The organism is Mycolicibacterium agri, assembly GCF_002553505.1.
In the GTDB taxonomy this organism is placed as follows: Bacteria; Actinomycetota; Actinomycetes; order Mycobacteriales; family Mycobacteriaceae; genus Mycobacterium; species Mycobacterium agri.
In genome coordinates, this window is record NZ_PDCP01000006.1 from 1 (window position 1) to 56,253 (window position 56,253).

Annotated in this window: 55 protein-coding genes and 2 pseudogenes (1 of these 57 only partly in view); 39 read left to right on the plus strand and 18 right to left on the minus strand. The window is 66.7% G+C overall.

Features of this window, described 5'->3' with window-relative positions:
• Positions 1–94 precede the first annotated feature (94 nt).
• Genes CQY20_RS04820 through CQY20_RS04835 form a run of 4 tightly spaced genes read left to right on the plus strand, consistent with a single transcriptional unit; the run spans position 95 to position 4,346 of the window.
• The gene (locus tag CQY20_RS04820) at positions 95–832 is read left to right on the plus strand and encodes an SDR family NAD(P)-dependent oxidoreductase (protein WP_234816099.1); all 738 of its coding nucleotides are present in this window, start codon (positions 95–97) and stop codon (positions 830–832) included.
• A 37-nt stretch (positions 833–869) separates the two neighbouring features.
• Positions 870–2,183, plus strand: a complete 1,314-nt coding sequence (locus CQY20_RS04825) for a glycosyltransferase (RefSeq protein ID WP_234816100.1) — start codon at positions 870–872, stop codon at positions 2,181–2,183.
• Positions 2,176–3,381: a glucosamine kinase gene (locus CQY20_RS04830; RefSeq protein ID WP_234816101.1), complete on the plus strand. Its 1,206-nt coding sequence runs from the start codon at positions 2,176–2,178 to the stop codon at positions 3,379–3,381. Before CQY20_RS04825 ends, CQY20_RS04830 begins: the two co-directional genes overlap by 8 nt.
• Positions 3,378–4,346 (plus strand): SIS domain-containing protein, encoded by a 969-nt coding sequence (locus CQY20_RS04835; RefSeq protein ID WP_097938589.1) that lies wholly within the window; start codon positions 3,378–3,380, stop codon positions 4,344–4,346. The genes CQY20_RS04830 and CQY20_RS04835 overlap by 4 nt, the downstream gene beginning before the upstream one ends.
• Here the strand turns inward: CQY20_RS04835 and CQY20_RS04840 are convergent.
• Entirely contained in the window at positions 4,334–5,035 is a 702-nt protein-coding gene (locus tag CQY20_RS04840) for a VldE C-terminal domain-containing protein (RefSeq protein ID WP_097938592.1), read from the minus strand. The genes CQY20_RS04835 and CQY20_RS04840 overlap by 13 nt on opposite strands.
• 304 nt (positions 5,036–5,339) lie before the next feature.
• Between CQY20_RS04840 and CQY20_RS04845 the strand changes: the two genes are divergently transcribed.
• Complete coding sequence (locus CQY20_RS04845) at positions 5,340–6,485, plus strand: cytochrome P450 (RefSeq protein ID WP_174814755.1); 1,146 nt, start codon at positions 5,340–5,342, stop codon at positions 6,483–6,485.
• Positions 6,486–6,498: 13 nt separating this feature from the next.
• Here the strand turns inward: CQY20_RS04845 and CQY20_RS04850 are convergent, their stop codons facing one another.
• Positions 6,499–6,777 (minus strand): hypothetical protein, encoded by a 279-nt coding sequence (locus CQY20_RS04850; RefSeq protein WP_097938594.1) that lies wholly within the window; start codon positions 6,775–6,777, stop codon positions 6,499–6,501.
• 160 nt (positions 6,778–6,937) lie between these two features.
• On the opposite strand from CQY20_RS04850, the gene CQY20_RS04855 reads away from it, so the two are divergent.
• From CQY20_RS04855 to CQY20_RS04885, 7 genes are all read left to right on the plus strand, one after another.
• Entirely contained in the window at positions 6,938–9,145 is a 2,208-nt protein-coding gene (locus CQY20_RS04855; protein WP_097938596.1) for a DUF4185 domain-containing protein, read from the plus strand.
• A gap of 23 nt (positions 9,146–9,168) precedes the next feature.
• Positions 9,169–9,654, plus strand: a complete 486-nt coding sequence (locus tag CQY20_RS04860; RefSeq protein WP_234816102.1) for a hypothetical protein — start codon at positions 9,169–9,171, stop codon at positions 9,652–9,654.
• Positions 9,655–9,738: 84 nt separating this feature from the next.
• Positions 9,739–11,391, plus strand: coding sequence for an ABC transporter substrate-binding protein (locus CQY20_RS04865; RefSeq protein ID WP_097938598.1), 1,653 nt, complete (start codon positions 9,739–9,741; stop codon positions 11,389–11,391).
• A complete protein-coding gene (locus CQY20_RS04870; RefSeq protein WP_163700984.1) occupies positions 11,388–12,425 on the plus strand; it encodes an ABC transporter permease in 1,038 nt (345 codons plus the stop codon). The genes CQY20_RS04865 and CQY20_RS04870 overlap by 4 nt, the downstream gene beginning before the upstream one ends.
• 2 nt (positions 12,426–12,427) lie before the next feature.
• The gene (locus tag CQY20_RS04875) at positions 12,428–13,390 is read left to right on the plus strand and encodes an ABC transporter permease (protein WP_097938600.1); all 963 of its coding nucleotides are present in this window, start codon (positions 12,428–12,430) and stop codon (positions 13,388–13,390) included.
• Positions 13,387–14,409: an ABC transporter ATP-binding protein gene (locus CQY20_RS04880; RefSeq protein WP_097938602.1), complete on the plus strand. Its 1,023-nt coding sequence runs from the start codon at positions 13,387–13,389 to the stop codon at positions 14,407–14,409. The genes CQY20_RS04875 and CQY20_RS04880 overlap by 4 nt, the downstream gene beginning before the upstream one ends.
• Positions 14,399–15,385 carry an ABC transporter ATP-binding protein gene (locus tag CQY20_RS04885; RefSeq protein ID WP_097938603.1) on the plus strand — a complete coding sequence of 329 codons (987 nt, stop codon included), beginning with the start codon at positions 14,399–14,401 and terminating at the stop codon, positions 15,383–15,385. Before CQY20_RS04880 ends, CQY20_RS04885 begins: the two co-directional genes overlap by 11 nt.
• A 275-nt stretch (positions 15,386–15,660) precedes the next feature.
• On the opposite strand, the gene CQY20_RS04895 is transcribed toward CQY20_RS04885, so the two are convergent.
• Together CQY20_RS04895 and CQY20_RS04900 are read right to left on the minus strand one after the other, a co-directional pair.
• The gene (locus CQY20_RS04895; protein WP_097938605.1) at positions 15,661–16,098 is read right to left on the minus strand and encodes an Rv0313 family protein; all 438 of its coding nucleotides are present in this window, start codon (positions 16,096–16,098) and stop codon (positions 15,661–15,663) included.
• A 50-nt stretch (positions 16,099–16,148) separates the two neighbouring features.
• Positions 16,149–18,037: pseudogene (locus CQY20_RS04900) on the minus strand (Hsp70 family protein).
• Between the two features lie 137 nt (positions 18,038–18,174).
• On the opposite strand from CQY20_RS04900, the gene CQY20_RS04905 reads away from it, so the two are divergent.
• Positions 18,175–19,680: an FAD-dependent oxidoreductase gene (locus tag CQY20_RS04905; RefSeq protein WP_097938607.1), complete on the plus strand. Its 1,506-nt coding sequence runs from the start codon at positions 18,175–18,177 to the stop codon at positions 19,678–19,680.
• A 9-nt stretch (positions 19,681–19,689) separates the two neighbouring features.
• A complete protein-coding gene (locus CQY20_RS04910; RefSeq protein ID WP_097938608.1) occupies positions 19,690–20,151 on the plus strand; it encodes a nuclear transport factor 2 family protein in 462 nt (153 codons plus the stop codon).
• A gap of 3 nt (positions 20,152–20,154) precedes the next feature.
• Here CQY20_RS04910 and CQY20_RS04915 read toward each other — a convergent pair whose 3' ends face one another.
• On the minus strand, positions 20,155–20,817 hold the full coding sequence (locus CQY20_RS04915) for a L,D-transpeptidase family protein (RefSeq protein WP_163700988.1): 663 nt from the start codon (positions 20,815–20,817) through the stop codon (positions 20,155–20,157).
• Between the two features lie 20 nt (positions 20,818–20,837).
• Positions 20,838–21,371 (minus strand): hypothetical protein, encoded by a 534-nt coding sequence (locus CQY20_RS04920; RefSeq protein WP_133119020.1) that lies wholly within the window; start codon positions 21,369–21,371, stop codon positions 20,838–20,840.
• A gap of 26 nt (positions 21,372–21,397) precedes the next feature.
• Between CQY20_RS04920 and CQY20_RS04925 the strand changes: the two genes are divergently transcribed.
• Positions 21,398–22,891 (plus strand): bifunctional phosphatase PAP2/diacylglycerol kinase family protein, encoded by a 1,494-nt coding sequence (locus CQY20_RS04925; protein WP_097938612.1) that lies wholly within the window; start codon positions 21,398–21,400, stop codon positions 22,889–22,891.
• Here the strand turns inward: CQY20_RS04925 and CQY20_RS04930 are convergent.
• Positions 22,845–23,516, minus strand: coding sequence for a phosphatase PAP2 family protein (locus CQY20_RS04930; protein WP_097938614.1), 672 nt, complete (start codon positions 23,514–23,516; stop codon positions 22,845–22,847). The two genes, CQY20_RS04925 and CQY20_RS04930, sit on opposite strands and share 47 nt — an antisense overlap.
• Before the next feature lie 38 nt (positions 23,517–23,554).
• Here CQY20_RS04930 and CQY20_RS04935 point away from each other — a divergent pair, with 38 nt between their 5' ends.
• Complete coding sequence (locus CQY20_RS04935; RefSeq protein ID WP_097938616.1) at positions 23,555–24,043, plus strand: type 2 periplasmic-binding domain-containing protein; 489 nt, start codon at positions 23,555–23,557, stop codon at positions 24,041–24,043.
• 16 nt (positions 24,044–24,059) lie between these two features.
• Here CQY20_RS04935 and CQY20_RS04940 read toward each other — a convergent pair whose 3' ends face one another.
• Complete coding sequence (locus tag CQY20_RS04940) at positions 24,060–24,341, minus strand: CDGP domain-containing protein (protein WP_097938787.1); 282 nt, start codon at positions 24,339–24,341, stop codon at positions 24,060–24,062.
• Between the two features lie 83 nt (positions 24,342–24,424).
• On the opposite strand from CQY20_RS04940, the pseudogene CQY20_RS35120 reads away from it, so the two are divergent.
• Positions 24,425–24,643 (plus strand): annotated as a pseudogene (locus CQY20_RS35120) (Stf0 family sulfotransferase); the annotation flags it as partial.
• Positions 24,644–24,649: 6 nt separating this feature from the next.
• On the opposite strand, the gene CQY20_RS04950 reads toward CQY20_RS35120, so the two are convergent.
• Positions 24,650–25,414, minus strand: coding sequence for a trans-aconitate 2-methyltransferase (locus CQY20_RS04950; protein WP_097938617.1), 765 nt, complete (start codon positions 25,412–25,414; stop codon positions 24,650–24,652).
• Positions 25,415–25,512: 98 nt separating this feature from the next.
• Here CQY20_RS04950 and CQY20_RS04955 point away from each other — a divergent pair, with 98 nt between their 5' ends.
• Both CQY20_RS04955 and CQY20_RS04960 read left to right on the plus strand, forming a co-directional pair.
• Positions 25,513–27,405 carry an ArnT family glycosyltransferase gene (locus CQY20_RS04955; protein ID WP_097938789.1) on the plus strand — a complete coding sequence of 631 codons (1,893 nt, stop codon included), beginning with the start codon at positions 25,513–25,515 and terminating at the stop codon, positions 27,403–27,405.
• A 33-nt stretch (positions 27,406–27,438) separates the two neighbouring features.
• On the plus strand, positions 27,439–28,638 hold the full coding sequence (locus tag CQY20_RS04960; RefSeq protein WP_097938791.1) for an alpha/beta hydrolase family protein: 1,200 nt from the start codon (positions 27,439–27,441) through the stop codon (positions 28,636–28,638).
• A gap of 31 nt (positions 28,639–28,669) precedes the next feature.
• On the opposite strand, the gene CQY20_RS04965 is transcribed toward CQY20_RS04960, so the two are convergent.
• Positions 28,670–29,563 carry a class I SAM-dependent methyltransferase gene (locus tag CQY20_RS04965; RefSeq protein WP_097938619.1) on the minus strand — a complete coding sequence of 298 codons (894 nt, stop codon included), beginning with the start codon at positions 29,561–29,563 and terminating at the stop codon, positions 28,670–28,672.
• Between the two features lie 62 nt (positions 29,564–29,625).
• Here CQY20_RS04965 and CQY20_RS04970 point away from each other — a divergent pair, with 62 nt between their 5' ends.
• Positions 29,626–30,954, plus strand: coding sequence for an alpha/beta fold hydrolase (locus tag CQY20_RS04970; RefSeq protein WP_097938621.1), 1,329 nt, complete (start codon positions 29,626–29,628; stop codon positions 30,952–30,954).
• Here CQY20_RS04970 and CQY20_RS04975 read toward each other — a convergent pair whose 3' ends face one another.
• Entirely contained in the window at positions 30,955–31,809 is an 855-nt protein-coding gene (locus tag CQY20_RS04975) for an oxygenase MpaB family protein (protein ID WP_097938623.1), read from the minus strand. It lies immediately after the preceding gene.
• A 74-nt stretch (positions 31,810–31,883) separates the two neighbouring features.
• Between CQY20_RS04975 and CQY20_RS04980 the strand changes: the two genes are divergently transcribed.
• A complete protein-coding gene (locus tag CQY20_RS04980) occupies positions 31,884–32,504 on the plus strand; it encodes a TetR/AcrR family transcriptional regulator (protein WP_097938625.1) in 621 nt (206 codons plus the stop codon).
• Here CQY20_RS04980 and CQY20_RS04985 read toward each other — a convergent pair.
• The gene (locus CQY20_RS04985) at positions 32,501–33,079 is read right to left on the minus strand and encodes a VOC family protein (RefSeq protein ID WP_097938627.1); all 579 of its coding nucleotides are present in this window, start codon (positions 33,077–33,079) and stop codon (positions 32,501–32,503) included. The two genes, CQY20_RS04980 and CQY20_RS04985, sit on opposite strands and share 4 nt — an antisense overlap.
• 110 nt (positions 33,080–33,189) lie before the next feature.
• Here CQY20_RS04985 and CQY20_RS04990 point away from each other — a divergent pair, with 110 nt between their 5' ends.
• From CQY20_RS04990 to CQY20_RS05035, 10 genes are all read left to right on the plus strand, one after another.
• Positions 33,190–33,822, plus strand: a complete 633-nt coding sequence (locus CQY20_RS04990) for a TetR/AcrR family transcriptional regulator (RefSeq protein ID WP_097938629.1) — start codon at positions 33,190–33,192, stop codon at positions 33,820–33,822.
• Complete coding sequence (locus CQY20_RS04995; protein WP_097938631.1) at positions 33,819–34,958, plus strand: alpha/beta hydrolase; 1,140 nt, start codon at positions 33,819–33,821, stop codon at positions 34,956–34,958. Before CQY20_RS04990 ends, CQY20_RS04995 begins: the two co-directional genes overlap by 4 nt.
• Positions 34,934–35,899 (plus strand): 2-hydroxyacid dehydrogenase, encoded by a 966-nt coding sequence (locus CQY20_RS05000; RefSeq protein WP_234816103.1) that lies wholly within the window; start codon positions 34,934–34,936, stop codon positions 35,897–35,899. The genes CQY20_RS04995 and CQY20_RS05000 overlap by 25 nt, the downstream gene beginning before the upstream one ends.
• A gap of 64 nt (positions 35,900–35,963) precedes the next feature.
• Complete coding sequence (locus CQY20_RS05005) at positions 35,964–38,159, plus strand: acyl-CoA dehydrogenase family protein (protein WP_097938633.1); 2,196 nt, start codon at positions 35,964–35,966, stop codon at positions 38,157–38,159.
• A 54-nt stretch (positions 38,160–38,213) separates the two neighbouring features.
• On the plus strand, positions 38,214–39,116 hold the full coding sequence (locus CQY20_RS05010; protein ID WP_097938635.1) for a LysR family transcriptional regulator: 903 nt from the start codon (positions 38,214–38,216) through the stop codon (positions 39,114–39,116).
• A 101-nt stretch (positions 39,117–39,217) separates the two neighbouring features.
• Positions 39,218–40,720, plus strand: a complete 1,503-nt coding sequence (locus CQY20_RS05015) for an APC family permease (protein ID WP_097938637.1) — start codon at positions 39,218–39,220, stop codon at positions 40,718–40,720.
• Positions 40,721–41,737 carry an aminotransferase class IV gene (locus tag CQY20_RS05020; RefSeq protein WP_097938638.1) on the plus strand — a complete coding sequence of 339 codons (1,017 nt, stop codon included), beginning with the start codon at positions 40,721–40,723 and terminating at the stop codon, positions 41,735–41,737.
• Between the two features lie 29 nt (positions 41,738–41,766).
• A complete protein-coding gene (locus CQY20_RS05025; protein ID WP_097938640.1) occupies positions 41,767–42,450 on the plus strand; it encodes an esterase in 684 nt (227 codons plus the stop codon).
• A gap of 57 nt (positions 42,451–42,507) precedes the next feature.
• Positions 42,508–42,792, plus strand: a complete 285-nt coding sequence (locus tag CQY20_RS05030; RefSeq protein ID WP_165789240.1) for a hypothetical protein — start codon at positions 42,508–42,510, stop codon at positions 42,790–42,792.
• A gap of 35 nt (positions 42,793–42,827) precedes the next feature.
• The gene (locus CQY20_RS05035; RefSeq protein ID WP_097938642.1) at positions 42,828–43,148 is read left to right on the plus strand and encodes a hypothetical protein; all 321 of its coding nucleotides are present in this window, start codon (positions 42,828–42,830) and stop codon (positions 43,146–43,148) included.
• A gap of 15 nt (positions 43,149–43,163) precedes the next feature.
• Here the strand turns inward: CQY20_RS05035 and fadD2 are convergent, their stop codons facing one another.
• Positions 43,164–44,960, minus strand: a complete 1,797-nt coding sequence (fadD2, locus tag CQY20_RS05040; RefSeq protein ID WP_097938644.1) for a long-chain-fatty-acid--CoA ligase FadD2 — start codon at positions 44,958–44,960, stop codon at positions 43,164–43,166.
• Between the two features lie 65 nt (positions 44,961–45,025).
• Here fadD2 and CQY20_RS05045 point away from each other — a divergent pair, with 65 nt between their 5' ends.
• Together CQY20_RS05045 and CQY20_RS05050 are read left to right on the plus strand one after the other, a co-directional pair.
• Entirely contained in the window at positions 45,026–46,279 is a 1,254-nt protein-coding gene (locus tag CQY20_RS05045) for a DNA polymerase domain-containing protein (protein ID WP_097938646.1), read from the plus strand.
• An 82-nt stretch (positions 46,280–46,361) separates the two neighbouring features.
• Complete coding sequence (locus tag CQY20_RS05050; protein ID WP_097938648.1) at positions 46,362–46,775, plus strand: STAS domain-containing protein; 414 nt, start codon at positions 46,362–46,364, stop codon at positions 46,773–46,775.
• A gap of 116 nt (positions 46,776–46,891) precedes the next feature.
• Here the strand turns inward: CQY20_RS05050 and CQY20_RS05055 are convergent, their stop codons facing one another.
• The 5 genes from CQY20_RS05055 to CQY20_RS05075 all read right to left on the minus strand — a co-directional run bounded on the left by CQY20_RS05055 (position 46,892) and on the right by CQY20_RS05075 (position 51,455).
• The gene (locus CQY20_RS05055; protein WP_097938797.1) at positions 46,892–47,782 is read right to left on the minus strand and encodes a mycobacterial-type methylenetetrahydrofolate reductase; all 891 of its coding nucleotides are present in this window, start codon (positions 47,780–47,782) and stop codon (positions 46,892–46,894) included.
• 76 nt (positions 47,783–47,858) lie between these two features.
• Positions 47,859–48,482, minus strand: coding sequence for a TIGR03085 family metal-binding protein (locus CQY20_RS05060; RefSeq protein ID WP_097938650.1), 624 nt, complete (start codon positions 48,480–48,482; stop codon positions 47,859–47,861).
• A gap of 19 nt (positions 48,483–48,501) precedes the next feature.
• Positions 48,502–49,041, minus strand: coding sequence for a hypothetical protein (locus CQY20_RS05065; RefSeq protein ID WP_097938652.1), 540 nt, complete (start codon positions 49,039–49,041; stop codon positions 48,502–48,504).
• Positions 48,977–50,242: an ABC transporter permease gene (locus tag CQY20_RS05070; RefSeq protein WP_097938654.1), complete on the minus strand. Its 1,266-nt coding sequence runs from the start codon at positions 50,240–50,242 to the stop codon at positions 48,977–48,979. Before CQY20_RS05070 ends, CQY20_RS05065 begins: the two co-directional genes overlap by 65 nt.
• Before the next feature lie 43 nt (positions 50,243–50,285).
• Entirely contained in the window at positions 50,286–51,455 is a 1,170-nt protein-coding gene (locus CQY20_RS05075; protein WP_097938656.1) for an ABC transporter substrate-binding protein, read from the minus strand.
• 225 nt (positions 51,456–51,680) lie between these two features.
• Here CQY20_RS05075 and CQY20_RS05080 point away from each other — a divergent pair, with 225 nt between their 5' ends.
• The 6 genes in view from CQY20_RS05080 to CQY20_RS05105 are tightly spaced (at most 7 nt apart) and all read left to right on the plus strand, a layout consistent with a single transcriptional unit that may run on beyond the window.
• Positions 51,681–52,370 carry a GntR family transcriptional regulator gene (locus tag CQY20_RS05080; protein ID WP_234816104.1) on the plus strand — a complete coding sequence of 230 codons (690 nt, stop codon included), beginning with the start codon at positions 51,681–51,683 and terminating at the stop codon, positions 52,368–52,370.
• 7 nt (positions 52,371–52,377) lie between these two features.
• Entirely contained in the window at positions 52,378–53,052 is a 675-nt protein-coding gene (locus CQY20_RS05085) for an aspartate/glutamate racemase family protein (protein ID WP_097938658.1), read from the plus strand.
• Positions 53,049–54,302, plus strand: a complete 1,254-nt coding sequence (gene otnK, locus CQY20_RS05090; RefSeq protein WP_097938660.1) for a 3-oxo-tetronate kinase — start codon at positions 53,049–53,051, stop codon at positions 54,300–54,302. The genes CQY20_RS05085 and otnK overlap by 4 nt, the downstream gene beginning before the upstream one ends.
• The gene (otnC, locus tag CQY20_RS05095; RefSeq protein WP_097938662.1) at positions 54,299–54,922 is read left to right on the plus strand and encodes a 3-oxo-tetronate 4-phosphate decarboxylase; all 624 of its coding nucleotides are present in this window, start codon (positions 54,299–54,301) and stop codon (positions 54,920–54,922) included. Before otnK ends, otnC begins: the two co-directional genes overlap by 4 nt.
• Positions 54,919–55,974, plus strand: a complete 1,056-nt coding sequence (locus tag CQY20_RS05100) for an Ldh family oxidoreductase (RefSeq protein ID WP_097938665.1) — start codon at positions 54,919–54,921, stop codon at positions 55,972–55,974. Before otnC ends, CQY20_RS05100 begins: the two co-directional genes overlap by 4 nt.
• Positions 55,974–56,253, plus strand: partial view of a putative quinol monooxygenase gene (locus tag CQY20_RS05105; protein WP_097938667.1) — the 5' portion only. Its footprint extends 26 nt past the window's final position; only the first 280 of its 306 coding nucleotides appear in the window; its start codon is at positions 55,974–55,976; its stop codon lies beyond the right edge, outside the window. Before CQY20_RS05100 ends, CQY20_RS05105 begins: the two co-directional genes overlap by 1 nt.

Consider the following 56,253-nt stretch of genomic DNA (forward strand, 5'->3'; position numbering starts at 1 on the left):
GGTCTGACTGAACACACGCGCCACAGAGCGCTTTGAGGCACCCCGCCCCCAAAGCCACTAATTCAGCAGGCTCCTAGAGAACAAGGTCGTGATCGTGGCGGGGCTGGGCGGCATCGGCAACGGCCTGGCCCGCCGCTACGCCGACGAGGGCGCACGGCTGGTGATCGGCGATCTCGACGCCGAGTTGGCCACGCGGGTGGCCGCCGACCTCGACCCGTCCGGCGAGCGGGTGCGCGGACAACCGCTCGACGGCACCGACGAAGACTCCGTCATCGGCATCGTCAGTGCGGCCGTCGACGCTTTCGGCCGCCTCGACGGCATGCACGTCAACTTCACCAACGCCGACGACGCGTATCTGCCCGGCGGAGTCGTGGACCTGCCGTTGGAGACCTTCGACGAAGTCATGCGCGTCAACACCAGGGGCTTTGTCATCTGCGCCAAACACGCGATACCCGCGATGATCGACAGCGGCGGCGGGTCCATCGTGTTCACCGCGTCGATCGACGCCTACAACGGCGCCGGCACGCGGGTGTCCTACCAGATGAGCAAGGCCGCGGAGTTGGCTCTGATGCGCCACATCGCACGCAAATACGGCCCAAAGGGCATCCGCGCCAACGCCATTGCGCCCGGACTTATCTGGCACTACAAGTTCGACGAGAACCCGATGCCCGACGGGATCGTCGACCAGGCCCGCGCGCGGCAGATGATCAAGTCTCGGTTCGGCAGACCCGGTGACGTCGCGGCGCTGGGCGCCCTGCTGCTGTCCGACGACGGCAGCTTCATCACCGCTCAAACCATCGCCGTCGACGGCGGTGTGACATTTCGGCCCTGAGCCACGCGCCGCGCCGTCCGGCAGTATTCTCCGACCCGTGGCGACACCACTGACCATCATGTTCTGGCCGGAATCGGCCTACGGTCCGACGAACCAGTGCATCGGGCTGGCCGCCATCCTGCGCGACCGCGGGCACACCATCGTGTTCGCGGCGGAAAGCTCGTGGGCAGGCAAGCTGGCGCCGTTCGGTTTCATCGAGGAGCTGGTCGATCTGGCCGAGCCTGCCGCCGATGCGGGCGAGGAGGACGCCGGGGCGTTCTGGACGCAGTTCATCGCCGAGACCGCACCGGAATTCCGCAAGCCGACGATCGAGCAGTTGGAGTCGTTCATCCAGCCGACCTATCAGGCGCTCATCGACGGGGCCAAATACTGCGAGCCCCGGCTGCGCGAGATCATCGCCACGCACCGTCCCGACGTGATCGTCGAGGACAACGTCGTGCTCTTCCCCGCTCTGGTGACGTCCGGCGCGCCGTTCGTGCGGATCGTGTCGTGCAGCCCGCTGGAGATCACGGGCCCGAACATTCCGCCGCCGTTCTCCGGACTGCCCAGCGCCGACCGCAGCCAATGGGACGCCTTCCGCGCCGAATTCGACCGCACGCACCGCGCGATGTGGTCCGATTTCAACGAGTGGGTGCAGGCCCAGGGCGCCGAACCGCTGCGCGACCTGGAGTTCATGCCGCACAACACGGCGGCCAACCTCTACGTCTACCCGGCCGAGGCCGACTACGTCGATGCCCGGCCGCTCGACGACAGCTGGACCCGTTTGGATTCCAGCGTGCGCGAAACCGACGAGGAGTACGAAGTGCCCGCCGAGGTCGCGAATCGGCCCGACGACAGCGCCCTGGTGTACCTGTCGCTGGGGTCACTCGGCGGCGCCGACGTCGAGCTCATGCAGCGCCTGATCGACGTGTTGGCCACCACCAGGCACCGCTACATCGTCAGCAAGGGGCCGCAGGCCGACCGAATCACGTTGGGCGACAACATGGTCGGCGCCCAGATGTTGCCGCAGACCAAGGTCATCCCGCAGGTGGACCTGGTGATATCCCACGGCGGCAACAACACCGTCACCGAGACACTGCATTTCGGCAAGCCGTTGATCGTACTGCCGCTGTTCTGGGATCAGTACGAAAACGCCCAGCGCATCGACGAACTCGGCTTCGGCGTGCGGCTCGACACCTACAAGTTCGCCGACGAGGAACTGACCGGCGCGGTCGACCGCCTGCTCGCCGACACCTCGCTGCGCGCCCGGCTTTCGGCCATCGGCGCGGCGATCCGCGCCCGTGACGGACTGCGGGTCGGCGCCGACGTCATCGAACGGGTCGGTGTGCAACATCGGGCCTCGGTTGCCTGATCCGCTCGACGCGCTCGACCTCGACGACGGCATGCGCCTTGCGGTCGTCGCCCACTCCGACGGGCGCGCCGCGCTGCCCATGCTGCGCACCGCCGACGGGCAATGGCGGCGCGCGCGGTCGGGAGAAGGTGTCGCGGAGGCGCTGCTGCGACTGCTGGCCGAAGCGACCGGAACGACGACGCGGGGCAGCTTCACGATCCGCTCGTGGACGCACCGAATCGCGGTGGGAGAACGCAGCATCGGGGTCGACCAGACCAATGAGTCGGTGATCGTCGGCGACGCCGCGGTGGTCAAATGGGCGACCCATCTGCAGGACGGCCCGCACCCGGCTCCGCGTCGCATCGCGGTGCTGCGTGACGCCGGGTTCGGCGGCATCCCCCAGCCGTGGGGGCTGGTCACGTGGCGGCAGCCCGACGGCGCGGAAACCCTTGTCGCCAGCGTCGACCAATACCTGCCAGGCGCTGTGGACGGATGGACGTGGGCGGTGCAGCTGATCACCGACGCCGCCCGTGACCGCAGACCCGGCCCGGCGATCGACGCCGCCCGCGACGTCGCCGCCCTGGTTGCCGAGCTGCACGCCGCCTTGGCGAGCACCGCCACCGTCGCCACGATGTCCGACGCCCAGCGGTGGCGCGATGCGGCGCTGAACACCTTGGAATCCGTTTGTAGCCTTGAGGATTCACATGCTGTGCGCGTTGCCCGTGCCCGCCGGGGCGAGGTCGCGAAGGTGTTGGACCGGCTTGGCGAGCTGGGGGGCAGCCCCGTCATCGAAGGCCACGGCGACCTGCACGTCGGCCAAATCCTGCGCGCCGACGGCCGTTTCGTGGTGACCGACTTCGACGGCAACCCGGTGCTGCAGGCGCGGGAGAGAATTCTGCCGATCCCCGCGGCCCTCGATGTCGCGGGCATGGTGCAGTCGCTGAGCCACGCCGCGGTCGTGGCGCGCAAGTACACCGCGCTCGACCCGCAGGCGCTGGCCGAGGTCGACACACAGGTGCGCGCGGCGTTCCTCGACGCATACACCGCCCGCATCGGTCAGCTGGGGCACGCCGGGCTGTACGACCCAGACGCGGTCGCGCCGTTTCGCACCCAACAGGTGCTGCGCGAGATCATCTATGCGGCAAGTCATCTGCCGCGGTGGATGTATGTGCCCGACGCGGCGCTACCCGCTCTTCTCGGCGAAGGGATCCCGACGTGAAGCCGGACGGTTTCGCCGCCGACCTGTACCGCAAGCCCGAGGTTCTGCAGCGGCTCGCATCGGGGTTGGCCGCCGCGAACCCGTGGGACGACGTCGTGCCGCCGAACATCGAGCGGGTGGTGCTTCTCGGGATGGGATCGTCGGCGTATGCCGGCGGTGTGGCGGCGGCCCGCATGCGCGCCCGGGGCGTGGTCGCCGCATCGGAGCTGGCTTCCTCACCGCTTCTGCCTGACTGGGGTGACGCGACGCTGGTCGTCGCCACGTCGGCCAGCGGCGGCTCGGCCGAAACCCTCGACGCCCTCGACCGGCTGCCCGCATCGGCGCACACGGTCGCGCTCACCAACACGCCGGGCTCGCCCATCACCCAGCGCTGCGACGCCGTTGTCGACCTGGCCGCCGAGACCGAGGTCGGTGGTGTCGCCTGCCGCAGCTACCAGCACACGCTGGCACTGCTGTTGGCACTCGAATGCCATCTGACGCGCACCGGCACAGAGCGCCTGGCATCGGCCGTTGCGCTGGCCGCCGATGCCAGCGCCTACCTCCTCGACACCGAAAGCGATTGGCGACTGGAGGTTTCCGAGCCGCTGCTCGGCCCGTCGGGCGTCTACCTCGCGGCGCCGGCGGACCGGTTGTGCTCGGCACAGCAGGGCGCCCTGATGCTGCGCGAGGGTCCGCGGCTGCCGGCGGTCGGGTGCGAGACGGGCGACTGGAGCCATGTGGACGTGTACCTGACGAAGACGCTCGACTACCGGCTGCTCGTCTTCGCCGGATCGAAGTGGGAGGCACAGCTGGCCGAGTGGACCGGCGAGCGCGGCTCCACCGTCATCGGCGTCGGCGGCGTGGTGCCCGGCACCCAGTACAACCTGCGCTACCCCGGCGACTCCGACGATGTCGTCCGTCTCCTGACGGAGGTCCTGGTGCCCGAGCTCATGGCCGCCCGGGCGTGGCAGGCTCAGCGGAGGTAGACCTCGTCGCCGGTCGGGTATCCGCCGCCGCGCGTGGTGATGTGGACGTGGTCGTAGTGGCCGTAGCCGCCGGGCTTCGCGCCGCCGGGCGTGTAGTAGACACCGCGCCAGATGCAGTCCTGCAGCGCGAAGCGCTGGGCGTTCTCCAGCGCGAACGCGACGATCCGGTTGCCGAGTTCGATGCCCGCCGCCGACGTCGGGTTCGGGATCATCACGTCAAGCGCCAAGCCGTTGGGGTGCCAGCGCAGCGAGTCGGGCCGCACCCCGCCGATGTTCTGGATCTCGGGAAACAGTGCGCTGATGCTGCGCGCCACCAGGATCGTCTTGACCTGCAGGCCCTTCTCCGACACCTTCCCGACGGGCAGGATGCGTTCGGCCTCGCGGTTGTAGACGCGGTAGCGCGACGCCGACGCGAACTGCGCTGTGACGGCGCCGCCGTCGGCCGGAAGGGCCGCCGCTGGGGTGGAGTAGCCCGTCGGACCGGAGGCGACGATCTGGATGCTGCGTTGCGCCGGGCCGTCGACGACGGTGTCGGCGGTGTCAGCGGTATCCGCGGAGTCGGCTTCAGCGACCGGCGCCGGAGGTGAAACGTCGCCGCCCGCCGCGAGCAGAAGTGCGTAGGGAGCGACCACTGCGGCTGGTACGACCGACGGCATCCGCCGGCGGCGAGCGACGCTGTGCCTCCCCATCGAGTAGCACCATACGAGCAAAGAAGCCGATGTTCAGCCTCCCTCAATAAACCCTTAATCTTCGGCGGATGGCGAGCAAGTCAAGAAAGGGTCACATTTTCGCAGCTCACAAGCGCGCCGACGGCTCAATCGGCGAATTCGCGGAGTAACCTGCGTCACACGTCGAACCGGCCGCGTGCCTAAACCGAGCCGGCAGTTTTCACCCGGCCGGTTCGATGTGTCGGGCACACTCTCCGACGTGGCAGAAGATGCCATCGCGATCGGCGGCGTCGACCTCACCGACCCGGACGTATACGCATCCGGCATGCCCTTCGACGCGTTCCGTGCACTGCGCCGGCGCGCCCCGGTCGCGTGGCACCCGCACCAGGACGGTCCCGGCTTTCTGGCGCTGACCGGATACGACGAGATCCTTGCCGTGTCGAGGGACAGCGCGACGTGGTCGTCGCAGGCCACCGGGGTGTTCTTCGAGATTCCTCGGCCCGAGGACGCCTACCAGCTCGAGCTGATGATGCTGACAATGGACCCGCCGCGGCACACCAAGCTGCGCTCGCTGATCAGCAAAGGTTTCACGCCTCGGCAGGTGGCTCGGCTCAACGGCCGCGTCGCGGAGATGGCGCGGCAGATCGTCGACGCCATGGCCGCGCAGGGCGAATGCGATTTCGTCGACGACGTCGCCGGGGCGCTGCCGTCCTACGTGATCGCCGAACTGATGGGCATCCCGCTCGGCGACGGCCGTCGGCTCTACGAGCTGACCGAGATCATGAACACCGGCTCGGTCGGGCAGCAGGAGACCGCGGTCGACGCGCAGATGCAGATGTTCGCCTACGGCACCGAACTGGCCGCGCGCAAGCGCGCCGATCCGGGCGACGACATCGCCACCTCGCTGCTGCATGCCGAGGTCGACGGTGAACACCTCACCGACCTCGAGTTCAACATGTTCTTCCTGCTGCTGATCAACGCCGGCGGCGACACCACACGCAACCTGGTGGCCGCGGGCATCCTGGCCTTGCTGGAGCATCCGGCCGAGCAGGCGCGGCTGGCCGCCGACCCGTCGCTGCTGCCGACCGCCGTCGAGGAGATGCTGCGCTTCACCAGCCCCGTCACGGTGTTCGTGCGCACGGCGACGCGAGACACCGAGCTGCGCGGCATACCCGTGCAGGCCGGTGACCGCGCAGCGATGTTCTATCCGTCGGCCAACCGCGACGAGACGCGCTTCGCCGACCCCGACCGCTTCGACATCGGCCGCACCCCCAACCCGCATCTGGCGTTCGGCGGCGGCGGAACCCATTACTGCCTCGGCGCCAATCTGGCCAGGGTGGAGGCCGCCGCGATCATTCCCGAGGTGCTGTCGCGGATGAAGGGCCTCGAGCTCGCAGGCCCCGTCGAACGCGTGCGGTCGAACCTGATGAACGGCATCCGGTCGATGCCGGTGCGCTTCTCGCCGGCCTGACCCGCTGCCGGGGTCAGATGCCAGCGCAGATCGACGGGCCGAACGGAACGGGTATCGGCACGCACACGCCCACGCCGAAGTACGGCGTGATGTCACCGTTCCAGGCCGGAGGTGGCGGCGGTGGCGGCGGCGGGGGCGGAGCGGCGACGCAGCTGTTGGACGGCGCGTCATAGACGGTTCCGTACCCACACTCGACCGCACCGCTAACTCCCGGCGTCAGGATCGTTGCGAATGCAAGTGGTGCGAGTGTCATCGCGCCGACGATTGCCAGGCGACGAATTGTGCTCAGCATCGAAGGCCTCCCTTGGATCGTCCCCCGACCTCCTGCACCAATCTTAGGGAAGTTAAGCGATTGCTGACATGTTTGGGAAAGTCCTGAAAACTCCGCGCACCGCGTACCGGGGGTGGGACACTCCTCCCAAGTCGGGGATGCATCGTCATCAGGGGAGAACATGGGTGCATCTGCCTACATCGGACGCGTCGGGGGATTAGCTGTAGCGCTGGGAGTCGGCGCAGCGGTCGCGACGGGACACGGGGTGGCCTGGGCCGGCCCGACCGACAGCAACACCTCGTCGAGCGAGTCGGCTTCCTCGCCGGACTCCAACGCCGATTCGGGTACCGGCGCCGCCGACACCGGCACGGCCGAGGCGCCGAAGACCACGACGACGGCCGACCCGCCCCCGGGTGCATCGGCGCCGTCACGGCCGAAGCTCGGGTCGAAGGCGAAGGACGTGATGTCGTCGTTGACACGTGCCGCCGAGCGGGGCGTCGCGGTGGCCACCGGCGGGGCGCTCACCAGTAAGAAGTTCAAGCCGCAGAAGGCGGCCGCCCCGGTCGAGCCGAAACAGGCGGCCACGGACGACGCGGCACCGGCCGAGGGTGCACAACTCGACGAGGCACAACCGGAGGTGGCGCAAGCGCCGGAGGCGGTGACAGCTCCGGAGGTGGTGAAAGTAAGGCCGGCGCAAAAGAAGTCGGCGGCGGTGCCGACCGACAATCCGGTCGAACGGTTCGTGCGCCACCTGCCTGCTGCCCAACCCTCACACCCGGCGCGCACCGAGCAGCGCACCACCGCACAGGTTGTCGCAGAATCGGTTGAGACGGCCGTGGCACCTGCCGCTGAAACGGTGGAGCGCAGCACATTCCAGACGTTGAGTGTCAACACCGCGATGCAGGAGTACCTGCCGGTGCTGACGGCGGCCTCCGCCCCCGCACCCGAAAAGCCGCCGGTACCTCGGCTTTTGAGCACCATTGTTTCGGCTCTCGGTCTCGGCGCACTGGCGTCCAACACGCCAGCCGGACCGATCGGGACCCCGATCGCGCTGGCCCTGTTGGCGCTGGGTGTGCGGCGAGAGCAGGCCGCCTTGACCGTCGGTAGCAGCAGCACGGTACGCACCCCGACCGTCGCCGCGCTGACGATCGCGGAAAGCCAACCGACGGGAGCCGTTGTCACGCCATACGACCCGGCGACCGACTACTCGGTGAACCCGGTGGCGGTCAGCCCGAACACCGCGATCATCACCAAGCTCACCGGCCCAGGGGGCCTCAACAACACGCAGAGTCGGTTCGGCATCGGCGGAACCGACCTCGGAATCATGTGGGACAACGGCATTGACGAGCAGAATCAGGTGCTGATCCTGTTCGGCGACACGTTCTACAACACCACCCCGGTCCGGACCGGAGTGTGGCGCAACAACACGCTGTTGCGAAGCTCGGATGCGATGCTGTCAAACGGCATCTACGTGCGCGACGGGCATCCTGTCGACGATTTCGCCGGTGCACCTTTGGTTTACAACAGCGAGCTGCAGCGCTACATCTTCAAGCAGGTGGTCGCCAACGAGCGGTACGCGGTCGGCCAGGACATCACCATCATTCCGACATCGGCGATTTCGGCGCCGTACCCGAACCAGTACGGTTCGCGGCAGTACGCCAGCATCATGTCGGTGCGGTCCTGGGACACCCCGGGCCGGTGGACAACCAACTACTCGGCCATCGCGTTCTCCGACGACAACGGCGAAACCTGGCATGTGGCGCGGGAAAGCGTCCGACCCGCCGCTGTCGGCCGCTCCACGATGCCCTACGTGGCGGGCAACGAGAACTTCCAGCAGTTCGCCTTCGTCGCGCCTCCCGCGGGCTCGGCGGACGCCGACGCCGGTTGGGTGTATGCGTACGGCACGCCGTCGGGTCGCGGCGGCACGGTGTATCTGTCGCGGGTCAAGCAGGACCAGATCCTCGACCAGACCAAATACGAGTACTGGAACGGGACGGCATGGGTCGCGAACAAGCCGTCGGCCGCCAAGCCCGTCCTGCCGGGCACCACGACTAGCTACTTCTTCGGCCTGATCAAGCGCACCACATACCCGACTGCCGGCGAAATGTCGGTGCAGTACAACGAATACGAGAAGCAGTACATCATGCTGTACCAGGACCAGAACAACAACATCGTGATGCGCAAGGCCGATCGGCCGGAGGGCCCGTGGAGCACGCCCACGGTTCTGGTTTCGTCGTCGAAAATGCCCGGGCTGTACGCGCCGATGATCCATCCCTGGTCGTCGACGTCGAAGGTCGACGAGTCCGAAAGACAGTACCTGTACTGGAATATGTCGACTTGGGGCGATTATCAGGTGGTGACGATGCGCACTGATCTGAGCAAGGTGTGATGCGTCGACTTCGCATTGGTCGCGTGGCGGTTCCGGTGGGCGTGGCTGCCGGGATCGCCGCGCTCGTCGCGTGTCCCGGCGCCGCGGCCGATCCAGCGGTCCCGCAGCCAGGCGCGCCGTGCCCGGAAGCCGCCGCAGGCGCGCTCACCCAGCTGCCGGATTTGATGACATTTCTGGAATGCCGAAATCAACGCGGCAGTGAATATCGTTGGCAAACATTCGATTCGCCGTACCCGAAGAGCGATCGCTGGTTCACCTACGGCCCCCAGCTAACGCTGCACGGTGAAGGTCAGCCTAATCGTGAGATCGATTCGGGCGCATGGGTTGCAATTCCGCAATCGCCCGATGCTCAGTGCAGCGCCGCGCAGCTCGACAACACCGCCGCGGGCGAGCGAACCTCTCCCGAGGTGTCGACCGGCGAGCCGGGGCAGTTGCTGCACCTCGAGGTGCTGCCTCTGCTGTTCACCGTCGAGTTGCAGGGTCATTGCTTGTGGCAGAAGGTGCATTAGCGAGATTTACCCGAACCTCCAACCAACGCCGACGAATTGGCGTAGGTGTATGGGGTGTCCGGACCGCCTGCCAGAGGGAGCACGATGAATTCACTGCGCAAGATCCTGGTGATGACCTGCGTCGTCGCACTTGCGGCGTTCGGGGTGGCCGCATGCGGCAGCAAGGACAGCCAGGGTGGCGGCGGTGGTGGCGGCGGCGGCGAGATCAACATCGCCTTGACGTCGTTTCCCGACTACGTCGATCCGCAGCTCTCCTACACCGTCGAGGGCTGGGAGATTCTATGGAACGTCTACACGCCGCTGCTGACGTACAAACACGCCAAAGGAAAAGAGGGCACTGAAGTCGTGCCTGCGCTGGCCGAGGCGATGCCGGAGATCTCGCCGGACGGCAGGGTCTACAAGCTCAAACTTCGCCCGAACATGAAGTATTCGGACGACACCCCGATCAAGGCCTCCGATTTCGCATACGGCATTCAGCGGCTCTTCAAGACCGATTCCGGCGGTTCGGTGTTCTTCGACAACATCGCCGGCGCCACCGAGTACGCCGACGGCTCGGCGCAGAACATCAGCGGCATCACGACCGACGACAACACTGGCGACATCACGATCACGTTGAAGGAGCCCAACGGCACCTTCGAGAACGTTCTCGGGCTGATGTTCGCCGCGCCGGTGCCGCCGAGCACACCGCTGGACAAGGACGCCACCAACAACCCGCCTCCGGCCAGCGGCCCGTTCATGATCACGAACGTCAATGCGCCGCGGACCATGACGATGGAGCGCAACCCGAACTTCGGAACCGTCAAGGACGCAGGCGCCACGGAGGTGGCCGACGCCAACGTCGACAAGATCGTCATCAACGAGAACAAGAACAACAGCGCGCAGGTCACCGACGTCGAGCAGAACAAGGTCGACTTCATGCTCGACCCGCCGGTGGCCGACCGACTCGCCGAGGTGAAGTCCAAGTACTCGGACCGCTTCCGCCTGGAAGAGTCGATCAACACCTACTACTTCTTCATGAACACGCAGAAGCCGCCGTTCAACGACCTGCGGGTGCGCCAGGCGATCAACTACGCGATCGATCCCGAAGCGCTCAACCGGATCTTCGGCGGCCGGCTGCACCCGACCCAGCAGATCCTGCCGCCCGGCATGCCCGGCTACAAGGAGTTCAAGCTCTACCCCGGACCGGACATCAACAAGGCGAAACAGCTGATCGCCGAGGCCAATCCGGCCGACCGCGACATCACGGTGTGGACCGATGACGAACCCGACCGCAAGCGGATCGGCGAGTACTACCACGATCTGCTCACCCAGCTGGGCTTCAACGCCACACTGAAAGTCATTGCGGGCGATGTCTACTGGACGACGGTCGGCAACGAGTCCACTCCCGACATGGACACCGGCTTCGCCGACTGGTTCCAGGACTTCCCGCATCCGGACGACTTCTTCCGGCCACTGCTGCACGGCGAGAGCATCCTGCCCACCAACGGCAACAACCTGTCGCGGGTCAACATGCCGGAGTTGAACGCCAAGCAGGACGAGTTGCTGACCAAGCTGATCGGTGACGGCGGGGTGGAAGACCAGTACGCGGATCTCGATAGGGCCTACATGGAAGAGGCGGTGTGGGCGCCGTACGGAAACGAGCAGTTCAGCACGTTCCTGTCCGAGCGGATGGACTTCGACAAGTCCTATCACCACCTGCTGTTCAACCAGGACTACACCTCGTTCGCGATCAAGTGACGGCGCCGGTCGACGCGGTGGAGGTTCCCGACGAGCCACCGCTTCCGACGGGAGTACCCGCGTCACAGATCCGGGGCCGCAGCCCGTGGTATTTGGCGTGGCTTCGGTTGCGGCGCAACAAGCTTGCCCTGGCGTGCGCAGTGGTGTTCGTGCTCATCGCGCTAGCCTGCCTTGCCGCTCCGCTGTGGGCCGAGCACGTTGCGCACACCGGCCCGAACGAGAACCACCTCACCGACAAAGTGATGGTCGACGGGCAGCAGGTCGACGTCGTCGCACCCGACGGCACACCGCTGGGCCCCGGCCTGCGCGGCCAGTTCATGCTCGGCGCCGACCAGAACGGCCGAGATGTCATGGTGCGCTTGTTGTACGGCGGCCGGACGTCGATATACGTCGGGCTCGCGGCGGCGACCGTCACCACCGTGCTGGCCGTGATCGTCGGGCTGCTGGCGGGCTACTACCGCGGCTGGATCGACTCCGTACTGTCCCGTGCGATGGACGTCATCTGGGCGTTCCCGGTGCTGCTGTTGGGCATCGCGCTGGGCACCACGCTGGCGATCGGCGGCCTGAAAGTGGGGCCGATCGAGATCGCGGGCGACTCGATCTGGATCCCGATCCTGATCATCGGATTGGTCTATGTGCCCTACGTGGCCAGACCGATCCGCGGCGAAATCCTCGCGCTGCGCGAGAAGGAATTCATCGAAGCCGCCGTTGCCCAAGGTATGGGGCCGCTGCGGATCATGTTCAACGAACTGCTGCCCAATATCCTGTCGACGGTCGTCGTGTTCTTCACCCTCAACATCGCCAACAACATGCTGCTGGAATCGGCGCTGTCGTTCCTCGGCGCGGGAGTGCGACCGCCCAACGCATCATGGGGCACCATGATCTCCGACGGCTACCAGGTCATCTTCACCGCACCACACCTCACCGTGGTACCGGGTCTGATGATCGTCGCAACGGTGTTGTCGCTGAACGTCTTCGGGGACGGATTGCGGGACGCGATGGATCCGCGGGCCAAGATCCGGTTGGAGCACTGAGCATGGTCAGGTTCGTCGCCCGGCGCGTGCTCGGGATGGCTGCGGCGTTGTTCGCGATCTCGGTGATCGTATTTCTGATCTTCAACGTCATTCCGAACTCCGACCCCGCCGCACGCATCGCAGGCAAGAACGCCGATCCCGCGCTGATCGCCAGAGTCAGCGCCGACCTCGGGCTGGACAAGCCGCTGGTGGTGCAGTACCTGACGATGATGAAGCAGATCTTCACCGGGCAGCTGACCTCGTATGCCAAGGATCGCAATGTCCTCGAACAGATCTGGGAGGGATTGCCCGCCACGTTCTCGCTGTGCATCGGGGCTGCGATCCTGTGGATGTCGCTGGCGGTCCTGTTCGGTTATCTGAGCGCCGTGCATGCGGGCAAGTTCACCGACCGCGCACTGACAATCCTTTCGCTGGTGGGCATTTCGATGCCGGTGTTCTGGCTCGCGGCGATGCTGTTGTACTTCTTCACCTACAAGGTGGAACTGTTCCCGACGGGCAGCTATGTGCCGTTGACCGAAAGTCCGGGCGAATGGGCCTACCACTTGATCCTGCCGTGGTGCACGCTCGCGGTGTTGTTCGTCGGTCTGTACAGCCGCGTGCTGCGGTCCAACATGCTCGATGCGATGAACGAGGACTACGTGCGCACCGCGCGGGCGAAGGGATTGTCCGAACGCCAGGTACGCATCCGCCACGTGCTGCGCAACTCGATGATCCCGATCGTCACGATGTTCGGGCTGGACTTCGGGATGGTGGTCGGCGGCGGCGCGATCCTCACCGAAACCGTCTACAACCTCGACGGTGTCGGGCTGTATGCGGGCGAAGCCATCCGGTCACTGGATCTGCCGCCTCTGATGGCGGTGACGATGTTCGGCGCGTTCTTCATCGTGCTGTTCAACACGATCGTCGACATCCTCTATGCGGTGCTGGACCCGCGCATCCGGCTCGGAGAGGCGGCCCCGGCATGAGCAAGCTTGCGAGCGAATCACCGGCACAGGGCGACCCCATTCTCACCGTCGACGACCTGCGGGTCAGCTTCGCCACCGAGGACGGTGTGGTCAAGGCCGTCGACGGGGTGTCCTTCGAATTGACCGCCGGCGAGGTGCTGGCGATCGTCGGCGAATCCGGTTGCGGCAAAAGCGTTACCGCCCAAACGCTGACCGGGCTCACCCGCGCGCCCAACGCGAAGATCTCCGGCTCGGTGTCCTATCGGGGCAAGGAGATCAACGGCCTGACCGACGACCAGCTGCGCGACGTGCGCGGCGAGCAGATCGCGATGGTCTTCCAGGACCCGATGAGCGCCCTCAATCCCGTCTACCGCGTCGGCGACCAGATCGCCGAGATGATCCGCGCCCATCGCGACGTCTCGAAGCAGGAGGCACGGTCACGCGCCGTGGATTTGTTGCGGTCGGTGGGCATTCCGAACCCCGACCGTCGCGTGCATCACTATCCGCACGAGTTCTCCGGCGGCATGCGGCAACGCGTCATGATCGCGATGGCGCTGGCCCTCGAACCGGACGTGCTGATCGCCGACGAGCCGACCACCGCGCTGGACGTGACGATTCAGGCGCAGATCCTGCAGTTGATCGACCGCCTCAACCGCGAACGCGACCTGGCGGTCATCATCATCACCCACGACCTCGGAGTCGTCGCCGAGATCGCCGACCGCGTGCTGGTGATGTACGCGGGCCAGGTTGTGGAGGACGCCACCCTGGATGAGATCTTTTACGCGCCAAAGCATCCCTACACCTGGGGGCTGCTGGGTTCCCTGGCCCGGCTGGACCAGCCACGCACCGCACGGCTGGCGCAGATCCCCGGTGCCCCGCCGTCACTGCTGGCGCCACCAGCCGGTTGCCGCTTCGCGCCGCGCTGCTCACACGTCTTCGACAGGTGCGCCGAACTGCCGCCGTTGGAACCACGCACGGGCAGCGCACATCTGGATCGGTGCTGGCTCGACAACGAGGTGAAGGCCCGCCATGAAGGGTGACGTGCTGCTGGAGGTCACCGACCTCGTCAAGCATTTCCCGATCAAGGCCGGGGTCGTGGTGGACCGCGAGGTGGCGCGGGTACGGGCCGTCGACGGTGTCAGCTTCACCCTGCGCGAGGGCGAAACACTGGGTCTCGTCGGCGAATCCGGCTGTGGCAAGTCGACGCTGTGCCGGGCGATCCTGCAGTTGACGACGCCGACGTCGGGCTCGGTGCGGTTCGTCGGCCAGGAACTCGTCGGTGCGTCGCGCCGCGAACTTCGGGCGGTGCGCCGCGAGATGCAGATGATCTTCCAGGATCCGTTCGCGTCGCTGAACCCGCGCAAGCGCGTGGGCCAGATCATCGGTGACCCGCTCGAACTGCACGGCCTGGCAAGGGGCGCCGAGTTGAAGCGACGGGTACAGGACCTGCTGGACCGGGTCGGCCTGAACGCCGAGCACTACAACCGCTTTCCGCATGAGTTCTCCGGCGGGCAGCGTCAGCGCATCGGCATCGCCCGTGCACTTGCCTTGCGGCCCAAGCTGATCATCGCCGACGAACCCGTCTCGGCGCTCGACGTGTCGGTGCAGGCGCAGATCATCAACCTGCTCGAGGACGTGCAGGACGAGTTCGGGCTGTCCTACCTCTTCGTGGCGCACGATCTGGGCGTCGTACGCCATGTGTCGGACCGGATCGCGGTCATGTATCTCGGCAAGATCGTCGAGAACTCCGGCGCAGACGAGTTGTACGACAAGCCGATTCACCCCTACTCGAACGCGCTGCTGTCGGCGGTGCCCATCCCCGACCCGAAAGCCAACGCGGCGCGCGACCGACTGGTGCTCGAGGGCGACGTGCCGAGCCCGATCGATCCGCCGTCGGGCTGCCGCTTCCACACCCGCTGCCCGTGGGCGACCGACGTCTGCACGTCAGACGAGCCGGAACTGCTCGACCACCGGCCGGATCATCTCGCGGCCTGCCATCATCCCCGCAACGTCTAGGGGCAGGCCGCGGGCGCGTCGTCGCGGACCGTGCGTAGGAGACCTTCTGGCAGTCCCCTGCGGTCTGCACCTCGACGGTGCCCTCGTTGATTACCGAGTGTTCGGGTCCCGGGTGGGCGTGCCAGCCGCTGCTGGCGCCGGGCGACAGGACCAGGCTCTGCACGTAGAGCGTCGTCGGTTCGCCGTTGGTGACGATCGAGATCGGGACGCTCGTGGTGCCCTGCGCGAGGTCGGTGCGCTCGGCGTCGCCTTCGGGGGGGTGGCGGCGGCGGGAGCTATTCGTCGGCGGAGCCGGAGGCCTCGTCGGTCGAGGCGTCGTCGCTCGGGGCGTCTGGGGCGTCCGAGCCCTCCGGCGAGGCGTCCAACACGCTGACCGCGATGCCGTACGGCAGGAAGCGCACCTTGCGCCTCGGATCGGTGTTGTTCTTGTTGGCCCGAAGCGCCTCGAGTTCGGTGGCGTACACCTCCTCGACATGGGCCTTGCCCTCGTCGTCGACGGTGTAGATCGCCCACACCCCGTCCCCGGTCTCCCCGGTGGTCTCCGGTTCACGGCGCTGCCGTCGGGAGATCTCATCGAAGAGCACGCTCCATCCGGCCCGCTCACCGGTCATGTCGAAGAGCCTGCCGAAGGCGTCGCGCAACCCCTCGCCTGCCTCGCGGATCACTCGATCGAAGTCGTCCGGATCGAATCCGAACGGGCCGTTACCACTCATCTGTTCATTCTGCCACCGAGACACACCGGGCCCGCGGAAATGCGCAGCGACTATCCCCAGGGCGAAGGCTGATACGGGTACTGCGGCTGGTAAGGCGGCTGGTAGGGAGGCTGATACGGCGGCGGCTCAGGGGTCGGCCCCTGATTGGGCACCTGGATGGGCACCGGCACCGGCACGAACGGGACCCTGACGTACGTCGTGGTCATCGACGGCGTCGTCGTGGTCGTCGTTGTAGTGGTGGTCGTCGTCGTGGTTGTGGTGGTTGTGGTCGTCGGTGACGTCGTCGTCGTGGTCGGCGACGTCGTGGTGGTTGTCGTGGTGGTGGTCGGCTCGGTGGTCGTCGGCGCAGGCACCTCGCTGGTCACCGTCACCGTTTCTGGCGGCGGCGGTGGTGGCGGCGGCGGTTCGGGGTTCTGCGGCGGAGGCGGCGGCTCCGGGTTCTCCGGCTGCGGAGGCGGCGGTGGTTGCGGCGGCTCAGGCTCGGGTTGTTTCGGCGGTTCCGGTGCGGGTTGGTTCGGCGGTTCGGGCTCGGGCTGTTTCGGCGGCTCGGGACGCGGCTCCTCGCTGGCCTTGGTCCCTTCCGAAGCGCTGGTCAACGCGTAGGCCACGCCGCCGACGGCGACAACGGCGATGACGGCCGCGACGCCGACCACCAGCGCCGTGACGCGGTGCCACGGCCGGTGTTCGGAGTAGATGCTGCCGGTGGTCGGCAGGTACTCGACGGCAGGTCGCGGATCAGCATCGGGCAGCTCGTAGGGGTTTTCGCCGGTGTACGGGACGACGTCGTCGCCGCCTTCCTCCTGCGACCACGCCAACGCCCGAAACGTCGCCGAGCCCTCGTCGGGTTGCGGGACGTCGTACACCGGACCGGCGACGGTCGCGTCGGTGGCGGCGGGGGCGGCTCCGGTCGGGGCGTCGGCTGCCATGGCGGTGGCCGCGTTGGCCCCGGTCGGTGCGTCGGCGTCGGCGCCGAACGCCGCGAACAGCGCTGCCCGACGGCGGCGTCGAGAGCCGGGCGCGGCGTGGTGACGAGCGGAAGTTGAGTGTGTTCGCTAATGCGTTGTGCGACAAGCGGAATGCTGGCGCCGCCACCTACGATGGCGACGGCGGTCAGGCCTGTCGGCGCGATCCCGTTGCGTTCGGTCAATTCATCGAGGGCCGCGGTAACGCCGTCGAGCGGCCTGCGGATGAGTTCCTCCAGCTCATCGCGGGTCACCCGGATGTCGGTCCGGTAGCCGGGCAGGTCGAGCACCAACTGCGTTGCCGTCTCCGCTGAGAGCCGCTCCTTTGCCCGGCGGCATTCGTCGCGCAGCTTGGCCAGCGACTCCACCGCGGTGGTGCCCGCGGGATCGGCGTTGTCGCCGAGGTTGTCCAGGACGTGTGTCAGCAACGCCTGATCGATCAAATCGCCGGAGAAGTCGGCCACCCGCACGGTCTCGCCCACCGGCTCGAACTGCGCCGCGGCGTCGGCCAGCGTGACGCTGGTGCCGCTGCCGCCGAAGTCGAGCAGTGCCACCACACCGTCGGCGGCGATGCCCGGGTTGGCCTGCAAGGCCGTCAGCGCGGCGACCGCGTCGGAGACCACCCGAACCGGCCGCGCCGTCTGCGCCAGCGTCTTGCTGGTGGCCAGCGCGCTGCGCAGCGCCCACGTCGTCGCGGCATTCCAATGCGCGGGAACCGCGATCGCGACATCGGTCGAGGGTCCGCCGCCGAGTTCAACCATCCCGTCGAGGGCTTCGACCAGAAGTTGTTCAGCCAGGTAGCTCGCGCCGTCGGCAGTTACCAACGGCACACGGTCGCCGACGCGTTCGACGAAACCGGTGATCGTTCCGCCGGATTTGGCGAGTGTCAGCATCGAGCGGCGCGTCACTGGTTGATTTCCGACACGCGCCGCGACCAGATTGGTTGTCCCGACCGACAACCCCAAAGGGTCGCTCATAACGGGCCACACCATAGCGTTGAAAAGGGCATATATCGCTCAGACACTCCATACCCAGGCCATTTGAACGGCCTTACGGCACCGTCGATTTGACGGCTTGCGTTTTCGGCATCGTCATGCAGGGTACTGGCAGTGCCATGACGTCACTGTGGCTGGCCGACAGAGCAAATCACCCTTCGGCGCCAAGCCCTTTGCTAGAGGCAGAGCGGGAGGCCGACGTCGTTGTCGTCGGCGCAGGCATCACCGGCCTTGTCACCGCGGTGTTGCTGGCCAGGGCGGGCAAGAACGTGCTCGTGCTCGAAGCGCACTCCGCAGGCGCGGGTGCAACCGGCAACACGACCGCGAAAATCAGCCTGCTGCAAGGCACCAAGCTGTCGAAAATCGTTGCCAAACACGGCGCTAAACGCGCCACGCAGTATCTGGAAGGCAACCGCGAGGGCCAGCAGTGGTTGATCTCGCACTGTGAGGCGCGCGGAATCTCGGTGCAGCGCGAGGACGCCTACACGTACGCCCAGTCGGAGTCGGGTGTGCCGTCTGCCCGCGCCGAACTGGAGGCATGCGAGGCCGCAGGGCTGGACGCGGAATGGGTCGACGAGGCGGATGTGCCGTTCCCGTTCCACGGCGGCGTGCGCCTGCCGCAGCAGGCGCAGTTCGATCCGATGCCGTTCTTGGACAGCTTGATCGTCGAACTCGACGAGCGCGGCGGACGCCTCGTGGAAGGCGTTCGGGTGCAGAAGGTTTCGGGTGAGGACGGCCGATTGACGCTGAATGTGCGCACCGCGGAAGCCGACGAGTTCGACGTCTATGCCGAACAGTGCGTGCTTGCGACCGGAATTCCGATTCTGGACCGTGGCGGATTCTTCGCGCGACTCAAGCCCAACCGGTCGTACTGCATGGCCTACCGCGTGCCAGGCGACATCACCAGCGGCATGTACATCTCGACCGACTCTCCGACGCGCTCGGTGCGCTACGCGCCGACGGCCGACGGGCAGCGGTTGATCGTCGGCGGTGCGGGCCATCCCGTCGGCCACGCGAAGACGCCGTCGTCGTCGGTGCAGGAGCTCGATGCATGGGCGAAGATGCACTACCCCGGCGCCATGCAGACGCATTACTGGTCGGCGCAAGACTATTCGCCGATCGACGAGCTGCCCTATGTCGGCCCGATCCTGCCCGGCAACGACAACATCTTCGTCGCAACGGGTTTCGACAAGTGGGGCATGACGAACGGCACGGCAGCGGCCCTGGCCCTGTCGAGCCGGATACTGGGCGGCCGGATGGACTGGGCCGAGGCGTTCGCGAGCTGGAGTCCCCACGAGCTGTCAGGCATCCCCAAGGCGATGCTGATGAACGCCGAAGTGGGGCTGTATCTGGCCAGGGGGTGGATCACGCCGGTCACCCGCACGCTGAGCCGCAGCCCCGAGGAGGGCGGGGTCGTCAGCGGTCCGCCGTGGCGGCTGGAAGGCCGCGCCGTCGTCGACGGCGTCGAGCACCGGGTTTCACCGGTCTGCCCGCACCTTGGCGGCATCGTTAACTGGAACGACTCGGACGAGGCCTGGGAGTGCCCGCTGCACGGCTCACGGTTCGCGCCCGACGGCAAGCTGCTTGAAGGTCCTGCGACCCGGGATCTCACCCCTGCTCAGTAGTATCCCCGCATGGGCGATATCGACGAGATCAAGCGGGTCAAGTACCGCTACCTACGGGCGCTGGACACCAAACACTGGGACGAGTTCGCCGACACGCTCACCGAGGACATCGTCGGCGACTACGGGAGCTCACTCGGTGAGGAACACCATTTCACCGACCGCGACTCGCTGGTGGAGTTCATGCGAAACGCGATGCCCGCCAACGTGCTGACCGAGCACCGCGTCACCCACCCCGAGATCGACGTCGACGGCGACGAGGCCACCGGCACCTGGTACCTGCAGGACCGCGTCATCGTGCCCGACTTCAACTTCATGCTCTACGGCGCCGCCTTCTACCACGACCTGTATCGACGCACACCGGACGGCTGGCGGATCTGCGCCACCGGGTACGAACGTACCTACGAGGTGAACATGTCCACCGAGTCGATCACCAACTTCAAGGTGACACCCGGTGCGGCACTGAACATTTGACCATTATTGCGTGACGGCGATGAGCGCGCCCGGCCGCAGCCACCGAATGATCTCCACCAAGGTCCCGTCGTCAATGGCCACGCATCCCGCGGTCGGGCCGCCGTCGGTGGCGTGCAGGAAGAACGCCCCACCGTTGCCGGGGACGCGCTCTTTGTTGACGCCCATCACCACGGCGTGCACGTACTGCGGAATGTGAAGATTCTCGGTGCCGCTGGCCGGATCGGTGTTGAACGGGCACTCCGACTTCTTGCACACCTGCATGGTGTTGTAGGTCGGGCTCTTCATGTCGCCGTCCCACCAGTGATCGGGCGTCACCTGCACGTACTGCAGCCCGCCGCCCGGATTCGGCGCGGTGCCGAACGCGAAGTCCAGCGTGAAGATGCCCATCGGCGTCTTTTGTTGGCCGTCATGGGTTTCCGGGGCCATGCCGTTGGCACCGACCCATGCGGGAATACCGACCCGAATGGGTTGCCATCCCGCCGCCGTTCGCTGGAAGACATCGATTTTGGCTTTCGAGCCATCCTGCCCCACAACGGATATCACCTGGGTGGCGTTGCCGACCTTCGGCGCGAACCACGGCGTGTACTCGGCGTCGGCGGCCGGCGCGCACACCACACCCAGCCCGAACGACACCGCAGCCAGCAGCGGGATCAGCCATCGGCGCACCGGCTCATGGTTGCACACGATCAGGGCGTTGCCGGGGCACGGAGAAGGTCGGCGAGCCACGCGTTCCACTTGGACCGCTCGCCGGCCGCCGTCTGGGCGGCATCCGCGCCGTAGAAGAACAAGCTCACGATGCCGCTCGCCTGGCCGCCCGGCTGACAGGTGCCCACCACCGCGACCCCTTCGGTGGGCTCGTCGAGCCGGAGCATCACCTCGCGCGACCGCCCGTCCTGATGCACGCGCTCGATGACACCGGCAAGGCGCGGCGATCCGGGCGACGTCTCCCTGCGCTCGCCGACGTTGCCGCCGGCAAGGTTCAACGCGGTGGACAGCGTGCGCCACATGTCGGCCTGGTCGCCGGGCTGGTGCACGACGGCGTGAACGGCGGCCGCGGGCCGGCCCGGATAGTGCCGCAGATATACCCGCAGCGCCTCGATGAAACCCGGCCAGCCGGTCTCGAAGGATTCGAGTTGGTCGTCCCAGTCGTCGGTCGAACTGGTCAGGCTGTGCACCATCCGCACAACGCAGCGGTGGCGTAGGGCCGGGACGGTTGTCAACGGCCGGATGCGGCTACCTTGGCGTCATGCCACTGCGTCGAAATCCACAAGGGCTGCAAGGCCTGACCCAGATCGGTCAGGGCCTCGGCACGCTCGACCGCGAAGTCTTCGAAGCGGTGGCGGAGTCGCCGAGTCCGCTGCTTGACGCCACCATGCCGCGGCTGAGCTGGGCCGCCGACCACTCCAAGCTGTGGTTCGCCGTCGCCGCCGGCTTGGTGGCTACCCGCCACCCGTCCACGGTCCGCGGCGCGATCCGCGGCGTGGTCAGCCTCGGGGTCACCAGCCTGGTCACCAATCAATTCGCCAAGCGCGTTTGGAAGCGCCCGCGGCCTAACCGGGCGACGGTGCCCTTGCACCGGCAGAGCAGACGCTTTCCCACGTCGAACTCGCTGCCGTCGGGGCATTCGGCGAGCGCCGCCGCGTTCGCGGTCGGGGTGGGGCTGGAGAACCCGCCGCTCGGGCTGGGGCTGGCGCTGCTCGGTGGGCTGGTCGGGCTGTCCCGCGTCGTCGTCGGCGCGCACTATCCCGGCGACGTGTTCGCGGGCTTCGGCATCGGAGCCGGCATCGCGGTGCTCGGCGCCCGCATCGTGCCGCCGATCGTGCCGACGCAGGTTCTGGCCGCCGACCCGCTGCGCGTCGACACCCCGCCCCGCCCGGACGGCAAGGGTGTGGTGCTGGTGATCAACCCCGCATCCGGCGGTGGCACCGGATCGCGAGTCGTCGACGAGGTGCGCGAGGCCCTGCCTGCCGCCGAGATCGTCGAACTCGGCGACGACGCCGACGTCGCCGCTGCACTGGACGAGGCCGCACAGCGGGCCGATGTGCTGGCCGTCGGCGGCGGCGACGGCACCGTGTCGTGCGCGGCAGGCATCGCGGTCAAGCACGGCATCCCGCTCGCGGTGTTTCCCGGCGGCACCTTCAATCATTTCGCCAAGGACATCGGCTGTGACACCGTCGCCAAGACGGTCGAGGCGATCCGGCGCGGCAGTGTGGCATGCGTCGACCTGGTGTGTATGGACGACGATCGCATCGTCATCAACACCGCCAGCATCGGTGCGTACCCGAGGTTCGTGCGGATCCGCGAAAAGCTCGAGCACAAGATCGGCAAGCCACTGGCGACGCTTTACGCAATGGTGCTCACGCTGCGCCACGCCGAGCCGGTGCGCATCAGTTACGACAACAAGACGTTGCAGACATCGCTGTTCTTCCTTGGCAATTCGACGTATCTGCCGTCGGGCTTCGCGCCGTCACGACGCACCAGGATGGATGACGGCCTCATCGACGTCCGGATTCTGGAGACCGGCAGGCGGTTCGCCCGGCTGCGGATCATCACCTCGCTGATGCTCGGCAGGTTGGAGCGCAGCCCGCTCTACCACGAGCTGCGGGTGCCCGAGTTCTCGTTCTCCGTCGTCGACGGCTCCACCATCCTGGCGCACGACGGCGAACTCGGCAGCGAATGCACGGGCGCGGATTTCAGCGTGAAATACCGGGCGCTGCCGGTGTTTCGCCCGCTTCCGTGACGGGTGCGACGGGCGGCGCCACCAGCCACACGAGGACGAACCACACGTAGCCAAGCGCCCATCCCGCCAACACGTCGGAGGGGTTGTGCACGTTGAGGATCACCCGTGCCGCCCCGATCACCACCACGACGGCCGCGCCTGCGACGCACAGCCAGATCCGCCCGCCACCGCCCACGTGGGGCAGCACGACGGTGAGCACCGCCAGCACCGCCACCATCAACCCCAGCGCATGCCCGGACGGAAACGACGTCGACCACGCATACACCAGCGCCTCCGACGGCCGCGGCCGGTCCGCGGCGGCCTTGGCCAGTTCGGTGACCAGCCCGCTGACTTCCACCGTCAACGCGAGAAACACCGCGACGCGGAAGTTGCGCCGCACCAAGGCCACAACGATCCACACCAGCGTCGCCAACCGGAACGCGCCCGGTCCCAGCACCGTGCAGAGCACGTCCCAGAACGTCACCCATCCGGGGCGGACACTGCCGTATTCGTGCAACGCCGAGATCGCCGACGTGTCCATCGCATGGACCCACTGCCATTGCTGCGTGAAACCCACCCACAGCGCGACATACAGCGTCAACGCGACTGCTGAGAGGCCCACGAGCCGGCCGTTCCGCGCTGTCATTCCTCCAACGTTTACCACGCTGCGGCTACCGTGCAGGTATGGCCGTGTTTCTGCGCAAGCTGCTCCGCATCGGTGCGCTGCCCGACGCGCTGCGCACCGAAGTCGAATCCGAGGGCGTGCTCTTCCTCGCCGAATACGTGCCGGTGACGCGGCGGTTCAGCGGGTCGGTTCCCGGTAAGCGCGCCAACACCGACATCGCGAGCTACGTCGGCTCGCTGGTGTTCACGTCGCAGCGCGCGCTCGCGACGCTGTCCTCGCTGCCCAAGCTCGCCGGGCGAACCATCGACCAGAGGTGGGATGGCGCGCAGACAGGCGCCGTCAAGGCCCACATCTCCGACACGGGTTTGCACATCGAGGCCGACATCGCCGATATCGACCCGAAATTCCACGGCCATCTCTCACTCAACTACAAGACGCCGATTCCCGACGAGGTGGTGACGCGGCTGCCGCGCACGTCGCTGGCCTTCGATGTGCCACCCGAATACGTCCTGCGGGCGGTCGGCGTTCCCCCCGAAGGCCTGGACTAGCCGCGGCTCAGCCAGCTCAGCCATCGATGTGTGTCGGCGGGTCGGCGAACACGAAGTCCAGCGACTGCTGATTCGGACCCATCACCCCGCAGTGCTTCACCGGCACCAGATGAGTGCTCAGCCCGCTGGGCACCCACTGGGCGACTCCGATGCAACGTTGCCAGGTGCCGTCGGGTTGCACGGGCCCGTCGCACTTGCTGATGACCGGTCCTCCGTACAGACAGCCGGCGCTGGCCGGCGGCGCCGTGGCGATCAGCCCCACGCCTGCCAGCAGCACCGCCACCCCCGCGATCCGCATGGTCACGATCTGCCTCCCGTCGATGACGGTACCGCCTGGACGAATATTTGCGCCTTTCCTGGATAACTTGCTTTCTGGATGAGCGCACTTGGTTCGACGTCGAAGGCATCACTCCGATGGAGGTGTCCTATCCGGTGCTGTGGCGCAACCTCACCTAGATCGTGGGCACCGTGCTGGAAGCCCTCGGCCAGGATCCGCGGCTGGCGCCGCCGACGGCGCTGGAACGTCAGACCGATCAACGCTCCGACGAGTGGGTGGACCGCTACCGCGCCGACGCCGAACGTGACGGTCTTCCGACCTGACCGCGCTCAGATGACCTGAGCCACCATGAACACCCGCTGGAACGGGAAGAACGTGCGACCGTCCGGACGCATCGGGTAGGCCTCGTTGAGCAGCGGAATGAGTTGCTGCTGAAACTGATGCCACGCTTCATCGGACAACCGGTCGATGACCGGCCGCAGCGCCGTGCCGGTGACCCACTTCAGCACCGGGTTCTCGCCGGTCAACTCGTGGATGTAGGTCGTCTCCCAGGCGTCGACCCGGCATCCGGCGTCGGTCAGCATGCCCGCGTACTCTTCGGCGGAGCTGACCACCTTGCCGTCCCGAAACGGGACGTCGCGCAGTTGGTTTGCGAACGGCTCGCGGCGGATCACCGTGCGGACGGCCACGTGCGACGGCGCCCGGAAATTCCGTGGCATCTGCACCGCGATCCACGACCCCGCAGGCAACTCACGCGCCCAGCGGACCAGCAGTTCGGCGTGTTCGGGCACCCATTGCAGGGCGGCGTTGCTCACCACCACATCGGTGTCGGGCTTCGGCGTCCAGGACCGAATGTCACCGACCTGCGCGTCGACGCCTTTTTCCCTGGCCGCCTCCACCATGTCCGGTGAGCTGTCCCACGCCTCGATCGTCGCGTTCGGCCAGCGTTCTGCGAGGGCGGCAGTGAGATTCCCTGGGCCACAACCCAAGTCGACGACGCGACGCGGATTGTCGGCTGCCACCCTGGAGACCAGGTCGAAGAAGGGGCGGCCGCGGTGATCGGCGAAATTGAGGTAGACGTCGGGATTCCACATGACACACAGTCTTGCACCGGCCAGTGTCCGGCCACCCACAGGCGGTTCACAGCGGCGACCAAGCCTGCACGACAGCAATGCGCGGCACGGTGATCGTCATGACTGCCGTCATTGACAGGCGTCCGCGAATCGTGCTCGCCGCGCTGCTCATCGCCACGGCAGCGCTGTACCTGGTGAACCTGTCGGCGAGCGGGTACGGCAACCTCTTCTACGCCGCCGCGGCGCAGGCGGGCGCACAAAGCTGGTCGGCCTGGTTCTTCGGCTCGCTCGATGCGCACAACTTCATCACCGTCGACAAGCCTCCGGCGTCGCTGTGGGTGACCGGGCTCGCGGTCCGCCTGTTCGGCATGAACACCTGGTCGGTGCTGGCGCCGCAGGCTTTGATGGGTGCGGCCTCGGTGGGAGTCCTTTACGCCACCGTGCGCAGGGCCTTCGGCGGCGACCGCATCGGCACGGCGGCCGGACTGCTCGCGGGCGCGGCGCTGGCAGGCACGCCCGCCGCGGCGCTGATCTTCCGCTTCAACAACCCCGACGCGCTGCTGGCGCTCGTGCTGACCGTTGCGGCGTACTGCCTGACCCGCGCCGTCGCGACGGCATCCTGGCGGTGGCTGGCGCTGACCGGTGTGGCGATGGGGGTGGCGTTTCTGACCAAGATGTTCGAGGGCTTTCTTCCGCTGCCCGGTTTCGCGCTGACGTATCTGCTTGTCGCGCCGACGAGTTGGCGTCACAGGCTCGTCCACCTGCTCGCGGCGGCGGGTGCACTGGTCGCCGCCGCGGGATGGTGGGTGCTCGCGGTCGCGCTGATTCCGCCGACGCAGCGCCCCTACATCGGCGGTTCGACGGACAATACCGTGCTGCAACTGGCGGTCGGCTACAACGGCATGAGCCGGATACTGGGCCACAAAAGGGCGGTGTCGCACGCATGGTCCAGGCTCGGCGGCATGCCAGGACCGCACCGGCTCTTCACCGCGGAGATGGCCAACGAGGTGTCCTGGCTACTGCCCGCGGCTCTGCTGGCCGCCGCATTCGGTGTCTACCTGCTGTTGCGTAGCCGGCTCGGCCGTGGCGAGAAGGCCGCGTTGACCATGTTCACGGGTTGGCTGCTGGTCAGCGGCCTCGTGTTCAGTTACATGGACGGCATGGTGCACCCGTATTACACGGTCGCGATGGCCCCTGCGGTTGCGGGCCTGGTCGGCATCGGCGCGGCGTGGGCATGGCGGGACCGGGCCCGATGGGACGGCCGCGTGGTACTGGCCGCGATGATCGCCATGACCGCCGCCTGGTCCGCAATACTGCTGCACCGCAACGCCTTCTGGCCGACATGGCTGACGCGGTGCCTTGTCGTTGTCGCGGTCGTCGCCGCGGTCACGGTGCTGGGGCTTGGTGCGCGCCGGCTCGGCGCCGCCGGGGTCGCGGTCGGCGTGCTGGCCGCGGGCTGCGGCACGGTCGCGTATGCGATCGCCACGGCCACCACGCCGCACCACGGCACGATTCCGACCGCGCTGGCGTCGACCGCTGGCCCACCGCACGATTGGACCGGTGACGAGGCCAGCAACGCGCAACTCGCCAAGGAGTTGGCCGCCACCACGACCGAATGGTCGGCGGCGACCAACGGGTCGCAGTCGGCGGCCGCGCTGGAAATCTCCTCGGGCACACCGGTGATGGCGATCGGCGGATGGAGCGGCGACCCGGTGCCCACCCTGCAGACCTTCATCGACGACGTGCGGGCGGGCCGCATCACCTACTACATCGAGGCGGGACGCCGAGACGACGATTCCGAGGCGGGACGCCGAGACGACTATTCAGAGGCGGGACGCCGAGACGACTATTCAGAGGCGGGACGGCGCCGGGACACTCCAGGTGGCGGCCACGGTGAGGTGATCTTCGGCCCGAACCACACCGGGACTCACACCCGCGAGATCGCCGAATGGGTGGCCAAGCACTATCCGGGCACGGTGATCGGCCAGACCACGGTGTACCGCCTGACGTAGCGTTTCTGCGGTGGCTACCATCGGCCCGTGTCCATCTCCCCGGGATCCGACGACGCCGTCGACCCGCCCATCCCGGTTCCCGACGTTCCCGGCGCCGACGCGACCGCGCGAGGCCTGCCGAGACGCGGCGACCTGACGCTCCGGCAGCGGCTGATCGTCGACTCCTCCGCGGTGGCCGATCTCGGCTTGCGCACGGCGTTGGCGTCGGTGGTCGGCGCGGCGATGCTGCCGCAGGTCGCCATGTCGGTGCTGGACCGGCCGAAGGCGTCGGCGCAACGCGACGCGCTGCGCTTCTACGCCGAAATGGCCGCCGCCAAGGATCCTGCGCTGTCGTTTCCGGCGCCGACGGAGCCGCCGCGAATCTCGTCGCGGCCTGCTAATCCGGTGGCGGAATGGATGGCCAACGGCCGCGTGCACAACCTGAAGTTCAAGAGCAGCTTCGCGGCCGTCAATCCGGCGATGCGCGACAAATGCGGCTCGTATGCCCGCAACAACGTTGTGCATGCCCAGCATTGGCGCCACGACGACGGTCCCCACCCGACTTTGTGCGTGATTCACGGATTCATGGGATCAGCCTACCTGCTCAACGGCATGTTCTTCTCGCTGCCGTACTTCTACCGGTCGGGCTACGACGTGCTGTTGTACACCATGCCGTTTCACGGCCGCCGCGCCGAAAAGTATTCGCCGTACAGCGGTTACGGGTTGTTCGCCAACGGGTTCGCCGGGTTCGCCGAGGCCATGACGCAGGCCGTGCACGACTTCCGGTCAATGATCGATTATCTGGAGTTCACCGGCGTCGACCGAATCGCGCTGACCGGGATGTCGCTGGGCGGCTACACCTCGGCGTTGATCGCCAGTGTCGACGACCGTATCCAGGCGGTGATCCCGAACGTTCCGGTGGTGATGCCCGATGCGTTGGTCGAAGAGTGGTGGCCGGCCAACATGCTGGTCGCGCTCGGCGACAGGATCACGAGCACCGAACGTGAACTATCAAGCGCTGCAGCAATGTTCCATTCGCCACTGAACTACTCTCCGATGGTGCCGAAGGACCGTCGGCTGATCATCGCCGGTCTTGGCGACCGGTTGGCGCCGCCGCAGCAGGCGCAGGTGCTGTGGGAGCACTGGGGCCGGTGCGCGTTTCACTGGTTCCCGGGCAATCACATCCTGCACGTCAGCCAGCCCGACTATCTGCGGAGAATGACGCGCTTCATGCGCGGCTTCATGTTCAGTTGACGCGGCGCCAAGATGTTCGCAGCGAACCGGCTCACGTCTTGACGGCGTTGACCAACCTGATGTCGCTGAACATCGCCGCTGCTTCAGAGTCTGGACCGGGCACCGGCCGGTCGTTGCGCCGGCAGTAATCCGGCAACGACACCGCTTCGGTTCGCCATCCGCGATTGCCGAACCATTCCTCGGCGGGTGCGTGTTGCTCGTTGTAGATCAGGCTGAAGAACTGGCCCTCGTTGCCCTCGGCCCGCTCCTGCTCGCGGGCCTTCTCGAAGTCGGCCTCGGTCATCGGACCGGCCTCCTCCACGGCGACGTGGCTGCGGGGCGCCGACAGATCGTCGATACCGGTAAAAAGCTGGCGCTGCGCGGCGGCGGGAAGGTAGATCAGCAGACCCTCGACCAGCCACGCCGACGGCGCTGCGGGATCGAGGCCGGCTCCAAGCAGCGCCCGCGGCCAGTCCTCGCGCAGATCGACGGCGACCTCTCGACGTTCGGCGGTCGGGGTTTCGTCCCGGGAGTCGAGGACGTCGCGCTTGAACTGCAGCACCTGCGGTTGATCCAGTTCGAACACCACGGTGCCTGCGGGCCAGGCGAGCCGGTAGGCGCGGGAGTCCAAACCCGCCGCGGGAATCACGATCTGGCGGACGCCCGCGTCGGCGGCGGCGTAGAGACAAGTGTCGAAGAACTTGGTCCGCACCGCCTGGTAGTTGACGAAGTGTTCGCCGAACTCCGACATCAGCTTGTTGTCGGGGGCCTTGCCGTCCAGGATGTCCGCCCACTCGCCGCCAACCGCACGGCAGAACGTCTCGGCATACGGGTCGACGACGAGTGGGGCCGGCTTGTTGGCCTCCAGCGCGCGTGAGGCCGCGACGAACAAGGCGGTGGCGCCAACGCTCGTCGTGATGTCCCAGGTGTCGTTGTCGGCTCGCATAAGCCCGGTTATACCCGAGCATTCTGTCAGCGCGCCGACGTGCCAGCTGTCACCATGATTCGGTGGGCGACGGGCGCGTGCGCTATGTCCGCAACGGTGATGTCAGGCTGGCTTACCGCGTGTACGGCGACAGCGAGCCGACGCTGGTGTGGGTGCCCACCGTGTTCAGCAGCATCGACCGCTACGACGACCCCGCATTCCCGTGGTGCGTCGCCGTCCAACGGCTGTCCCAACAGTTGCGCGTCGCCGTCTACGACGGCCGTGGAACCGGTTTGTCCGATCCGGTGCTGCGGGCGCCCACGCTCGATGACCGGGTGAACGATCTCGTCTGCGTCATCGACGCCGTGGGCGCGCAACAACCGATTCTCCTCGGACTCTTCACCGGCGGAATGACAGCGCTCGCATTGGCGACCCGGCATGCCGACAGGCTCCGGTCACTGTTCCTGTACGCCACCGCGGCCCGCTTCACCCAGGCTCCGGATTTCCCGTGGGGATTCACCGGCCGACAGGTGGAGCAATACCTGCACGAGATCGACGAGCGCTGGGGCGAAGGCGCGTTCGCCGACTTGGTGTTCGGCGAGTCGGCCCAGGTTCCCGGCGTACGCGAACAGTGGGGCCGGGTGGAGTCCTCACTCGCCAGCCCGGCCATGGCCGCTTTGTTGTGGCGGGCCTACCTCGCCGAAGACGTGCGCGACGTGATCGGCCGCGTCGCGGTGCCCACCGTCGTGGCCGCCAGACCCGGCGACCACATGGTGCCCTACGAGGCGTCGGTGGCGCTCGCGAACGGCATACCCGGTGCGGAACTCCTCACGCTTCCACCGGGCGAGCATCACGCCTTCGACATCGTCGACCTGCTCATCGAGAAGTTGTTGAACTTCTGTGAAAGTCCTTGTGCAGCAACCAATGAACGCATTCTGGCCACGGTGCTGTTCACCGACATCGTCAGCTCGACCGAGCAACTCAGCGCGTCGGGCGATGAGTACTGGCGTCATCAACTCGATGTCCACGACGGCATCGTCGACGCGCTACTGACCAAACACGGCGGTCGACGGGCCAACCACACCGGCGACGGGGTGTTCGCGCTGTTCGACGTGCCGAGCCGGGCGGCGCGCTGCGCGCTCGAACTGGTGCCCACGCTCGCGTCTCGTGGCCTGCGGATTCGCGCGGGGTTGCACGTCGGCGAATGCGAACACCGCGGCGACGAGTGGAGCGGGCTGGCGGTGCACACCGGCGCGCGTGTGTGCTCGATGGCAGGTGCCGCCGAGATCCTGTGCACCCGCACCGTGCACGATCTCGCTGCCGGCTCCGGCGTGGTGTTCGAAAGCGTTGGCCCGCAAGCCTTCAAGGGCCTGCCGGAGGTGATCGACGTCTACCGCGTCACCGCGGGATGACTAAACCAGGGGTCGCCCGGTACGGATCCGCCAGTCGAGATCCTTGAGTAGCACGTTGAATGGGAACTCGCGAACGAACTTCGGCATCAGGTCGTTGACGAACTTTATGCGCCGCATCAAGCGATCAAACCGGCGTTGCCTTTGCTCATCCCACGGCAGCCGCATCTCGTCGCGGAAGCGTTGCGGCAGAAAGCCGGTCGTGATGAGCAGGTTGATGTCGTCGAGCCGGCGCTGCAGTGGCGCGGGCAGCTTGACCTTGCGCACACGTCCCATCGCAATCGGCATGAGGAAGTCGCGCACCCTGTCGTCGATGTGCACCTTGGCCATCGACTCCTCCCAGAACCCGTCGAAGGCGGCCTGGTCGGCGGGCCACATCTCACGGGGCACCTGCAGCATCGTGCCGAGCCCGATGCCCTCCTCCATCAGAAGCTCTTCCGCTTCGTCGTCCGGTTCGCCAACGAAGATCCGGTAGACGTCGCGCACGCCCTTGTACAGGCAGGCGCCGACCCACAGCTGAAGTTCGGGGTCGAATGCGTTGTAGGACACCGGGCTTTCGTCGGTCGAATACACCTGCGCGTGCTGGCGGTTGACCGCACGGCGAAAAGCCGCCTTCTGCTCCGGCGTGCCCTGCGCCGCCACGGCGAGATAGGTGAACGTCGTGCGCGCCCGCTTGATCGGATGCCGGTCGATGCGGCCGCTCTCCACCCGGCTTTCCACCACGCCGTAGCCCACGCCGGGCCGGGACAACTGCATGATCACGTTGGCGGCCCCGGCCAGCAGGCCGACACCCAACATGCCGCCGACGGCGTCCGGTCGGCGGCGGAGCAGTGGGCCGCGGGTCTGCAGGATCGCCATTGATTCCACCTACCGGTAAAAGTGATAACAGATGTTTTCAAATATTTTGCCCGTGGTCGAGAGACGCTGTCAAGATGGTGAGCGTGCGGCCCTACCGCGGTGTGCAGGCAGCCGACCGCCAGGCCGAACGCCGGTCGCGACTGCTGAACGCAGGCTTGGACATCCTCGGCTCGGATTCTGACCACGCCGAGTTGACGGTGCGTGCCGTGTGCAAGCGCTCCGGGCTGACCGCTCGCTACTTCTACGAGAGCTTCGCCGACAAGGACGAGTTCGTCGTTGCGGTTTTCGACTGGGTGATCGCCGACATCGCCGCCACCACTCAGGCCGCGGTGTCGGCCGCCAGGCCCGAAGAGCAGACCCGCGCCGCCATGGCCAACATCGTCTCGACGATCATCGACGACCCCCGGATCGGGCGACTGCTGTTCAGTTCACAGTTGGCCAATCCGGCGCTGGCGCGCAAGCGCATCGAAGCCACCGCGTTGATGGCGATGCTGTCGGCCCAGCAAGCGATGAGCGCCCTGCAGGTGCCCGAAACCGACAAGCTCCGGGCGACCAGTTATTTCGTCGTCGGCGGCGTGGTGCAGACCATCGGCAGCTGGCTTGCCGGCGTGATCACGCTGACCGCTGACCAGCTGGTCGATCAGCTCAGCGCACTGCTCGACCAACTCGCCGACCGGAAGCTGTATCTCGACTAGCCTGCCGGAACGCGCGGCCGCCGGTCGGCCGCCGTCTTCGGTTTCGTCTGCGTGTCAGCTTCAGTGAATTCCTTGACCCAGCAGGCGAATTCAAGCGTGATGCCGTCGGGATCCTGGAAGTAGAACGACCGTACGTAGACGCCGGGATGCACCGTCGGCGACACCTGAGCTTCGCTCTCGTCGTGGTTCAGTACCGGTCCGACCCGCACACCCTTGTCCTTGAGCCGCTGTCGGTACTCGTCGAACTTCTCGGCGGGCACGTGGAACGCGAGATGGTTCATCGAGCTGACCGCACTGGTGATCTCACCGATGCCGGGAATGGCGGCGGGCGAAGAGATGCCGGGGACGCGGTCCGGCGCGTCGGCAAACCAGAAGAACGCCACGCAGTCGCCGTTGCCGGCGTCGAAGAAGAAGTGCTGACCCATGCCTCCCGGCAGGTCGAGCGATTTGATCAGCGGCATCCCCAGCACGCCGGAATAGAAGTCGACGGTCTTCTGCATGTCCGAGCACACCAGCGCCACATGATTGATGCCGCCGAGCTCGAATTCGGGATTGGGGTTGTCGGGCTTGATCATTTCATCAACTCTCCGGCCGACTGAGCGAAAGTGCTGCCGAGACAGAAAGCTGAATCTAACATCAGCGTCAAGTTGTAGCAATGACCGTACAGGCCCGGCGAAGGAGTACCGTGACGGTCAGTTCGCGCGAACAGTTGCTGACCTTGCGAGGGCGGCGGACACAGGCGGCGATCGACGCCGCGGCACGAGCGGTCATCGCGCGCAAAGGATTTCTGGCGACCACGGTTTCAGACATCGCCACGGAGGCGGGCAAGTCGACGGCGTCGTTCTACAACTACTACGACTCCAAGGAATCGATGGCGCGCATATGGGCCCGCCAGTTCATCGCCGAGGCCAACGAGCGCGCACGTGAGGCAAGTAAGCCTGGCCTCACTAACCGGGAGCGGTCGTACGAGGCGGCGGCCGCCTACTGGAACACCTACCGCAGCAGGCTCGCCGAGATCATCAGCGTGTCTCAACTGGCAATGGTGAACCAGGACTTCGCGCACTACTGGAATGAGATCTGTTCATTGCCGCTGGCGATGATCACGAGAGCGGTCAGGGGCGCCCAACGCGACGGTTTCTGCGAAGGCGACGATCCTGAGCTCACCGCGTTGGCGTTGCTTTCGATGCTCGATCGGTTCTGCTACCACCACTTCTTCGGTGATGGCAGGGCGAGCGTGGTTGACGACGCCGCATGCATCACCACGCTGGCCAAGGTCTTTCACCGGACGCTCTACTACAAGGAGGCGGGACCGGCATGACAAGGACACCGTCGTCGAGCACCCCCGGAGTGCTGCGCGAGTTCGTCGGACTGGACTCTCCGACCGCGCGGCGAGCCGGGTCGGGCGGTCATCCATGCCAGGGCCTGTATCACCGTGGCGTGGGGCGCAAGCCCAAGGTGGCGATGATCGCCGCGCACTACCAGATCGACTTCTCCGAGCACTATCTCGCCGACTACATGGCCACGCGCGGCATCGGTTTCCTCGGCTGGAACACCCGCTTCCGCGGCTTCGAGAGCAGCTTCCTGCTGGACCACGCGCTCGTCGACATCGGCGTCGGCGTCCGATGGCTCCGCGAGGTCCAGGGCGTGGAAACGGTGGTATTGCTGGGCAATTCCGGTGGCGGCTCGTTGATGGCGGCCTATCAGGCGCAGGCGGTCACCCCGCACGTCAATCCGCTGGACGGGATGCGTCCGGCCGCCGGACTGCTGGATCTGCCGCCCGCCGACGGTTACGTGGCCAGCGCGGCGCACCCGGGCAGACCGGACGTGCTGACCGCATGGATGGACGCGTCGGTCGTTGACGAAAACGACCCCATCGCAACGGATCCCGACCTGGACCTGTTCAACCCCAAGAACGGACCGCCGTTCAGCGAGGAGTTCGTCAAGCGCTACCGCTCGGCGCAGGTCGCGCGCAACAACGCGATAACCGATTGGGCGGAGCGGGAATTCAAGCGGGTGCGCGCCGCCGGCTACTCCGATCGACCGTTCACGGTGCTGCGCACCTGGGCCGACCCCCGCATGGTGGATCCCACGCAGGAACCCACCAAACGCCCGCCGAACATGTGCTATGTCGGCGAGCCCGCCAAGGCCAACCGGTCCGCGCACGGCATCGCGGCGGCGTCCACGCTGCGCAGCTGGCTCGGGATGTGGAGCCTGCGGCACGCGCAGACGCGGGCCGAACCTCATCTGGCCCTCATCGACTGTCCGGCGCTGGTGATCAACGCCGAACAGGACACCGGCGTGTACCCGTCCGACGCCAAGCGCATCTACGACGCGTTGGGCAGCAGGGACAAGACCCTGTGCTCCATTGACACCGACCACTACTTCACCACACCTGGGGCGCGCAGCGAGAAGGCCGATACGATCGCCAGGTGGATCGCGAAGCGGTGGCGCTGAGGGTTCTGGCCCATTTCGTTCCCGGCGAGCGTGTTCTGAAGTTTGTTGAGCCCGAGCGTGATTGGCTCGACATCCGGTACTGCGCCGAGGACGACGACGAGACCTTCTATCGCGAGCTCCCGCACGCCGAGGTGATCTGGCACGTGCTTCGGCCGCTGTCGGCCGCCGATCTGGAGGCCGCGGGCAGGTGCAGGCTGGTGCACAAACTCGGCGCAGGGGTGAACACCATCGACGTCGCGGCCGCCACCCGCCTGGGCATCGCGGTGGCCAACATGCCCGGCGCCAATGCCGCCTCGGTCGCCGAAGGCACCGTGCTGCTGATGCTGGCCGCGCTGCGCCGGTTGATCGAGCTGGACCGGGCCACCAGGGCGGGCAGGGGCTGGCCTGCCGATCCCAGCCTCGGTGAGACGGTGCGCGACATCGGCGGCTGCACCGTCGGATTGGTCGGCTACGGCAACATCGCCAGAAGTGTGGAGAACATCGTCGCCGCGATGGGTGCCGACGTCCTGCACACCAGCACCAAAGACGACGGCCATTCCGGGTGGCGCACCCTGCCCAACCTGCTGGCCGCCAGCGACATCGTCTCGCTGCACCTGCCGCTGACCGCGGACACCTCGGGGTTGCTCGACGCCGACGCGTTCGCGCAGATGAAGCCGGGCGCGGTCGTCGTCAACACCTCACGCGGACCGATCATCGACGAGGATGCACTGGTCGACGCGCTGCGCAGCGGGCAGATCGCCGCCGCTGGCCTCGACGTGTTCGCGGTCGAGCCGGTACCCGACGACAGCCCGCTCCTCGGCCTGGACAACGTCGTGCTGACACCGCATGTCAGCTGGTACACCGTCGACACCATGCGGCGCTACCTGGGCGAAGCCGTCGACAACTGCCGGCGCCTGCGCGACGGGCAGGACCTGCGCAACGTCGTCAACCCGCCCGAGTAATCTCGTTCCCAACCGACCGGTTATTAGGGAAGACGTAGGGAAGGCCCCACGAGAAGGTGCATCCATGCCCATAGCAATCAATCCTGAGCACAACGACCTCGCCGATTCCGTTCGGTCCCTGGTGGCGCGGGTGGCACCGTCCGAGGTCCTGCACGACGCGCTCGAGACGCCGATTCCCAATCCCCCGCCGTACTGGAAATCCGCGGCCGAGCAGGGCCTGCAGGGCGTGCACCTCTCGGAGGCCGTCGGCGGACAGGGCTTCGGCATCCTCGAACTCGCGATCGTTATCGCCGAATTCGGCTACGGTGCGGTGCCCGGCCCGTTCGTGCCGTCCGCGATCGCCAGCGCGCTGATCTCCGCGCACGATCCCGAAACGTCGCTGCTGCGCGACCTGGCCTCCGGCGACGTGATCGCCGCATACGCCATCGACTCCGGCTTGACCGCCACCCGGCACGGGGACGGCCTGGTCATCCGCGGCGAGGTGCGCGCGGTGCCCGCGGTCGCGCAGGCCTCGGTGCTCGTGCTGCCGGTGGCGATCGACAGCGGCGAGGAGTGGGTGGTCCTCGACTCTCACCAGCTTGAGATCGAGCCGGTGCGAAGCATCGACCCGCTGCGGCCGCTGGCCCATGTGCGCGCCAACGCCGTTGAGATCGGTGAAGACCGTGTGCTGAGCAGCCTGAGCCGCGAGTTGGCCAGGGCGCTGATGAGCACGCTGCTGTCGGCGGAAGCGATCGGCGTCGCCCGGTGGGCCACCGACACCGCCGCGGCGTACGCGAAGATCCGCGAACAGTTCGGCAGGCCGATCGGCCAGTTCCAGGCCATCAAGCACAAGTGCGCCGAGATGATCGCCGACACCGAACGCGCGACCGCGGCGGTCTGGGATGCCGCCCGCGCGATCGACGAGACACGCAAAAACGCCTCGGCCGAAAGCGCTTTCGAGTTCGCTGCCGCCGTCGCCGCGACCCTTGCGCCCGCCGCGGCGCAACGCTGTGCGCAGGACTGCATCCAGGTGCACGGCGGCATCGGGTTCACCTGGGAACACGACTGCAACATCTATTACCGCCGCGCGCTGGTGCTGGTCGCCAGCTTCGGTCGCGCGGCCGACTATCCGCAACTGGTGGTCGACACCGCGACCACTTCGGGGATGCGCAAGCTCAACATCGATCTCGATCCGGAGACCGAGAAGCTGCGTGAGGAGATCCGCGCGGAAGTGGCTGCGCTGAAAGCGATTCCGCGTGGCCCCGAGCGCGACACCGCGATCGCCGAGGGCGGCTGGGTGCAGCCGCACCTGCCCCGGCCGTGGGGGCGCGCGTCCGACCCCATCGAGCAGATCATCATCGCCCAGGAGTTCACCAGCGGCCGGGTGAAGCGACCCCAGATGGGCATCGCAGCGTGGATCATCCCGTCGATCGTCGCGTTCGGCACCGAGGAGCAGAAGCAGAAGTTCCTGCCGCCGACATTCCGCGGCGAAATGATCTGGTGTCAGCTGTTTTCCGAGCCCGGCGCGGGCTCCGATCTGGCCAGCCTGTCCACCAAGGCGACCAAGGTCGACGGCGGTTGGCGCATCACCGGCCAGAAGATCTGGACCACGGCCGCGCAGTACTCGCAGTGGGGTGCGCTGCTGGCGCGCACTGATCCGAATGCGCCCAAGCACAACGGCATCACCTACTTCCTGCTCGACATGAGCAGCGAAGGCGTCGAGGTGAAGCCGTTGCGGGAACTGACCGGCAACGCGATGTTCAACACCGTCTTCATCGACGACGTGTTCGTGCCTGACGACTGTGTGCTGGGTGAGGTGAACCGCGGCTGGGAGGTCAGCCGCAACACCCTGACCAATGAGCGGGTGTCGATCGGCAACACCGAGCCGCCGGGCATGGCAAGCCTCGACGGGCTCGTCGAGTTCGTGCGCGACGGCCAGCTCGACCAGATCGCCCAGAACCAGGCCGGCCGGCTGATCGCCGAGGGACATGCCGCCAAGATCCTGAACATGCGCTCGACGCTGTTGACGCTGGCAGGCGGTGATCCGATGCCCGCCGCGGCGATCTCCAAGCTGCTGAGCATGCGCACCGGTCAGGGCTACGCCGAATGGGCGCTGTCGACCTTCGGCACCGACGGCGCGATCGGTGACCCGGAGAGCCTGCCCGGCAAGTGGGCGGAGCATCTGCTGTACAGCCGCGCGACCACGATTTACGGTGGCACCTCGGAGGTGCAGCTCAACATCATCGCCGAGCGCCTGTTGGGTCTGCCGCGCGATCCGTAGGACGATCCGTACGACGGGAGTACTGCGACGGCCGGGGACGTCACGCTTCGACAACTGCGGTACTTCGCCGTCCTCGGCGAGGAACTGAACTACCGGCGTGCCGCCGAGCGGCTGTACATCACCCAACCTGCGCTGTCCACGGCGATCAAACAGCTCGAACACCAGCTCGGCGTTCTGCTGTTGCGCCGCAACACCCGCGAGGTCGCGCTCACCGAGCTGGGTGCCGCGTGGCTGCCCAAGGTGCGCAAGGCGCTTCGCGGAATCGACTCCGCGGTCGAGGATCTGATCGCGCTCTCGGCGCAGTACCGGCGGATCCGGTTGGGCTATCTCATCGGCACCGGTGCCGACCTGGTGTTCCGGTTGGTCCGCCACTTCGAGTCCGCCCATCCCGAGATCACCGTCGAGCCAAAGGAATTCGACTTCTCCGATCCCACCGCCGGGCTGGCCGACGGCAGCACCGAGGTGGCGATCATCCGGCCGCCGGTGGATCTGCCCGAGCACCGGATGTTCATCCTCGACGCCGAGAGCTGGATGGCGTGCCTGCCGCGTGACCATCACCTGGCGCATCGGACCGAGCTGACAACAGCCGAACTGCTCGACGAGCCGGTTGTCGTGGCGCCGAGCACCGCCGGTAGATGGCGTGACTACTGGATGGCGATGGACGCGCGGGACGGTAAACCGCCGACGATCGCGGCGGTCGCGGCGACCTACGAGGAGGAGACCACCACCATCGCCCGCGGGCTCGGCATCAGCTTCACCAGCGAAGCCAGCGCCCGGCTCTACGACCGGCAGGGCATCGTCTACGTCCCGATCACCGACCGGCCCCCGAGCTACACGGCGCTGGCGTGGCATCCGGCCGGCCTGTCCCACGAGGCCGCCGAGCTGGTGCGCCATGTCCGGGAGGAGTGGGGGTTCGGCGAAGGTCAGGCGACGGAACGACCAGCGACGTATTACTGATAAACAGGGTTTATCAGTAATCAGATTTCGGAACTTCCGCGAGGCGGCGCAGGCACGGTTTTCTGTCAGCACCCGTGTGACCCTTCTGCGCTGGAGGAGCCATGACCGACGTCGTTCCCGCCACCGATGCGAAAGTGCCGCTTGCGGCCAACCCGGAAGACGCCAAGCTCGCCGAGCTCGGTTACACACAGCGGCTCGACCGATCCGTGGGCACGCTGGCCTCCTTCGCAATCGGATTCGCCACGATCAGCGCGACGACGGCGGTCTTCACCGGGTTCGGCGCCGGATACTTCACGGCGGGCGGGCCGTTCGTCTGGACGCTGCTGCTCGCAGGCGCCGTCTTCTCGCTCTGGGCGTTCATCGCCGCGGACCTGACGGCCAAGCTGCCGTTGGCCGGCTACTCGTATCAGTGGATCAGCCGGATCAACGGCCCCGACCTCGGCTGGTTCACCGGCTTCATCGCATTGATGGGCTGGGTGTGCGGCATGACCGGCGTCGGGTTCATCCTGTCCGGCTATCTGGGCGGGTTGTTCGGCTGGAGCATGAGCCAGACCGAGCAGATCCTCGTCGCCATCGGCGTGGTGTTCCTGTGCGTGCTCATCAACATCTACGGCGTGCGCTTCGCGACCATGGTCAACAACATCGGCGTCAGCCTCGAGCTGCTGATCACTGTCGGCGCAACGGCTCTCGTCGCGATCATCGCGTTCTCGGCGCCGGAGAACCACCAGCCGATCTCGGCGCTGTTCACCGGCGGCGAAGCAGGCGAAAAGGATTCCTACATGCTCGCGTGGCTGGCCGCTGCGCTGGGACCGTTCTTCGGCCTGATTGGTGTGGAGTCAGGGGCCGACGTCGCCGAGGAGACCAAGAACGCGCGCTACGTAGTGCCGAAGACGATGTTCTACGCGCTGGTGACGTCGATCGTCATCGAGTTGCTGATGTACATCGTCTACGTGCTCGCGATCCGCGACGCTGATGCCGTCGAGGCCAACGCCGCCGCTCCGATCGAGGAGATCATCAACCAGCAGGCCGGTCCGGTGATGACGAGAATCGTTGTGGCCGTCGCCCTGACGAATATCCTGGCTTGCCTGCTGGCCAATATTCTGGTCGCTACAAGGCTGACCTATTCGATGGCCCGTGACAACATGCTGCCGTTCTCGGCGGTGTGGCGGCACGTTTCGACGAAGACAAAGACACCGAACTACGCGGTGATCGGGCTCGGTTGCCTGTCCACGGTGCTGCTGTTGTCGGCCCTGGTCAACGAGAAGGCGTTCAACTACATCATCGGCATCGCGTCGCTGCTGTTCTTCTTCGTCTACATCCTGCAGACCATCGGACTGCTGATCGGCTACCGCAAGGGCACCATCCCCGCCGCCGAACCCGGCACGTTCGACCTCGGCCGCTGGCGGCTGCCGCTGTATGTCACCGCACTGGCGGTGTTCCTGGCCGTCGCCGTCGCGCTACTGTTCCTCCCCCAGTTCACCAGCAACAAGTGGGTCTTCCTCGGCGTGGTCGCGGTAGCCGCGGGCTGGTGGGCCACAGGCCTGCGGTCACGGCTGCGGGCCGGCGATGCGGGTGCCAATTACGCTGCAACGAAAGGACTTTAAATGACTCTCACAGATACGGGCGCAAGCAACCTCGTCGCCGTCGAACCCGGCGCCATCCGGGAGGACACGCCACCCGGCTCGGTGATCCAGTACAGCGACTACGAATTGGACACCTCCAGCCCGTTCGCCGGCGGGGCGGCCTGGATCGAGGGCGAGTACGTGCCCGCATCGGAGGCGCGGATCTCGATCTTCGACACCGGATTCGGTCATTCCGACCTGACCTATACCGTCGCACATGTCTGGCACGGCAACATCTTTCGGCTGGGCGACCACCTGGACCGGCTGCTCGACGGCGCGCGTAAGCTGCGCCTCGACCCCGGCTACACCAAGGCCGAGCTGGCCGACATCACCAAGCGCTGCGTCAGCATGTCGCAGCTGCGAGAGTCCTATGTCAACCTGACGATCACCCGCGGATACGGAAAACGCAAGGGCGAGAAGGATTTGACGAAACTCACCCATCAGGTCTACATCTATGCGATCCCGTACCTGTGGGCGTTCCCGCCCGACGAGCAGATCTTCGGCACGACCGCGATCGTGCCGCGGCACGTGCGCCGCGCCGGGCGCAACACCGTCGACCCGACCATCAAGAACTACCAGTGGGGCGATCTCACGGCTGCCAGTTTCGAAGCCAAGGACCGGGGCGCGCGCACGGCGATCCTGATGGACGCCGACAACTGCGTCGCCGAAGGACCCGGGTTCAACGTGGTCGTCGTCAAGGACGGCAAGCTCGCGTCGCCGTCACGTAACGCGCTGCCAGGCATCACACGCAAGACGGTGTTCGAAATCGCCGACGACATGGGCATCGAGGCCACGCTGCGTGATGTGACAAGCCGCGAACTTTACGATGCCGACGAAGTGATGGCCGTGACAACCGCGGGCGGGGTAACGCCGATCGTCTCGCTCGACGGTGAGCCGGTCGGCGACGGCACCCCCGGCCGCGTGACAACTGCTATCCGCGACCGGTTTTGGACCCTGATGGACGAACCGTCGCCGCTGATCGAGCAGATCGAGTACTGACACGTCGCCAGCGCGGCTACGCTGCGATCATGATGCGTAGCGTGCTGGCCGCTTCGGCGGCGATGGGTCTGCTTGTGGCACAACCGCTGGCGCCTGCGACCGCGCACGCGGCCACCCTGTGCGTCGAACTCAACGGCGCCGACGAACCCGAAGGGCTGTGCCGGGTGCACGACACCGAGCCGAATTACGTGCTCGACATGTCATTTCCCGTCGACTTTCCCGACCAGGCGGCCGTCGACGACTTCGTCGCGCAGACGCGGACCGGTTTCCTCAACGCGACGCAGACGCCGAGCTTCGGCAACGTGCCCTACGCACTCGACATGAAGGTCACGCTGTGGTCGTCTGACACCACCCGCTCGGTGTCGTTCGAGATCTATCAGGATCTCGGTGGAGCGCATCCAGACACCTGGTACAAGACGTTCAACTACGACACGGTGCGCAACCGTCCGATCGAATTCGACGACCTCTTCGCGCCGGGCGCCAAACCGCTCGAGGCGATCTTCCCGATCGTGCAGCGCGAACTCGCCGCGGAGACCGGCATGTCCGAGCCGGTCATCGAGACCGATGGCATGGACCCGTCCAAGTACCGCAAGTTCGCGATCACCCCGACCGAACTCGTGTTCTTCTTCGACCGCGGCGAACTGATGGCCGGCGCCGCGGGCGCGCAAACGGTTCAGGTGCCAAGATCGGCCATTCCGCCGCTGGCTGTATAGGGCTGTCTGGGGCTATGCTGTGAAATAGATAGCTTTTCAAAGTTGTTGGCGGTAGCGATGAGAACTTTCCGACGAGGCATCCTGCGCCTGGTAACGGCCGCCGCAGCGGCCGCATCATTTCTGATAGCCGCACCCGCCCTGGTTCAGGACGCGGCGCCGCGGGCGTCTGCACAGCCGCGGCCGTGCGTCAACGGTGTCATCCCGTGGAACCCGTATGTGGTCAACTGCAATTTGCCGCCCCGCCAGCCCAGGGTGCGCGGGGCTGCTCCCGACGCCGGCGCGATCATCGCCTGCCGCAACCACCCGGGTTGTCTGGCCTGGTACGTGAATCCCCCGTACTGAGTTTCGAAACGCCCGTCAAGGGAACGGGATAAACCATGAGCAACGCCAGAGATGTTGAGAAGCGTTGGCACGATCCGACCGCGTTCCGGCAAGCCGTCAAGTACGGCGTCACCGTGATCGTGCTGGCCGGCATCGCGTTCGCGGTCTTCGGTCTCGTCGACAGGGGCTCGGTGCTGTTGGCCGCCCTGGTCCCCACGATTCTGTTTCTCGGCGGCGTCGGCGCCATGTTCAAGGCCTACCGCGTCTGGCGTGCTGGTGGCACGTGGCCGATATGGCAGGGCGCGGGCTGGTTTCTGCTCACCCTGATGCTGGTGTGCCTGTCGATTCCCTATGCGGCCGCACGGTTCGGCGGCTAACGGCCGCCAAAACCGTTACTGCGTCTTGGCTTTCTCGCCCTCTCCGCCGGCCGTTGTTTTCTCGTCGGCTCCCTCAACCGTTGTTTTCTCGTCGGCTCCGCCGACGGAAATGTCACGAAGCTCGCGCTTGAGGATCTTGCCCGTCGGGTTGCGCGGCAGTTCATCGAGGAAGATCACCTCACGCGGCACCTTGTAGCGCGCCAGGTTCTCTTTGACGTAGGTCTTGATTCCCTCCTCGTCGATGCTGGCGCCTTCGGCCTTCACGACGAACGCGCGCAGCCGATGCCCCCACTCCTTGTCCTCGACGCCGACCGCGGTGGCCTCGACGACCTCGGGGTGGCCGCTGATGAGGTCTTCGACCTCGGCGGGGAACACGTTCTCACCGCCGGAGACGATCATTTCGTCGTCGCGGCCGCTGACGTATAGCAGGCCGTTCTCGTCGAAGTAGCCGACGTCGCCCGACGACATCAGCCCGTCGATGATCTGCTTGTGGCCGCCGCCGGTGTAGCCCTCGAACGGGAAGGTGTTGCCGACGAAGATGCGGCCCACCTCGCCGCGCGGCACCTCATTGCCGTTCTCGTCGAGGATCTTGACCTTGACACCCTTGACGACGGGTCCGACGGTGGCCGGATTGATGGACAGATCCCTGGGCCGCGCGATCGTGGCGAACGCGATCTCCGTCGAGCCGTACATGTTGTAGATGACCGGGCCGAGGTCCTTCATCGCGCGTTGTGCAAGTTCGGCGCCCAGCTGCGAGCCGGACACGAACACGATCCGCAGCGACGACAGATCCGGCTTCTTGTCCATCTTCTCCAGATGGTCGAGTATCCGCGACAGCATGACGGGTACCACGACCATCGCGGTGACGCGGTGCTTTTCGATGTCGGCCAGCACGGTGGCCGGCTTGAAGCGGCGCCGCAGCACCAGCGTGGAGCCGAGCATCATCGCGATGGTGGCGTGCAGGAAGCCGAGCGCGTGGAACATCGGTGCGGGCAGCGACGTCACCTCGTTGGCCTTGAACGGCACGTGCGACAGGATGCCGCCGATCGGCGCGAGGGTCGGCGGGGTGCTTCGGTTGGCGCCCTTCGGTGTGCCGGTGGTGCCGCTGGTCAGGATGATGATCGACGAGTGCCTGGTCGCCTTCGGCGCCGGTTTGGTACTGCTGCGCGCGATCAGGTCTTCCAGCGTCTCGTCGGTGCTGCCCGACGGCTCGTCCTTGTCGGGGTTGGTGCCCAATGCGCGCAGCTTGCCCTGCGGCGGCTCTGCCTTGGCGACCGCTTTGGTGTACTCGTCGTCGTAGATGATCACCTTGGCGCCCTCGCGTTCGGACACCTCTTTGATCTGCGGGCCGGAGAACTCGCTGTTCAACAGGATGATGCGGGCGCCGACGCGGGCCGCGCCGTAGACGGCGATCAAGAACCAGCGGTGGTTGCGCGCCAGGATCGCCACCCCGTCCCCGCCGCGGATGCCCATCGCCAGCAGACCGTTGGCGACGGCGTGGGCGGCGTCGTCGAGTTCCTTGAAGGTGATCTCGCCGAAGTCGTCGATGACGGCCGTGCGGTTGGGGGTGCGGCGGGCGTTGAGCGCTGGGATCATGCCGAACTCTCCCCACCGGCGGATGTCGGCGATGAACGCGACGATGTCCTGCGGCGGCTCCAGCTTCAGCGCGCCGGCTTCAAACATTTTGCGGGCGTAGTGCAGTTCGGCGGCGCCGCGCTCCACATACTTTCCGATGGACGTCCCAAGGGACTTCCCGACGGTCTGCTGGACTTTGGCCGCTGCCGCCAGCGGAATATCGGTGAGGTTCGGCATGTGAACACCATATGTGACGCCCGTCGCACCGCGGCGCGAAAGCGCTGCGTAACTACCATGACGGTATGGCCGCATCCTCCTCCAAGGTCAAGCACCTTGAGGTGGATGGGCAGCAGGTGCCGATCACCCATCCGGACAAGGTCGTGTTTCCCGATCTGGGGGTCACCAAGCGTGAGCTGATGGACTACTACCTGGCCGTCGCGCCGGGGGCGCTGCGCGGGGTGGCCGAACGGCCGATGATCCTCAAGCGGTTCGTCAAGGGCATCACCGAGGAGGCCGTGTTCCAGAAGCGGGCGCCGGAGAAGCGGCCCGACTTCGTCGACGTCGCCGAGCTGCGCTACGCGTCGGGCACGTCGGCCAAGGAGGCGGTGCTGCACGACGCCGCGGGGCTGGTGTGGGCGGTCAACATGGGCTGCGTCGACCTCAACCCGCATCCCGTCCGCGCCGACGACCTGGCACATCCCGACGAGCTGCGGGTCGACCTCGACCCGATGCCGGGTGTCGGCTGGCGCCAGATCATCGACGTTGCATTGATCGCCCGCGAGGTGCTCGAGGACCACGGCCTGACCGCGTGGCCGAAGACGTCAGGATCACGCGGCTTCCACATCTATGCGCGCATCCAGCGGCGCTGGCCCTTCAAGCATGTCCGGCTGGCGGCCCAGGCGGTGGCCCGCGAAGTGGAGCGGCGCGCACCTGATCTGGCCACCGCGCGGTGGTGGAAGGAAGAACGCGAGGGCGTGTTCGTCGACTTCAACCAGAACGCCTTCGACCGGACGGTGGCCTCGGCGTACTCGGTGCGGGCCACTCCCGACGCTCGGGTATCGACGCCGCTGCGCTGGGATGAGCTCGCCGACTGCAGGCCGGAGGCCTTCACCATCGCGACGGTGCCGCAGCGCTTCGCCGAACTCGGGGACCCGTGGGAGGGCATGGACGACGCGCCCGGCAGCCTGGAGCCGCTGCTCGAGCTCGCCGAGCGGCTCGGGCCTGCGGAGAGGGCGCCGAAGGGCGCCAAGAAGGCAACGGGCCGCGGCGCGGGCCGGGTGTCGTCGAAGCCGCTGATAGAGATCGCCCGCACCAAGACCAAGGACGAGGCGATGGCCGCGCTGGAGGTCTGGCGCAAGAAATATGAAGAGGCCGCTAAGAAACTGAAGCCCGCCGACATCCTCGTCGACGGGATGCGGGGCCCGAGCTCGATCTGGTACCGGATCCGGATCAACCTGCAGCATGTGCCCGAGGACCAGCGACCACCGCAGGAAGAGTTGATCGCCGACTACAGCCCGTGGGAGAACTACTCGGGCGCGCAGTTCCGCAGGCCCTGAGCCGACGACGCCGATGTCGGTTCTTAGCAAAGTATTACTGGCAACTCCCCAATGCCTTAAGTGGGCGGCATAGCTTGAGGTCATGTACGGAAACCAGGCAATCGACTGCGACGGCGCGCAGATGCGTGCGGTGTGTCGTCAGCTGGCAACCGTGGTCACGGTCACCGGCGACGTCAACGACACTAACCTCGATTGCATCCGCGCCTACGCGAGACGCTTCATCATCAACGAGAAGCCCTTTGTGTTGGATCTGAGCGGCGTGACTTCCTTTACGCAGCAAGGCATTTCGTGGTTCTACGACATAGACGAGGATTGCCATCACGTCGATGTCGAGTGGGCCGTCATCGCCAGTGCACCGGTGCAGCGCACGCTGCGGTTGTCCGGTGAGCGCGAGACCTTCCCCACCGCCGAGTCCGTCCCCGAGGCGCTGGCTCACTTCGCCGAACGCATCGGCGAACGGCGCCGCCTTCTTCCCCTTCTCACCAAGACCGCCTAAAAACAGAAAGGGCGATCACGTGCTAATCGATCTTCGCTGGCTGAGCTACCTGCTGCACGGCAGGCACACCCCCGCGACCGCGCATCCTTCCCGACGCTGAGGGGCGCCCGGCCGATTCAGCGGTCGGGTGACCAGTAGTCGAGCATCTCGGCGAAGGTCTCGAACGCCGCGCCGGAGACACCGTAGGTGGCCTCGAAGTGGATGCTCAGCGGGAAGCCGAGATCGGCGACCCCGTCGATGACCCGCTTGTACAGATCGACCATCATCTGACGCTTGTCGGCGGGGTCTCGGCTCGCCAGCGTCCGGACGAACTTCTGCTCCTCGGCGACCGCGGGGTTGCCGGGATCCTGGATCAGCCATTCGATCAGCCCGACGCGGCTCTCGACCTTCGGGACGAAGCCGAACGACAGCAGAATCTCGGGCCGGTGGTCGGTAGTCGCAGCGAAGTCCTTGAGGAAGCCGACGATCGCGTCGGAGTACAGCAGCTGGGTCATCGCGAAGTTGGCGCCCTGCTTGCACTTGAAGTCGAAGCGGTCGCGTTCGCCTTCGCGCGTCGGAATCAGGATGACGCCGCGGTTGGCGACGACGTCCTCATAGATCGACAGGGCGTCGGTGGGCGCGACGCCGGACCCCTCGCCGTCGTTCATCGTGCGCGGCACACCGACGAACACGATGCCTTCGAACCCCGCGTCGCCCAATGTCGTCAGCCGCTGGCCCAGCGAGGCCTCATCCATGAAGGCGGTGACCTGGGTGCACAGCCCGCGCAGCCCCGGCAGCTCCGGCTTGATGATCGACCAGTAGTCGAGCACGTCGAGCTTGGGCTTCATCGGAACCGGACGGTCGTCGTCCTCGGCGATCATCCCGGGGATCATCACGTGTTTGATCCGGCCGTCGAGACCCGATTCCGCCGAGATGCGGGCCACCTTGCGCGCCTCTTCCGCGGCATACTCGCGCCCGCGCTCCACGTTGGGAGGCACCAGCTCGAGCGCAATTGTATTGAGGGTCACAGCGTTGCTCCTGATCCAGACGACCGAACCACGATACAGAGCGCAGCTGTGTGGATCGAAATCGCCGAGCGTCGGCTCAGAGTTGCCGACGCGCCCGCTTGACCTGTTCGACGACATCGTCGTCGCCGGCGAAATCGAGGCGGGCGGCGTCGCGGCCCGAGAGGAAAAGCAGCATCTCGGCCGGTGACCCGGTGATCACGCAGCGCGGCCCCTTGCCCACCGACGCCAACGTCGCGCCCGCGGTGTCCTGCAGGATCACCGACACCGGGGCGCGCCCGAGCGACACCATGGCGGCGAACCGGACCTGACGGCGCAGCGCGGACATCAGGTCGTCGTCGAGCTCGCGCGGCTCCCACTCGGGCGCTGCCCGGCGGACATCCTCGTGGTGGATGAACATCTCCATGGTGTTGACCAACGGGTCGAGCAGCTTTAAGGGCGAATACAGCGGCGGGCCCGAGGCGACCATCTGCAGCAGATCCGGCCACTCGGTGGAGTCGGCGAGTTGCTTCTGCTTGCGCGCCGTGTAGTCGGCGAGCGCGGGAATCAGAATGCCCGCGCCGGCGTCCGGTCGGCGTTCCCGGATCACCAGGTGCGCGGCCAGGTCGCGGGTGGTCCAGTCGCCGCACAGCGTCGGCGCGTCGGGTCCGGCGGCGCGCATGGTCTCGACCAACGCGGCGCGTTCACGGGAGGCTGCTGTCATACCCCGAACATGCCAGATCTCAGCGGGCCGCCCCGCGAGTTGAGCGTTTCGCCTCCGCGGCTCGGTAGAGAGCGCGCAGAACATACGGCATGACGCCGCCGTGCCGGATGTAGTCAGCCTCGCGTGGGGTGTCCAGCCGCAGGCGTGCGTCGAAGGCCCGCCCGTTGCTCTCGACGGTCACGCGGTCCCGTGTGTCGCCGGTGTTCAGCGCGGCCAGACCGGTGATGCTGACCTGCTCGGCGCCGGTCGGCGCGACGTCGTCGGGGCCTGCATCGATCAGCTCGACCGGGATCACGCCCATCGCCACCAGGTTGGAGCGGTGGATGCGCTCGAAAGACTGGGCGATGACGGCCCGCACGCCGAGCAGCGCAGGCCCCTTGGCGGCCCAGTCCCGCGACGACCCGCCGCCGTAGTCGCGTCCCGCGACGACAACGATCGGCACCTTCGCCTCCCGGTATGCGGTCGCTGCATCGAAAACCGTTGTCTCACGACCACTATCGACGAAGTTGCGGGTCCGCCCACCGCGCGTGCCCGGCGCCACCCGGTTCTGCAGCCGCACATTGGCGAACGTGCCGCGCGCCTAGGGCGGCGACGATCAGACTGTTCTTGATCGACTGCACGTAGGCCGCATAGGTGAAGACCCTGTCGTAGTTGTTCATCGACAGGCTCTTAAGCGGTGACTGCAGCGGGGTGAACACGAGCGTGAACGAGCGCATGATCAACCCTACGATCGGCACCAGGGCGCCCATCACCACGTAGAAGACGATGGCGCACAGGCTGATCCACTTCAGCCAGCCCAGGTCCAGCGGACGCGGGCGGGTGGCCTTGCCGCGCACCGAGACGAATCGCTGGGCATCCTTGAGCATCTTGGCCTGCAACGCGACAAGGCCGATCGTGACAAACAGGATGATCGCCGAGGCCGCGCCGAGAACGCCGTAATCCGGGTTGATCGACTGCAGGCCGTTCTTAAACAGGAATGTCGAGAAGACCTGGATGTTCACCGGCTGTCCGTACAGCAGCGGCACGCTCAGCGTTTCCACTGACATCGAGATCACCAGGATCGAGCTGTAGACGATCGGCGGTCGCAGCATCGGCACGATGACCGCGAAGATGACCCGCAGCGGACCCGCGCCGCAGACCTGCGCGGCGGCCTCCAGCGACGCGTCGCTCTGCCGTAATGCATTGGCGCAGAAGGTGTACGCGATGGGGGCGAGCGCCACCGCTTCTGTCAGGGCCATGCCGGGGATCGAGTACAGGTTCCACGGCAGGTGGCCGAGGACCTGCTGGACTTTGATACTGACGAAGCCGGACGGCCCGTACATCATGATCCAGCCGAACCCGAGGATCAGCGAGGAGATGAAGAACGGCCACTGCATGGCTGCCGAGAGGATTCGCCCGCCCGGCACCGTCGTTCGCACGACCACGATCGCCATCGGCACCGCGAGCACCAACGTCAGAATCGTTGTCAATCCCGCGAACAGCACCGTGTTGAGCGCTACTTCACCGAACCCGGCTTCGGTGAACAGCCGCACATAGTTGTCCAGGCTGAGCACGCCGCCGGCCTCGTACAGCGGCCGGTCGAGCAGGGACTGATACAGCGTCGGCACCACCGGCGCCAGCACCAACACGGCGAGAAAGACGACGACCGCGTACTGCAGCCACAGGTCCCGTCCCAGGCCGAGGAATTTGCGGTATCGGGGAGCCGGATAGCCCCCCGACACCGGGCCGGAAACGGTTGGCGTCTGCACCGTCGTCGTCATGGCAGAGACAGTCCTTCGTATCTTTTTCGAGATCAGCGATGGATCACCGACCGAGCAGGCCGTCCCAGCGGTCGGTGAATTCCTTCACCTTGTCCTCGGGCACCTTGACGTACTGCACGTCGATGACGTTGTCCTCGCCCACGGACTCGACCAATTCCTGGTACGTGTGCCTGCCGTCGGTCGCCTCGATGCCGTCGCGGTAGGACGTCAGGCCGCCCTCGGCGACCGCCCGCTGCCCTTCATCGGAGAGCACGAAGTCGGTGAACAGCTTCGCGGTTGCGGGATGCGGTGCCCCGGAAGCGATTCCGACACCGCGCGGCAGCACCACGGTGCCGTCGTCGTAGAAGGAGATGCCGAGCAGCCCGCCGCTGTCGTCGACCTTCGGATAGGTGGGAGCGGCACTGATGAACATGCCGGCGAGGTATTCACCGGAGGTGATCTTCTCCAGTTGCGTGCCCGAGGAGGTCTCGGCTTTGGCCATCGGCAGAACCTTGTCCAGCGCCGACCAGGAGTCCGGGCGCGCGCTGACGAAGCCGTTTGACACCGTGAAACCGAACGCGCCGTTCACATCTCGCGTCGTGATCTTGCCCCGATACTTGTCCGGGTCCTTGCTGACGATGTCGGCCAGGCTCTTCACCCCGGTTGGTTGCTCCGTCATCAGTGAGGTGTTGTAGACGATCGCGATCGGGTCGAGCGACATCGCGTAGACGTTCGGCATCAGCGTCGCCTGCTCCGGGAGCTTGGCCACCTCGGGTGACTTGTACTCCATCAGCGTTCCCGGGCGCGCCCCGAAATCCGCCCACGCCTGCGCGGCGTTGGACACCACGATGTCGGCCGGCGAGCCAGCGGTGGCCTGTTCGCTGAGCACACGCTGGAACACCTCGTCGCTGTCGAGGTTGTTGGCCGAAATCTCGCCGACCCAGGGGTACTTCTTCTTGAAATCCCGGAAGATCGGGGCCCAGTTTTCCTGGTCGGTGTTGGAGTAGATGGTCAGCGTGCCGCCCTCGTTCTGCGATGCGGCGATGAGGTCCTGGTAGTCGGCTGGGTAGTAGTCAGGTGCCTCGCCCGTCTTGACGACGTTGTCGGCTCCCGGTTCGGTGGATTCGCCGGATCCGCATGCCGTGAGCGCCATGATCACGGCGCCGAACACCGCGGCAATGCGAACCAAGCGACGCGTGCCGCCTGCCCGGGCGCTCGGGGGGACTGACTTCATGCTCTTCCTCCTTGAAGCAGAGACCTCAGCCTCGTGTGTGCCCGCTCACAGTAGGAGGTTATAACCTATGACGTCAAGGTTGAGTTTTGCCGCGAGGCGACAGGCAAACGACTACGTCCACGTCATGCAGGTAGAGCTTCTCAGCTGGGCAAACGAGCCCGCGACCGAACGCTAGCGGAGAGGGAGCTGGGTACTGTAAGTTATAACGACGTCGAGAGAGGTCGGATGATGTCGCAGCCCGCTGAGCTCTTTGAAACCAAGAGCGACTACGCCTACCGGCAGGTGCGCGATCGGATCCTGTCCGGCGAGCTGCAGCCCGGCGCGGTGATCCAGCAGCGCGAACTGGCCAGCCAAATCGGCATCAGCACCACACCGCTGCGCGAGGCACTGCGACGCCTCAAGAGTGAGGGGCTCGTCGAGCTGGATGCCCACCGCGACGCCCGCATCACCCCGCTTCGCGCCGAAGAAGCTCGCGACCTGCTCGAATTACGGAAGTCGCTGGATCCCTTGGCCGCGGGCCTTGCCGCGCAGCGGCGCACCAACACCGACCTGCAGGCGATTCGCGCCGCGCTGGCCGCGGTGGAACCGCTGCCCACGCCACCGGCGGTCGGCCAACTGGTGGCCCACCGCAATCTGCACGCCGCGATCTACCGCGCCAGCCACAACGATCTTCTGATCGCCGCTTTGGAAGGACTGTGGGACAAGGCCGACCGGTATCGCCGGCTGGCCTTGCAGGCCGGACGAACTCAGGCGGCCCGCGACCAAAAAGCCAATGAGCACCGGCTGCTCGTCGAATACATCGCCGCAGGCGATAGCGAGGCAGCGGCCGATGTCATGCGCGCCCACATCGACACTAGCCTGGGCGCCACAGCAGTGTGGCGCCTCGGCCACGAGAACGAGAACACGGGAGAATGACTGCGCTGTGAAGGAGCACGTCCTCGTCGCGGCTGTGCACGCCACCCCCGCGTCGATTCCGCCGCTACGTCTGGCCCTGTCCGATGAGCTGCCCGGTGTGCAGCTGTGGAATATCATCGACGATCGGCTCGGTCCCGATGCCGATGCGGCCGGCGGTGAGTTGAGTCCGCAACTGCGCGACCGAATGCTGAGCCTGGTCCGCTACGGGGTCACCGGCGGCGCCCACGCGGTCATCATCGCCTGCTCGATGTACGGCGAGGTTCGGCGCGTCGCTCAAAAGCTGTTCACCACACCTGTTTTCGCCTCGGATACCGACATGATGGCCGACATCGTGCGCGCCGCTCCCCGCCGGGTGGCGGTGTTGGCCTCCCTCGAGGGCGCCGCCGCCGACACGACGGCGCGGCTGACCGAGATGTTGGCTTCGGAACAGCAGCCTGGGGAGGTCGTGCCGGTGTTCTGCGCGGGCGCCGCCGAGGCCGCGAACCGCGGCGACCTCTCCGCACTCGTGACCGAACTGGGCACCGGACTGGAATCGGTCGGCACCGCCGTCGATTTGGTCTGCATCGCGCAGTATTCACTGAGTCCGGCCGCCGACGAGTTGGCGGCCAAGACCGGCCTGCCCGTGGTGGCGCCCACTCGGGCCGCCGCACGGGCGATCGCGCGTCGTCTGGAGCAGTCATGAGTGCGCCCGCGATCGGCTGCATCGCCGACGACTACACCGGAGGAACCGATGTCGCCGCGGCGTTCCGGCGCGAGGGCCTGCGGACCGTCCTATTGTTCGGCCCGCCCGACGACGCGACGCGGGTGGAGGACTGCGACGCGCTGGTCGTGGCGCTGAAAACCCGCGCCTTGAGTGCGGCTGCGGCAGTGAAAACATCGCTGGCCGTGCGCGATTGGCTCGTGACGGATGCCGGTGTCGGCAGCGTCTACTTCAAATACTGTTCGACGTTCGACTCGACGGCCGCGGGCAATATCGGCCCCGTCACGGACGCGCTGCTCGACGCCGCAGGCGAGCGTGCAACGGTGATCTGCCCCGCCACCCCCGAGCACGGACGCACCGTGTATCAGGGCCACCTGTTCGTGGCCGACCAGCTGCTGTCAGAGTCGTCGATGCGTCACCATCCGCTGACCCCGATGACCGACTCGTCGCTACCGCGCCTCATGGCGGCCCAGTCGTCTCACCCGGTGACGCTGCTGAACTGGCAGCGAGTCGGCAACGGGGACAAGGCAATCACCGATGCCATCGATGAGGCCGCCCGCAACGGGTACCGCCACGTCGTCGTCGACGCCCTCGATGACGACGACCTCACCACGATCGCCCGCGCTGTCGTCGGCATGCCCGTCGTCACCGGCGCCGCGGGACTTGCCGGTGCGCTCGCGCGGGTCATCGGCGGCGACGCGCGTCCGGGCACCGAGCAGCCTCGGCCCGCGCCTACCGGGGCCACGCTGATTCTTGCGGGCAGCTGCTCGGCGACCACACTGGGCCAAGTCGCCCACGCGCGCGAGCGATTCCCGTCGTTCCGCCTCGACCCGCGCGCTGTCGACAAGACCGCCGACCTCTTCGAGCCCGCCCGAGCCTGGCTGCTCGAGCACCTGGGCCACCAGCCGGTGATGGTGTACTCGTCGGCACCCGCAGACGAGCGCGGGCCCGCCGACCCCCACACCGCAGCCGAACTCGAGTCCACGATGGGGGCGCTGGCCAAGGCCGCGGTGGCCGCAGGAGCGCAACGCGTCGTGGTCGCGGGCGGTGAGACCTCCGGCGCCGTCGTCGATGCCCTCGGCGTGAAATCCGTTGTCGTCGACGCCGAAGCCGACCGCGGGGTGCCGTGGTGCACCGCCGCCGACCAGGGCATCTCGCTGCTGTTGAAATCCGGCAACTTCGGCCGACCCGATCTCCTGGTGAGGGCGGCGACCAGCACGACGCTGTCATGACCGTCGCCGAAGACATCGTCGAACTGGGCGCCTCGTTCTTTCGGCGGGGGCTGACGTTCGGCCGCACGGGAAACCTCAGCGCGATCGATGCGGACGGCACCATCGTCATGACGCCCACCGGGGTCAGCCTGGAGCGGCTTCGCGCCGACTCGCTCTCGCGCGTCACGCGGGAAGGCGAGCACGTCGGCGGACCGCCGCCCACGAAAGAGGCGTTCCTGCACCTGGCCATCTACCGCGCCCGACCCGGCGCAGGCGCCGTGGTGCACACGCACAGCACGCATTCGGTTGCCGTCTCCTGTCTGCGGGACATCGATTCACGCAATGCGCTTCCCGTGTTGACCGCGTACTACGCGATGCGGGTCGGCCGGCTGCCGCTGCTGCCCTATTTCGCCCCCGGCGACCAAAGCCTCGCTGCCACAGCGGAATCGGTGGCCGTCGAGCACCATGCCCTGCTGCTGGCCAACCATGGACCGATCGTGGCAGGCAAAGACCTGACAAGCGCGGCGGACGCGCTGGAGGAGATCGAGGAGACCGCCAAGCTGTTCCTTCTGCTGCGGGGACAGGCGGTCAACCCGGTGTCCGACGAGGAGGCGCGACGACTGAGCGACCAGTATCGATGAGCACCGAGCACCGTTTCGCCGCCGAAGACGTCGTCGTACACGGCCTGAAAATCCTACGGGCGCACGGTGTTCCCGAAGCCGACGCCCGGCTCGTCGCCGAATCGCTTGTCACCGCGGATATGTGGGGCCATCCGTCGCACGGCATGCTGCGGCTGCCGTGGTACGTCGCCCGCCTGCGATCCGGTGTCATGCGTTCGGTCGACAACACCGAAACGCTGTCGTCGTTCGCAGCGGTTTCGGTGCTCGACGGCCGCGACGGCATCGGCCAGGTCGTCACCCATAAGGCCGTCATCGCGGCGGCCGATGCGGCGCATGCGTACGGCGTCGGAGTGGTGGCAGTGCGCAACAGCAATCACTTCGGCACGGCGGCCTACTGGACCCGCATCCTCGCCGACCGTGGCTGCGTGGGCATTCTCACCACGAACGGCAGCCCGGCCATGGCGCCGTGGGGCGGCATCGACAAGATGGTCGGCGCGAACCCGTGGTCGATCGCCGTGCCCGGCGGCGCGCATGGAACCGTCGTGCTCGACATCGCCAACATCGGGGTCGCCCGCGGGAAGGTCTACGCCGCCAGGCAACGCGGCGAGCGGCTGCCGGAGGGCTGGGCCGTCGACGCGTCCGGGCTGCCCACCACCGACCCGCAAGCCGCAATAGACGGGCTGATCCTGCCGATGGCCGGACACAAGGGCTACGCAATCTCGTTCATGATGGACGTGCTGTCGGGTGTCCTGACCGGAAGTGCCTTCGGCAGCGACGTCGTCGGCCCGTACGTGCCGGATCGACGCAGCGGATGCGGTCACCTCGTGATCGCGATCAACATCGCGGTCATCATGGCGCCAGAGGTCTTCGTCCAGCGCATGGACGAACTGATTTCCAGCCTGAAGCGTTCGCGCACGGCGCCCGGACAGGAAATCGTGGTACCAGGTGAACTGGAAAACCGCGCCGTCGCAGCGGCTTCCGGCAGCGTCACGCTTGCCGCGCGGACCGTCGAAGAGCTCAACGACCTCGCGGCGGCATGCGGGGTCGAGTCGCTGCTGCGAGGGCCGCGCTGATGTACACGCTGTTCGTCACGCTCGACGTGCACGCCGACAAGCTCGACGAGTTCATCGCTGCGATCACAACCAACGCGACCGCGTCCTTGCGCGACGAACCCGGATGCCTGGCGTTCGACGTGCATCAGGATGTCGACACGCCGACGCGCTTCTACCTCTACGAGATCTACGCCGACGAAGATGCCTTCCGCGTCGCGCACCGCAACGCGCCGCACTACGCGCGCTGGCAGGAAGCCGCGAAGGTATGCGTGGTGGCAGGCAGCCACAAGAACACCTTCG

What these genes read in the sequence shown, in the direction of transcription:
- fadD2 (WP_097938644.1), bottom strand. Translation starts at nt 44,960, where the DNA reads ATGCCGAACCTCACCGATATTCCGCTGGCGGCAGCGGCCAAAGTCCAG.
- CQY20_RS04845 (WP_174814755.1), top strand. Translation starts at nt 5,340, where the DNA reads ATGCCCTTCGACGCGTTCCGTGCACTGCGCCGGCGCGCCCCGGTCGCG.
- CQY20_RS05060 (WP_097938650.1), bottom strand. Translation starts at nt 48,482, where the DNA reads ATGACAGCAGCCTCCCGTGAACGCGCCGCGTTGGTCGAGACCATGCGC.
- CQY20_RS04865 (WP_097938598.1), top strand. Translation starts at nt 9,739, where the DNA reads ATGAATTCACTGCGCAAGATCCTGGTGATGACCTGCGTCGTCGCACTT.
- CQY20_RS05100 (WP_097938665.1), top strand. Translation starts at nt 54,919, where the DNA reads ATGAGCACCGAGCACCGTTTCGCCGCCGAAGACGTCGTCGTACACGGC.
- CQY20_RS05080 (WP_234816104.1), top strand. Translation starts at nt 51,681, where the DNA reads ATGATGTCGCAGCCCGCTGAGCTCTTTGAAACCAAGAGCGACTACGCC.
- CQY20_RS04895 (WP_097938605.1), bottom strand. Translation starts at nt 16,098, where the DNA reads ATGAGTGGTAACGGCCCGTTCGGATTCGATCCGGACGACTTCGATCGA.
- CQY20_RS05050 (WP_097938648.1), top strand. Translation starts at nt 46,362, where the DNA reads ATGTACGGAAACCAGGCAATCGACTGCGACGGCGCGCAGATGCGTGCG.
- CQY20_RS04885 (WP_097938603.1), top strand. Translation starts at nt 14,399, where the DNA reads ATGAAGGGTGACGTGCTGCTGGAGGTCACCGACCTCGTCAAGCATTTC.
- CQY20_RS04950 (WP_097938617.1), bottom strand. Translation starts at nt 25,414, where the DNA reads ATGTGGAATCCCGACGTCTACCTCAATTTCGCCGATCACCGCGGCCGC.
- CQY20_RS04910 (WP_097938608.1), top strand. Translation starts at nt 19,690, where the DNA reads ATGGGCGATATCGACGAGATCAAGCGGGTCAAGTACCGCTACCTACGG.
- otnC (WP_097938662.1), top strand. Translation starts at nt 54,299, where the DNA reads ATGACCGTCGCCGAAGACATCGTCGAACTGGGCGCCTCGTTCTTTCGG.
- CQY20_RS04925 (WP_097938612.1), top strand. Translation starts at nt 21,398, where the DNA reads ATGCCACTGCGTCGAAATCCACAAGGGCTGCAAGGCCTGACCCAGATC.
- CQY20_RS04855 (WP_097938596.1), top strand. Translation starts at nt 6,938, where the DNA reads ATGGGTGCATCTGCCTACATCGGACGCGTCGGGGGATTAGCTGTAGCG.
- CQY20_RS05015 (WP_097938637.1), top strand. Translation starts at nt 39,218, where the DNA reads ATGACCGACGTCGTTCCCGCCACCGATGCGAAAGTGCCGCTTGCGGCC.
- otnK (WP_097938660.1), top strand. Translation starts at nt 53,049, where the DNA reads ATGAGTGCGCCCGCGATCGGCTGCATCGCCGACGACTACACCGGAGGA.
- CQY20_RS04985 (WP_097938627.1), bottom strand. Translation starts at nt 33,079, where the DNA reads ATGATCAAGCCCGACAACCCCAATCCCGAATTCGAGCTCGGCGGCATC.
- CQY20_RS04980 (WP_097938625.1), top strand. Translation starts at nt 31,884, where the DNA reads ATGGTGAGCGTGCGGCCCTACCGCGGTGTGCAGGCAGCCGACCGCCAG.
- CQY20_RS05045 (WP_097938646.1), top strand. Translation starts at nt 45,026, where the DNA reads ATGGCCGCATCCTCCTCCAAGGTCAAGCACCTTGAGGTGGATGGGCAG.
- CQY20_RS04930 (WP_097938614.1), bottom strand. Translation starts at nt 23,516, where the DNA reads ATGACAGCGCGGAACGGCCGGCTCGTGGGCCTCTCAGCAGTCGCGTTG.
- CQY20_RS05020 (WP_097938638.1), top strand. Translation starts at nt 40,721, where the DNA reads ATGACTCTCACAGATACGGGCGCAAGCAACCTCGTCGCCGTCGAACCC.
- CQY20_RS04935 (WP_097938616.1), top strand. Translation starts at nt 23,555, where the DNA reads ATGGCCGTGTTTCTGCGCAAGCTGCTCCGCATCGGTGCGCTGCCCGAC.
- CQY20_RS05075 (WP_097938656.1), bottom strand. Translation starts at nt 51,455, where the DNA reads ATGAAGTCAGTCCCCCCGAGCGCCCGGGCAGGCGGCACGCGTCGCTTG.
- CQY20_RS04975 (WP_097938623.1), bottom strand. Translation starts at nt 31,809, where the DNA reads ATGGCGATCCTGCAGACCCGCGGCCCACTGCTCCGCCGCCGACCGGAC.
- CQY20_RS04850 (WP_097938594.1), bottom strand. Translation starts at nt 6,777, where the DNA reads ATGCTGAGCACAATTCGTCGCCTGGCAATCGTCGGCGCGATGACACTC.
- CQY20_RS04955 (WP_097938789.1), top strand. Translation starts at nt 25,513, where the DNA reads ATGACTGCCGTCATTGACAGGCGTCCGCGAATCGTGCTCGCCGCGCTG.
- CQY20_RS04965 (WP_097938619.1), bottom strand. Translation starts at nt 29,563, where the DNA reads ATGCGAGCCGACAACGACACCTGGGACATCACGACGAGCGTTGGCGCC.
- CQY20_RS05025 (WP_097938640.1), top strand. Translation starts at nt 41,767, where the DNA reads ATGATGCGTAGCGTGCTGGCCGCTTCGGCGGCGATGGGTCTGCTTGTG.
- CQY20_RS05035 (WP_097938642.1), top strand. Translation starts at nt 42,828, where the DNA reads ATGAGCAACGCCAGAGATGTTGAGAAGCGTTGGCACGATCCGACCGCG.
- CQY20_RS04880 (WP_097938602.1), top strand. Translation starts at nt 13,387, where the DNA reads ATGAGCAAGCTTGCGAGCGAATCACCGGCACAGGGCGACCCCATTCTC.
- CQY20_RS04875 (WP_097938600.1), top strand. Translation starts at nt 12,428, where the DNA reads ATGGTCAGGTTCGTCGCCCGGCGCGTGCTCGGGATGGCTGCGGCGTTG.
- CQY20_RS04840 (WP_097938592.1), bottom strand. Translation starts at nt 5,035, where the DNA reads ATGGGGAGGCACAGCGTCGCTCGCCGCCGGCGGATGCCGTCGGTCGTA.
- CQY20_RS05070 (WP_097938654.1), bottom strand. Translation starts at nt 50,242, where the DNA reads ATGACGACGACGGTGCAGACGCCAACCGTTTCCGGCCCGGTGTCGGGG.
- CQY20_RS04905 (WP_097938607.1), top strand. Translation starts at nt 18,175, where the DNA reads ATGACGTCACTGTGGCTGGCCGACAGAGCAAATCACCCTTCGGCGCCA.
- CQY20_RS05005 (WP_097938633.1), top strand. Translation starts at nt 35,964, where the DNA reads ATGCCCATAGCAATCAATCCTGAGCACAACGACCTCGCCGATTCCGTT.
- CQY20_RS04995 (WP_097938631.1), top strand. Translation starts at nt 33,819, where the DNA reads ATGACAAGGACACCGTCGTCGAGCACCCCCGGAGTGCTGCGCGAGTTC.
- CQY20_RS05030 (WP_165789240.1), top strand. Translation starts at nt 42,508, where the DNA reads ATGAGAACTTTCCGACGAGGCATCCTGCGCCTGGTAACGGCCGCCGCA.
- CQY20_RS04940 (WP_097938787.1), bottom strand. Translation starts at nt 24,341, where the DNA reads ATGCGGATCGCGGGGGTGGCGGTGCTGCTGGCAGGCGTGGGGCTGATC.